This is a genomic window from Bradyrhizobium sp. 33ap4 (assembly GCF_032654765.1).
GTDB classification, from domain to species: Bacteria; Pseudomonadota; Alphaproteobacteria; order Rhizobiales; family Xanthobacteraceae; genus Bradyrhizobium; species Bradyrhizobium australafricanum.
In genome coordinates this window covers 95,952-149,333 of the sequence record NZ_JAUMTJ010000018.1, presented here as the reverse complement: position 1 = coordinate 149,333, position 53,382 = coordinate 95,952, and the positions used below count along the sequence as shown (strand labels likewise).

The window sequence follows — 53,382 nt, the reverse complement described above, 5'->3', positions numbered from 1 at the left end:
TCCTGCAAAATCGAATACTACATCAAGACCAATTCTGCTTATTTCTCAAGTCAATCCGCATTCTTCACGGACGACGATTTCATGATGCGGCTCCAATGCAATGCTGCCGCATCAACGGCGCAGCGGCACCGCCGGTTCCGGGAAGACGAGCGGTTCACCATCGACCGCGCCGCCGGCAAGGCGGCGCCGTCGGATTAGCTGTTGTCGAACGCACCGCGACAGCGAGCCGGCGCGATTTCACCGGCCGGCCCCGGAGGAGCTCAAGGCCTCGTGGCCGGCGTCGACGCCGGCTCACCGTCGCGCGGTGCGCGCTCGCATGATTTATTTGGAGACAACCAGGGCGGCGACGGCAAGCGGCATGGTGTTTCTCATACGGAACTCCTCATTGCGGATGCGTCGCCCACGCCGAACCAACCGGGCGCGCGAGCGGAGGTTTCATTAACTCGCGGACAGCTGCCCGCCGCATGCCTCCACGTCTGCGAGACGCGGCCGGTTCAGCCGATCACTCCAGTTTCTTGCCGCCGTCGGTCACGCCGTCGAGGAACACGCCGGTTTCGCGGTTGAGAAACTCGACATCCGCCGGGAAGAAACCGCCGGCCGAGGCGTGGCCGGTCACGGTGCCCGGGCTGATCGTCTTGATGGTCACGCCTCCGATTTTCTGGCCCATCTGGTTCGGCTCGAATTCGGGATTGAGCAGGTCCTTGGTGCCGGTGAGGATCAGCGTCTTCGCCTTGATCGACGCCAGCGCCTTCGCGGTGTCGCCGCCGAACCCGGCCGTGGTGCCGACATCGTGCCGGTCATAGGCCCAGCTCTGGTAGATCCAGTCGTTGGCGTCGAACAGCTTCCACAGCGCGGTCTCCTGCTCGGCCATCCAGGGCAGCACGTCGGGGCCGGACTTGAACTGCGCCGCATACATATCGGGCGTGCGCGCCGCGAGCAGCGCGACGATATCGCGGAACAGCTTGAGGCCCTTCTCCGGCGGCGCCTCGTAATTGCCGTCCTTCCACGCCGGATCGTTCATGATCGCCTTGCGCGAGGCCTCCATCACCGCGACCGACCAGGCCGGCGTCTTCGCAAGCGGCACCATCGCAACCAGCGCGTCCATGAAGTCCGGATGGCTGACGCCCCATTGCAGCGCCTGCATGCCGCCCATCGAGGGGCCGACCACGGCGACGACATGGTCGATGCCGAGCTTCTCCTTCATCAGCCGATACTGCGATTCCACCATGTCGCGGATCGCGAATTTCGGAAACTGCATCCGCGGCTGCGCCTTCGAATTGCTCGGCGACGTGGTCAGCCCGTTGCCGATCGCGTCGGTGCAGACGATGAAATACTTGTCGGGGTCGAGCGCCTTGCCGGGGCCGATCATGAAATCGAGCCGGTGATGATTGCCCGAGATCGCGGTCACCATCAGGATGGCGTTCGACTTCTTCGCGTTCAGCGTGCCGTGGGTGACGTAGGAGATCGAGAAATCCTTGATCGCCTCGCCGCTCTCGAGCTTCAGGTCGCCTTCGTTGTAGAGCTGGTGGGCAGGCTGCTGCGGCGTGTGTGCGAAGGCGGGCGGGATCGCCGGGCATGCCAGCAGCGACAGGATCGCGGCGAAGTGGGTGATGCGCTTCATTGGTCTCTCCCCATCGGGGCGGCTCTGTTCGGCCGCCTTCCGCCGCGAAGCATACGGGCCGGCGGCGCCGCGGCAAGGCCGCGGGCGCGAAGATTTAAGCGGCGCAGGCGCGGAATAAACCGCCGCCTGCACCGCGACAGCCGCCCGTCGTCGCATTGCGCGAACCGGCGCGCCGCATGCATTTTGCGCCACAATGCACGCGCTGGTTGCCGAACCTAATCGCGTCTCGCGCGTCAAACATATGTTGTTTGATTGTGGAATGCTCCGGTTCACAATGCCGGGCCAGAGCGAGTCGGACCGGCGGAGTCGATCATGGGCGAGGATTTGAACCGGCAGCGCGTCTTGAACTTCCTCGACGTTTATTATGCCGGCGGCATCGAGGGCGCGCTCGATCGCTGCAGCGACGACGTCGCGTTTCTCGCCAACGCCCCGATCGACATTCTTCCGCATATGGGCCAGCACCGCGGCAAGGCCGCGCTGCGCCAGATGTGGACCACGATCCACGAGCGCTATTCGGACATGCGCTATGAGGCGCCGATCGTGGTGACCCAGGGCGACAGGGTCGCCGCGCAGCTGCGCGTGTTCTTCCGCAAGCGCAACAACGCCCGCGTGGTGCAGTTCGATGTGGCGGTGTTCTACACGCTGCGCGACGGCAAGATCACCGAGATCCGCGAGATCATCGACACCTTCGACCTCGTCCAGCAGGTGCTGGAGCGCGACGTCGCGGCGGCGCTGACCGGGCACGACGACATCGTGCAGGCAAATTCGCAACGCCGGCGTTGAACCTCGACAGCCCGGCGCTGACTTATTACCGGGCTTGTTGCGGTCGGGGCTGAAATCACCATGAAAATCGCATTGCTCGCTGTGCTTGGCCTGGCGCTGGGCGCCCTTGGCGGCGCCGCCTTCGGCATCGGAGCCGGGCTTAGCTGGATCGGATTGGCTAGAACCTCTGGTATCGACAGCGGAACGCTGGTGTTTTTCACCTTCATGCCGCTCGGCGCCGCGATCGGCGGCATCGGCGGCGCGCTGCTGTTCGCGGTGGTGGCGATCCGCGACGCCGAGATCGTGATCGAGCGGCAACCGGTGCGGCAGCGCGACCGCTGAATTGCGGCGACCGGAGCGTTTTCGCGCGAAGCCTGCCCCGCACGTGAGTGGATGCCGGTTCGCATCAAAAAAGCGCGTCGGAACCAGAATCCAGAGGTCGGCGGTCACATTCGGGTAAAATTCGGCGCAATTGTGCATTGCAAAAAAGTCATTTGCGTTTTTGCCGTTCGGCACTATTTCAGGCCGCAATAGCGATGTGCAGCAACCTGGCAAGGCGTCGGCGCTGACCCCCTGCCATCCGTTTGCGTTTGAAAATCCAGTTTCAGGACAAGGCCAAAATGACAGAGCATAGTCTCTGGCGTTTTTCGCGCGCATTGCATCGCGCGATCAACGAACGCCAGCTTGCAGATATCGAGCCGCTGCTCGACGACGAGGTCGAATGGTCCATCTATGGGCCGATCGACCTGTTTTCCTTTTTCGGCGCGCGCCGCGGCAAGGCCGCGGTGCTCGAGGTGATCCGGCAGATCGGCGAGAACCTCAGGGTTCACCGCTTCGACCGGGAACAGATCATGCTCGGCGTGGATTCCGCAGCCTCGATGCTGCGCTATTCGCTGACGGCACTCGACTCCAACAAGCCGATCTCGCTCCGGATCGCGCATTTCGCGCAGTTCAGGGCCGGCAAGCTGACGAGCTTCCGCGTGCTGGTCGACAGTTTCGACCTCGTCGAGCAGACCGTCGGCTACCCGATCCATCTGCCGCGCATCGCGGTCTGACGGCCTTTCGATTTCACGCCTTCGTCATGTCCGGGGCGCTAAAGCGCGAAGCGCGTCTTCGCGTTCAGGCGCCCCGGCAGCGGCGGCCTGTTTTGCCAGCCCCGAACGGCCGCGCTCGGGACGCGCCGCGCGAACGCGCGGCGCGTTTGTCCCGGACATGACGATCACGCGTTGATCACTTGCTTTCAGAGCGCCGATGCCACAATTTTGCGCCACGGCAATGCATGCTGCGGCTCTGGAATTTGCGGGCTGGGAATGACTTTCACATTACGATTTGGCTGGGCAAGGCTGCAGGTGCTGGCAGCCGGCTTCAGCCTGGCGATGGCGCTGTCGGCCGGCGCGCAAACCCCGCCGTGGCAGATCGCTCCCGCCGCCCAGGATAGCGCAGCTGATAACGCCGAGGCTGCGGCCGACGAGGAGCCGCCGGCGGCCAATGCCAATGACGCCGACATCCTGAAGGACATCGACGAGAGCAAGCTCGACTGGAGCCAGCTCGACACCGATTCTACGAGCCTGCCCACGCTGGCGCCGAAGCGTGCGGCGAGGCCCGCCAGCATCGCCGGCAAGGATCCATCCTGGTCGACCAACAACAACGCCAACGGCTCGTCGGCGGTGTCGGTCAAGCAGTCGATCTCGCCATTCCTCGATACCCGCATCGGCGCCGACATGACGGTCGCAAGGCAAGGCACGATGACGACGTCGGAGCAATTGTCGGAGCGGCTCGCCAATGGCGGCAGCCTGCCGCAGTCCGGCGGCTCGGCCTGGGCCGCGATCTCTACCGGCGGCGTGGCCTCGATCTGGGACAAGACCTCGGTCGAGGCGCGGGTCGATCCCTCCGCCGACCAGAGCAAGGTCGGCACCTCCTTGAGCAAGTCGGTGCCGCTGTCGGAGCAATATTCGCTGACGCTGCAGAACGGCTACAACCTCATCCAGCAGGGCGTGGTCCCGGTGCCCGGCATCATCAACCACTCCTCGCGCAGCTACGACACCGATCAGTCGGCGAGCCTGTCGGTTAACGACACCGGCACCAGCATCACGGCAGGCCAGATGCTGTCGACCTCCGACGACCGATGGCTGCGCCGGATCGGCGCCGAGCAGAAGCTGTTCGACGGCGTCACCGTCTCCGGCTCGGTCGGCGAGACCTCCCAGGGCACCACCAACAAGAGCATCAGCGCCGGCTACAAGCGCTCATGGTGAACGGTCTGTTAGCTCTATCGCGCTAAATGATCAGGCATTGCCGCAACTTGGCCCAGATGCGGTCAAATTCGGCGGCACTGATAGGTCCGTAACTTCATCAATTCGTCGTGCGGGGGACAAGCCGCGCTTCGCCATTGCGAACAAGGGGAAAGCCGATGAACGCCACCAACCGTACCGAGGAAGCCGAAGTCGAAACGACGTCCGAGGTCGACACCAACCTCGCCGCCGTCTCGGAAGTCGAAGCCGGCATCCGCGACTTCGTGCGCAACGATATCGCCTATCTGCGCCGGCCGGTGGCGAGTCCGGAGACCGCGCCGACCGACACCAACACCGATGCCACCGTCAGCAACGTCAATTCGCTGATCCAGCGCGTCGCCGGCACCTCGCTCGCCGAGATCGAGAAGCTGATCGGCGAGCTCGAGAGCCTGCGTGACCTGCTGCATGCCGAGGGCCAGCGCGTCCAGCGCGAGATCTCCGGCTATGCCCAGCTCAGCCAGGCCGCGATGAAGTCGACGCGCATGATCGCCGACAACGTCTCGCAGTGGAAGCGCGCCGCCGACGGCCTGCGCAACAGCTGATACTTCAGTTTTCCAAACTGATCGCCGCCGCCTCCTGAACGGGGGGCGGCGGCTTCGCTTTGCGGCCTGATTCAGCGCAGAACGATTCGTTATTCAGCGCGGTGTAAACTCCGCGACGTCAATTTTTTGCAGAAGCCGATTTGAACTGGGGATGTCGAGCCCGCGTCCAATCCGGAATTCGCGTCCGGACCGCGCCTAGTGTGCTGAATGCGAAGTTCGTGCGATTTCGCGGCAGCCACTTTCACGAACTTCGCATTCATAAAGCACACTAGAATCAAAGGTTTGCTAGTGTCCTTATCGAATCCGAAGTTCGCTCCGAAGGTGCGGCAAATGATGCGAACTTCGGATTCGGGACACTAGCCGGGCATCCATTTGGAGACGAAGTCATGCAGAGCGTCCGGCCGGATAACGCCGCCGATCCGATTCCGCTGCGCCAGCCGCAGCAGGGCATCGGCACGATCATGATCCGCTTCATCGGCATCCTGGCAGCCGCGACGGTCGTGATGGTGCTGATCTGGAATCGTTAGACTGAAGCTTGGAAGAAATGTGACGCAGCCTGCCGACAGATCACATTGAAAAGCGCAAATGCACGCCACCTGCGCTCCCTCGAGCGCCGGGAGTTACAGACGGTCAATCAGCGGTCGATGCTCGCGGTGGTCTCGAAGGAATAATTGCCGTCGGCAAAGCCCTTCACGACCATTCCGGTGGCCAGCATCACCACAACCGTTACCGTCGCGAAGATAATGCCGACGAGTTTCAGCGCGCTGCGATCTGCCATGGTATCCCCAGTCATTCTTGCCAGATGTCCGTGCCCTCAAACCATAAGGCAGGGACAAAGGTTCAGAATGCGTTAGCAAAAACTGAGTTCCACGCAACGCACAACTGCGTCGGCAGCAGAAGTCATTCGCTAACCATGGCGTCCGGGCAACATCAGAGGCGCGCGGGCAACATCAGGAACCGGGATTCCGCCGCGGCACGAAAGCGGTGGCGAGGAACGAGAACACCACCTCGTTGCGCTGATTGACGCCGGTGTTGCGGGCCTGAAGGATGCCCCATTCGGGCCGCTTTTCGGACGTGCGCTTGGTCTCGACCTGGTTGGTGAAGCTGATGGTATCGCCCGCCAGCACCGGGCGGATCCAGCGCAGTTCGCGGAAGCCCGGCGAGGGCCCCCAGACCGCGACCTCCTCGCCGCGCGCGGCGGCTTCCGCGGCGAGCCGCTTGCCGTCGGCGACGAGCAGCTTCATGCAGACGCTGGCGACATGCCAGCCCGATGCGGCGAGCCCGCCGAACAGCGAGTTGCGCCCCTCCTCCTCGTCGAGATGGAAGCGCTGCGGATCGAACTGCGCGGCGAACCGCTTGATGTCCTCGGGCGTGAAGGTGAAGGAGCCGAACTCGCGCCGCGCGCCGATCTCGATATCTTCAAAAAAGCGCATGACCTCTCCTATGCGCTCGCGCCGTCGCGGCGGCTGACGATGATCGGCGACTCCATCTCGCACAGCATCTCGCCGCGCGCGTTGCGGATGGTGCCCTTGAAAGTGACGATGCCGGTCTCGGGCCGGCTCTTCGAGACGCGCGCCTCGACGACGTCGACATCCAGCGTCAAATCGTCGCCCGGACGCAGCGGCGCCACCCAGCGCATCTCGTTGACCCCGGGCGAACCGAGCGAGGCGGTGCGGCCGATGAAGCCGTCGAACAGCATCCGCATCATCAGCGAGCCGAGATGCCAGCCCGAGCCCGACAGGCCGCGGAGCATGGATTTCTTCGCCGCCTCCTCGTCGAGATGCATCGGCTGCGGGTCGAATTCGGCGGCAAAGGCGAGGATCTCCTCGCGTGAAACATGGCGCGGGCCGAACGTGCCGAAGCGGCCGGGCTTGAAGTCTTCGAAGGTCAGCGTGGTCATTGGGTGAGGATATGCCGGAGGGAAGCCCGATTGTGGCCGTTATTTGCGGCAATCACAATCGGCCCACTCGCATAGCTCGCCCCTGGACTGCCGGCGCCCGGTCCGGGGCTCGCCTTTGGCGAGACCGAATGGGCTTCTGCGGTATCGATCCCTCTGGTCGCGGAGGCGCCTGGCGCCGTCCCGAACCATTGGCCCGGCGAAAGCCTCTTCCCGACGGACGCCTGCGGCGCAGGCTCCCGGGATGAAGTGATCACGCCGGCGGTCACGCAGTAGGATGAACGAGACGCGAATCATATTCGGCTGGCCGGGAGAACCATGATGTTCGATTTCCAGGATCTGTTTCAGTGGGACCGCTTCATCACGCCCACGATCATCAAGACGTTCTACTGGCTGGTGATCGCGGTCATCGTGCTGTTCGGGATCTCCGGCATCCTGTGGAGCCTCACGGCGATGGCGATCAGCCCGTTCGTCGGATTCATCCAGCTGCTCGCGTCGATCGCCAGCGTCTTCGTCGGCATCGTGTTCTCGCGCATCGCCGCCGAGTTCATCCTGATCGTATTCCGGATCAACGAGCATCTCGGAGCGATCCGCGATCGGGACGGAGCAATGCACTGAAGCGAACGGCACCCGGCCGAACGCGACCGACCGGCGGGGCTGTGGTTAATCCGAAGTAGCACCCGCGCGCAAATGCCCGCGAAATTCCGACCAGGATCTTAAATCCGCTCGCGTACAGCCTTCCGCATTGCCAAGACCAGCGCGGGGGCGTCGTGAATTCGAGGAATGGGTTTGTTGCCGTGAGGCCGGGTGCCGAGCCGGGCTTTACGACCGAGGATATTTTATGGGCTGTCGGCATCTGGTCGGTGATCCTGACCCTAGCGCCGGTGATCGTGTTCTATCTGCTGATGGTGGCGTGAGGGCATCCCCTCCGTCATTCCGGAGCGATGCGTGAGCATCGAATCCGGAATCTCGAGATTCCGGGCTCATGCTTCGCATGCCCCGGAATGGCTCCAATATTCTCGACGACAAAAAACGCGCGGGAGCCGCGCGTTCTTTCCATTTCAAACCAAAACGGCGTTGTTACGCCGCCTGCTTGTGCATCGTACCGGACGCCGACGCCGTGCCGCGGATCGCCTTGATCGAGCGTTCGATCGCGGCCCACAGCCGATTGATCTCGGCGGCGGCGCGGCCTTCCGCATAATATTCGCGGGCGCCTTCGCCCTGGCCGAGCGCCATCAGAAGATCGGCGCGGTTGGTGATCTGGCCGCTCCACACCGGAGCGCGGAATTTCGCCAGCGCCTCGCGCGCGATCGCGACGATGCGGCTTTCGGCGCCGTCACGCTGCGCGGGCGCACCGTTGATCACGACGGCATAGGGCTTGCGCATCGAGCGGCAGGTCTGGATGGTTTCCTGCACGGCGTTGACGTCGAACACGCCGGGCCGCGCCGGAATGATCACCATCGTGGCGTTCTTGATGGAGTCGTCGACCACGGCCGAGAGGTTCGGCGGCGTGTCGATGAACACCCACTCGATGCCGTCACGCTTGGCCTGGGCAATGATCCCGCTGACCGAGTTCACTGCCGTCTTGATCGCCGGCTCGTTGGTGCCGCGCAGCTTGTGCCAGAGAGTCAGCGAGCCCTGCGGATCGGCGTCGATCAGCAGACAGGGCTTCGTTGCCTTGTGCACTTGCGCGGCGAGGTGAGCAGCCAGGGTACTTTTTCCCGAGCCCCCCTTACGCGAAGCGAAAACAATCACGTTCATACGTTGGCCTCCAGATTGACCCCAGGAGGCGAAAATGAATCAGCACGCTGATTCGCGAAAGAAAAAATTTCTTGCAATCCGCAAAGTGGCCAAGATTACCGGTGCGTTTTGCTTTTTGAGTCACACCGAACTTATGACGCAACCGCAAATGGAAGCCCTAAGCGTTTGATATGACTCGGTGCCTAGCGTTTTCCGGCAGCTTTCGCGCGCTCGCGCTCGATCCACTTGCGCTCGATCCAGCCGAGCAATTGCGCGGTCGGTTTCTGCAGGAACGGAACGTCCTGCGCGAACAAAAGGAGTCCGAGCGGCAGCATCCAGAGTCCGAGCACCGGCAGGAAGCTGAAGATGCCGCCGATGATCAGGAGGATCGCGAGCGGAATCCGCACATAGCGCGACGACGGCTTGCGCAGCCACGCGACGAAGCGCGCCGGCTTTTCCGGCAGCTTGGCTTCGAACCAGGCGAAGTGCCGATCGATCTCTTGTTTGTAGTATTCGCTCACGCGTCCCACTCCATCCGTTCCACAAGCGGAACAGATTTGGCTGACAATACAAGCCCCAGAGATGATGCTGCATGACAGCGTCACAAGGCGTCAGTCTGTCGCGCATCGCAACCTTGAAATCGCATGGAGGCGATCCACCGCGCGATGAGATTGCGTTGACCGCGATGGCGCTGCGCTCCCTCTCCCCGTTCTTACGGGGAGAGGGTTGGGGTGAGGGGCTGTCTCCGCGTGGATGGCGATAGTTGCGCTTGTGGAGACTCCCCCTCACCCGGAACGCATCTGACGATGCGTTCCGACCTCTCCCCGCACGCGGGGCGAGGTGAAGCGCACAGCGGTCCGCTCGACGAGAATGCGCCAAGTTAGCCGCGTGCGCGCGATGGGAATCATTTAGTGGGTGGACTTCTTCGCCCTGTGCGATTTGGCGGCCTTGTGCTTGGCAGCACGCCGTTCCACGCGCTCGCTCGCTTCACGCGGCTCGGGACCACCGCGGAAGAACACCCGGCAGGCCGGCGAGAGCTGCGCCTTGTTCCTGATCATGCAGGCCGTGATGCGATCGACGTCGGGAATCTCGGGGCCGCAAAGCCTGAACGCATCCGGCGTACAGGCCTGCTGCTGGTCTTGCGTATAGGCCTCACTTCGGCCCGGCAGCAGCAGCGCCGCAAGAGCGATGCTTGATATCAACGCAAACGAAAAACTCCTTGAACAGGCGATCCCCATGCATCCCCCCAAAGGTGTCACTAGGCGTCGTTAAGGCGTCGTGTCAGTCAGTTTGGGTGACGGGACGGAGAAGTGCAAGCGGACGCGGTGACACGCCGGGCGACAAGGGCGAGCGACCTTGCGATGGTCCGATCTTGCGATGTCGCGCTGAATGATCTTGCGGATGGTACAGTTGGGTGGGCTCGAACCACCGACCTCCTGTTCCACAGACAGGCGCTCTAACCAACTGAGCTACAACTGCATCCTGACGCGCGGCCCGCTCAAGCGGGGCGGCGATTTCGGGCGGAAACTAGGTGCAACGCCGCGCTTTGGCAAGGCCGTAACGCGCCGATTTCCGCTGTTATGTCGGGCCGTTCGACGGCCGCGTCCAGCAAAAAGGCCCGGACCGCTTCGGCCCGGGCCTTTCGCTGGTTTCCCAAACGGCAGCGATCAGGCGGCCGGCTTGTAGAACTTCGAGGCGCTGGCCTTGATCGGCTCGGCGGTCTCGCTGGCGACCTTCTGGCCGAGCTCGGCCAGTTCCTTGGCCTGCGCGGTGTAGGTCTCGAACTGCTTGCGGGCGTGCGACGTCCACAGCTCGACCGCTTCGGTCGGCGACTTCACGCTGAACAGCTCCTGGGCGAAGTCGAGCGAGGAGGTGGTGTTGGCCTTGAAGAACTCGATCAGCTTGGCCGAATACTCGCTGGCGCCCTTGCTCACCGAGGTGAACACGGCCTCGACCGTCGAGTTGTGGGTCTCGGCAGCGTCCTTGAACTTGGCGTAGCTGTCGCGGGCCTGCAGAACGCCCTTCTCGGCGAACGCGCGCATCTGCTCGGGAACTTCAAACGGAATGATCGAGGCGGAAAACGGATCGGACGGGTTGGTCATACGTGTAATCCTTCGCAACGGGTGAGTAGATGTGACCATTGCGGACGTCCCGGAGCCCATCAGGCCGGGAGCGCTGAAATGGATCACGCTGCCTTGATTCACGGGAGCGCCCTTCGTCGGGCGCGCCTAATAAACACCCATATCATGTCAATTTTGTGCAACGCAACGTAAGATCGCGTGCGACGCCACATTTTTTATCTGACGGAACAAAAGATTACCGCGGCCGACCGAGGCTGAATGCGCCAGGGTCGGCCGCGGCCAATGCGCCTCGTCAGTTCTTCGGCTTGACCGCGTCCATCGCGGCCCGGCTGACGGCCTGGCCCATCTCGCTGGCCTGCTCGGCGAGCGAGCGCATCTGGCCCTGCACATATTCGCTGTGCAGCCGCATGACGTCGCTGAGGTCCTTGGCCTTGAGCAGCGCCTCGGCGTAGTCCAGCGACGACTGCACGTTCTTTTCGGCATAGGACAGCGCCTTGGTCGAAAGATCCTTGGCGCCGGCGCGCACCGTGGCGTTGCGCTCCTCGATCTTGCCGGCGGTGTCCTTGGCGTTGGTCACGAATTGCTCGAACGCCTTGCGCGCCTGCTCAAAACTCGCCTCCGCCATCGACCGCATATCCTTGGGAATCTCGAACTTGGGGATCTCGAAATGGTCACGCCCGTTGTCGCTCATGGTCGCTCTCCCTCGCTTGCTGATCGGCCCGCCGCTTGGCCCTGCGGGCCCAGGGCAAGATAGACGGCAGAATATATATCGTGGCACTGCAATCGCAGGTGTGACGCGGCGCCGCCTGGTTCCGCATCGCGCGGCTCGCAGCAACCTCTCTTTGTCCGACAACGCCAAACGGCTGTGGATCGTTCAGCCGAGTTAACGTTATCCCGGCTTTGGCGGGGGCAGTTTCGCTGCGGACATGGACCTGCCGCCCCCCAGTTGCGATACTAACCTTCTGTTAAGGCTGTCGTCCTGCGGCTGCCGGGCCTTCGGCTGAGCTTAAGGAAGAAAGCCAAACCCATGCGGTCAAATCTTGCGTGATGAGTGACGCGGAATTCCAGATCCAGGCGCTTGGCGATGTCAGGCTGGCGGATCATGCGACGGGCGCCCTGCCGGCATGGCTGTGGGCGGCCGACGGCGCGCGGATTCTCTGGGCCAATCCGGTCGGCGCGCAGGTATTCGGTGCCGCCAACGGCGCCGAGCTGGCGAAGCGCGGCTTCGGCCCGGCCGATCCGCACCGCCGCCAGGTCGCGCGGCTCGGCCACAGCCTGAACGCCAATGGCGCGGTCCGCCTGGAGCGGCTGCGCGGCTTCGGCGCTGCGCCCGGCATGCTCGCGACCTGCGGCTGCGCCCGGATCGACCTGCCGGACGGCAGCCACGGCATCCTGATGACGGCGCTCAACGCGACCGGCCGCGGCATGCCGCTCGCGGAACGCCTGCAGCGGCTGCTGCAGGGCTTGCCGCGTCCGGCCGCCGCCTTCACCAGCAACGGACTGCTGGTCGCAACCAATGAGGCGGCGCGTACGCTGCCCCGCCTGCACGACCTCACCGAAGCCGGTCTCGATGCCGCGCGCGGTGAGGCGCTGGCGCAGGGCCGCGCGGCGGCGAGCGTTGCGATCGGCCGCGTCGTGCTGCAGCGGATCGGGCACGGCGCCGATCGCGCGCTGGTCGCGTTGATCAAGCCGGCGGCGCATCTCGCCGCAAGGCCGGCGCCGATCGTGCCTGCGCCGGTTGAGCCGGAGACGCCGGCGCGCGAAGCACCGGCTCCCGCAGCGCCAGCGCAGCAAGAGGCCATGGCCGTAGAGCCGCCGCCAGCACCTGCAGTTGTAGAACAGGCCGTTGCGCATGACGAAGCGCCCGCGACGGCCAGCGCAGCACCGATCGCCTTGTTCGACGCGCTGGATCCGCAGTTGGAAGAGCGCGTCACGATCGAGCCGATCGTCAGCGCGGCCAAATCCGAACCTGAGAATGCTGCTCCATCTGCCGCGGCAGCAGAGGCGGCGCACGTAGAGACCGCAGCTCTCGACACCACGCAAGACGAAACAGCTGCCGCCGAGGAACCTCTGTCGGAAGCACTGATCGAAGTGCCGGACGGCGCGCAGATCGAAGAGCCTACGCCTCTTGCCCCGCCACTTGCGTCGGCAGAACTCACGCATTCAGAGCCGACGCCCGTCGAGACTGCACCTCTCGACACCACGCCCGACGAAAACCCCGCCGTCGAGGAGCCGCTGTCGGAAGCGCTGATCGAAGCACCCGCTGAAGCGCCGGTCGAACAGCCTGCGCCTGATCTCGCAGAGACGGCACGCACGCACGCGCCGGAAATATCGGCGCCCCCGGCCGATCCCGCCCCCTCGCCTTATGCGATCGCGGATGCGCCCGCGCCGCCGCCTGCCGCCGAGCCGGAGCCCGCGACATTGGCGCCGGTGCCACCACCATCATGGCTCGACGAGCCGTTGCCGGTGCGGCGCCATCCGCTGCGCTTCATGTGGCAGATGGACCATGAGGCCCGCTTCTCGCTTGGCTCCGATGAATTCACCCGCCTGATCGGCCTGCACACCGCGGCGGGCTTCGGCCGGCTGTGGAGCGACATCGCCGAGAGTTTTGGCCTCGATCCCGAGGGCCGCGTGATGCAGGCGTTCGCCAGCCATGACACCTGGAGCGGCATCACGCTGCACTGGCCGGTCGACGGTGGCGGCCGGCTGCCGGTCGAACTGTCCGGCCTGCCGGTGTTCGATCGTGCCAGGAATTTCGCCGGCTACCGCGGCTTTGGTGTGTGTCGCGACCTCGACGGGCTTGCGCGACTCGCCGCATTGCGCCGCTATGAGTTCTTCAGCGGCACGGTCGCGCCGCAATCGCTGTCGGCCGATGTCGCACCGGCGCCGCGCACCGTTGCGCCGCCCGGGCCCGCCGCGCCACAGGACGATCCTCCGCCGCACGCGGAGCCGCCGCCCGACACGACCGCAGCAGCACCACCCGAGGAATTGACCGAGCCGACAGCCGCAGAGACTTCACACCGAGCCGATCCGGATCACGCCGTGGAAACGCACGAGGAAACGCACGAAGTGCGTCACGACCCGCCACCGAATGTGGTGCCGTTCCGTCCCGCCGGCGACACCCGGCCGCCGTCGCTGACGCCGGTCGAGAACAACGCCTTCAACGAGCTCGCCCGTCAATTGTCGGCGCGGCTCGAGAACGAGGCCGGCCTCGCCGCGACGACGGACGACAGCGTGCCGGCCGAGCCGGTCGCCGAAGCGCCGCCCGCAAGCGAACCGCCGCAGCAAGCAGAGGCGCCAGCGCAAGAGGCGGTCGCGCAGCTGGAGACACCGGCGGAAACACCAAAGGCCAGCTGGCTGGCTGCGGCGGAGCCGGCGCCGCGCGCCGACTCCCGGCGCGACCGCGCGCTGCTCGATCTGTTGCCGGTCGGCATCCTGATCTACCGGCTCGACCGCCTGCTCTATGCCAACCGCGCCTTCCTCTCGCGCATGGGCCATGACAGCCTGCACGCGCTGGAAGCCGCCGGCGGCCTCGACGCGCTCTATGTCGAGCCCGGCGTCTCGCAGGCGAGCAGCACGTCGGGCACCGGCACGCCGGTGACCATCTCCGCGAACCAGAGCGCCGAGCACGGCGCGCAGTCGGTGTCCGCCGAGGCGCGGCTGCACACCATCACCTGGGACGACGATTCCGCGCTGGCGCTGATCTTCTCGCGCACGCTGGACGAGGATGCTGCGATCGCCGCGGCGCTGTCCGAGCCGGAGCCTGCGGCCGCCGCCGAGCCGCTGCTTGCGCCGGCTGAGCCGCAGGCCGGCCAGGCCGACGCCGAGGAGCTCGGCGCGATCCTCGACACCGCGGCCGAAGGCATCATCATGTTCGATGCCGAGGGCAACATCCATTCCTGCAACCGCAGCGCCGAGGCGCTGTTCGGCTATGACGGCGACGAGTTCGTCACCCGCAAGCTCGCCGACCTGTTCGCGCCGGAAAGCCAGCACGGCATCCACGACTATCTCGCCAGCCTGAAATCGGCCGGCGTCGCCAGCCTGCTCGACCATGGCCGCGAGACGCTCGGCCGCGTCCGCCAGGGCGGCATCATCCCGCTGTCGGTGACGATGGGCCGCACCCGCGCCGACGGACCGAACTTCTTCGCGGTGTTCCGTGATCTCTCGCAGACCAAGAAGAGCGAAGGCGAATTGCGCGAGGCGCGGCGGCTCGCCGAACGCGCCGCCAACGCCAAGTCCGACATGCTGGCGCGGATCAGCCACGAGCTGCGCACGCCGCTCAACGCCATCATCGGCTTTGCCGAGGTGATGATCGGCGAACGCTTCGGCGCGCTCGGCAATGAGCGCTATGTCGAATACATGAAGGACATCCGCGCTTCCGGCGAGCGGGTGATCGCGATCGTCAACGATTTGCTCGACCTGTCGCGGATCGAGACCGGCAAGCTCGACCTCGCCTTCGCCAGCCAGAATCTCAACGAGATGGTGGAGAGCTGCGTCGCGGTCATGCAGCCGCAGGCCAACCGCGAGCGCATCATCATCCGCACCTCGCTGGCCCACACGCTGCCGCCTGTGGTCGCTGACGCCCGCGCGCTGCGCCAGATCACGCTGAACCTGATCGGCAACTCGATCCATCTCGCCAATGCCGGCGGCCAGGTGATCGTCTCGACCGCGCTGTCGGATTTCGGCGAGGTGATGCTGCGCGTGCGCGACACCGGGCAGAGCCTCAACGACAACGAGGTCGCCGCCGCGCTCGAGCCGTTCCGCGCCCCGACGCCATCAGATCAGGCCGGCTCCGGCGGCGTCAGCCTGTCGCTGACCAAGGCGCTGGTCGAAGCCAATCGCGCCAAATTCCAGATCCGGACCGGCGGCCGCACCGGCACGCTGATCGAGGTGACCTTCGCCCACGCCACAGCAAGGGCGTGAGCCGCGATCCGCCCTTCGCGCTCTTGCCGGCCGATTCCAGGACACTGCGAACATCTGTCGCGTCGGATCCGCGCGGCGCGGCATAGATCTTGCTGCGATTCGGCTTGTTTGAAATCATTGCCGTGCGGCCCCGCCCGTTTTCCGGGCATTCGGATTTCACCGATGCGCTGTCTTGTCGTCGCCGATCTGCATTACTCGTTGCCGCAGTTCGACTGGCTGCTGGCGGCGGCACCGCAATTCGATCTCGTGATCTTCGCCGGCGATGCGCTCAACCTCGGCTCGGCGGTCGATTTCCGCGCCCAGATCGTCGTCGTCACGAAATACCTGTCGCGGCTCGCCGATCTCACACGGGTGATTTTCTGCTCGGGCAATCACGACCTCGACGAGCGCAACCCGGAGGGCGAGAAGATCGCGCGCTGGGTCGCCGGCATCCGGGAGTTCGGCGTCGCCTGCGACGGCGACAACCTGACGATCGGCGACACGCTGTTCACGGTGTGCCCGTGGTGGGACGGCCCGCTGGTCAAGGCGCGGATCGACGATCAGCTTCGCGCGGCGGCCGCGGTGCCGCACCGCCGCTGGGTCTGGGTCCATCACGCCCCGCCGGCGGATTCGCCGACCAGCTGGGGCGGCAAGCGCTTCTTCGGCGACGCCGAGCTGCTCGGCTGGATCGAGCGCCACCATCCGGCGATGGTGATCTCGGGCCATGTGCATCAGTCGCCGTTCATCCAGAGCGGCTCGTGGTTCGACCGGATCGGAGCGAGCTGGGTGTTCAACACCGGCCTGCAGCCCGGCCGGCCTCCGGTCTACATCGTGCTCGATCTCGCGCAGGACAAGGCGTTCTGGCTCGCCGCCGGCGATGCGCAGATGATCGATCTCAAGGCGCCGCTGTCGCGGCCGGCGGCGCCTGTGCGCGATGCGCCGGACTGGCTCATATCCTTGGATCGGATTGCCGATCCGAGCCTGGCGCGACCTGCATCGGCGGCAGGTTGATCATGCTCTGCAGCACCTCGCCGACCATCGCCAGATGGGTGCCGTGATCGGCATATTGGTGCATCAGGTCGGCAAGATAGGTCGTGGCGACATGAAGCCGTTGCGCCAGGAGCTGCGCGATCAGCAGCGCCACCTCCGGCTGCTCGCGCAGGAACGACGCCGCATCGTCGAACTCGTACAGGACGCAATCAGTGGCCGTGCGCACCTTGGCGCTGTGCGCCCGGTCGAGCAACACACTCATCTCGCCGAACACCGCGCCGGCCTCGTCGATCACGGCGACCAGACTGTCGCCCTTGACGACTTCCACCTTGCCCTCGAGCAGCACGAACAGATGACCGGTCTTGCCGCCCTCCTCGATGAAATCCGTGCCCGCCGGCAGGCTGCGCCTGCGACCGCCGGTGCAGTGATCAAGGATCGCTCGCATGTTTCATCTCCGTCTCCGGTCAGACTAGGCAGAGATGCTGTCGCGTCAAACGGCATTAGCTGGGCGTTCTGCCCAAATTGTCGGCACGCCACCGCGTGACCCGCGGCGCGATCCAGCCCTTTGCGCGCGCCTCAGGCGGGCGCGTTATGCTTGACCGCCAGGAAATCGCCGATCGTATCGAGGAACAGTTTTGGCGATTGCAGTTGCGGGACATGCGCACATCCCGGAATGACCCTGAGCCTGGCTCTCGGCAGGCCGCCTGCCAATTCGTATGACATCGGCGGCGGCGTCGCCTCGTCATATTCGCCGACCACGACGAGCGTCGGTACAGTCACGCTGCGTAGTTTGGCACGAAGATCGAGGCTCGCCAGCGCGTCACAGGCCGCGCAGAACACGTTGAGATCGGTGCGCAGGAATGCGTCGCGGCGATCCTGCATCAGCGCGGGATGCTGTGCCTGGAAATCCGGTGCAAACAGCCGGCGCATTGCAATGTCGGTGATCGCGGCGAGCCCCTTCTCGCGTGAAACCCTGGCCATGTTGCGAAACGCCTCGCGGCCCGGCTCGGAGAACGCCGCACCGCAGTCGGCGAGGATCAGCCGGCTCGCGATCGCCGGGTGGCGGATCGCCATCTGCAGCGCGACGAACCCGCCATAACCGTTGCCGAGCAGGATGGCCGGCGTGCCATCAGCCGCATCATGCACCGCGTCCGCCATCCGATCGGCGATCGCGGCGAGGCCACCACCCTCGACCGCGCTCGACCGACCGAATCCCGGTAGTTCCGGCACGATGGTCCGAAACGACCGGGCAAGTTCCGGCACGATCGCATCGAAGCTCGCGCGATCCGACAGCAGCGAGTGAAACAGGACCAGCGGCGGCCCCTCGCCCGACTGGGCTGCGTTGACTGTGCGGTTGGCCAAAAGCCTGTCCATCGTCGCTCTCTTTCAAATCGTGCCCGAAATTCGCGCATTTGGGCTCCAAAGCGCCCCTGCGGACGATTGATAAATCAAATCGCCCGAATTTCAAGGATTTCAGCTTGACGTGATATTTCACAGATTGCATTTTATTGGGCAGGAGACTCCAATAAAATGATCCTTCTCCGCGAGAATATCTACGAAAACCTGCGATCTGATATTTTATCGTGTCAGCTTGCTCCTGGCGATGAAATACGAGAGCAGGATCTGGCGGAGCGTTACGCGGTCAGCCGCCAGCCGGTCCGCGACGCCCTGCTGCGGCTCGAGCGCGAGCACCTCGTGACGGTGCAGCCCCGCCAGGGTTACCGGGTCAATCCGATCTCGCTGTCCGACGCGCGCGATCTGCTGCGCTTCCGCCTTGCGCTCGAACCGGCCTGCGTCGCCGAAGCAATCGAGAGCGCGCCCGACAGCATCCTGAAATCACTCGACGAATTCCGCCGCTTCTCCGGCAGCCACGAGGACTTCATCACCTACAATCGCGGCTTCCACTCGGCGCTGGCGCACGCATCGGGCAACCGCCGCATGGCGACCACGCTCTGCGACCTGATCGGCCAGGCCGATCGGCTGGTGCGCGTCAGCGTCTCCAATCTGAAGGGCCACGATCCGGCGAAGCTCGTGGCCGAGCATGTCGCATTGATCGACGCCATGCAGCAGCGCGAGGCACGCACCGCGGCCCGCATCATCAAGGCTCACATCGCGGCGACCGAAAAGCGCGTGCTGCCGGCACTCAAGCGCAACGCCGTCATCGTCGAAGAGAGGTCATCATGAACATTCCGTCGAAGCCCGCGACGATCGACGTCGAGATCCACGGCAACTTCATCGACGGACGCGAGGTCGAGGCCGGAGACGGCGAGATGCTCGACGTCCGCAATCCCGCGACCGGCGACGTCATCGCCCGGATTCCGAATTCGACCGCCGCGGATATCGACCGTGCGATGAAGAGCGCTCGCGCTGCATTCGAAGGCAAGGCGTGGGGCGGGATGGACACGAGGGCGCGCGCCCGGCTCGTCAACAGGCTGGCCGACGCGTTCGAGGCCAATCTCGACACGCTGTACCGGCTGGAGACGTTGAACAACGGCCGTCCGGTCAACGAAACCCGCGCGCAGCTGTCGCGCCTGCCGGATTTCTTCCGCTACTTCGCCGGACTGGCGCTGTCGCGCCGCGATTCCGTCATCCCGGTCGAAGGCGCGTATCTGAACTACACCCTGCGCACGCCGATCGGAATCGTCGCCAACTGCACGCCCTTCAATCACCCGCTCATGATCCTGTGCAAGTCGCTTGCCGTCGTGCTGGCGACCGGATGCGTCACCGTTGTCAAGCCGTCGGAATATACGCCGCTGACGACATTGAAGCTCGCCCAGATCTTCAGCGAGGCCGGACTGCCTCCCGGCGTCTTCAACATCGTGCTTGGCCTCGGCCAGAGCGCCGGCAAGATGCTCGCCGAGCATGGCGACATCGACAAGCTTGTGCTGACCGGCGGGACCGAAGCCGGCCGCATCGCGGGCAGCGCCGCGGCGAAGGTGTTCGCGCACCAGACCATGGAGCTCGGCGGCAAGACGCCGGTGATGATATTCGACGATTTCGACGTCGACCGCGCCGTCAACTATGCCGCATTCGGCGCCTTCATCGGCGCCGGCCAAACCTGCGTTTGCGCGTCGCGCCATATCGTGCAGGCCTCGATCTACGACGAGTTCGTCGAAAAGCTGCAGGCCAAGACCCGCACCATCCGCATTGGCGATCCGTACGATCCGAACACGCAGCTTGGGCCGGTGATCTCGGCACGCCAGCGCGACCGCGTTCTCAGCTATGCGCGCTACGGTCATGAAGACGGCGCGCGGCTGCTCACCGGCGGCGTGGCCGCAAAGGTCGCGGGCCACGACAACGGCTATTTCGTCGAACCGACCGTGTTCGCCGACGTCAAATCCGACATGCGGATCTTCCAGGAGGAGGTGTTCGGCCCCTTCACCTCGGTGACCCCCTTCAAGGACGAGGCCGACGCGCTCCGGCTCGCCAACGATTCGCCCTTTGGCCTCGCCGCCGCCATTCGCACCCGCGACGTCGCGCGTGCGCATCGCGTGGCCGCCGCGGTCAAGGCCGGGATCGTCTGGATCAACGATCACCACCGGCTCGATCCGGCCTCGCCCTGGGGCGGCGTTGACGATTCCGGCATCGGCCGGGAATGCGGCACCGAGAGTTTCGACGACCATTTCAACACCAAGAGCGTGATGGTCGCGACCCACGAACAGCCATTCGATTGGTACCGCGACACGGCCAGCCAGCGCCGGTTGAACTAGCCGCAGTCGAGCAAAGCGGCAAACCGCCCACAGATGGCGGGCCGCATCACCGAGGAAAACAGTCAAGGGGAGAGCGCATATGTCGACATCGGTCAATGCCGGGAGCCGCCTCGATCGGCTACCGATCGGACCATTCCATCGCCGGATCATGATCCTGATCGGGATCGGAATGTTCTTCGACGGTTTCGACATCTATATCGCCGGCACAGTGCTCGGCGTGACGCTGAAAACCGGGTTCTCGACGCTCGCCCAAAACGCCGCGTTCATCTCCGCAACCTTCGTCGGCATGATGCTCGGATCTTTCGGCACCGGCTTCCTCGGCGACCGTTACGGACGGCGTTTCACCTACCAGTTCAATTTGCTGCTGTTCGGCATCGCGTCCCTGGCGGCGGCGCTTGCGCCAAACATGGCCTTTCTGATTGCCTGCCGTTTCGTGATGGGCGTCGGTCTCGGCGCCGAAAATGTTGTCGGCTATTCCACCATGACCGAGTTCGTGCCGGCCCGGAGCCGCGGCAAGTGGCTCGGCTTCACCGCCGTCTGCGTCGTGACCGGCCTGCCCATCGCGCTGCTGGTCGCATCGGTCGTCGTCCCGCAATTCGGCTGGCGCGCGATGTTCGTGCTGGGCGGCGTCGGCGCCTTGATCGTCTGGTACCTGCGCAAGTCGCTGCCGGAGTCGCCGCGCTGGCTGGAGGCGGTGGGACGCACCGCCGAGGCCGAGGCGCTGATGCAGGCGATCGAGAAAGAAGCTTCCCAGGGGCAGCCCTTGCCGGCGCCCGCGGCTGCAACGCCGGCACCGGTGTCGCCCGATCTCGCCACGCTGTTCACCGCGCCGCTGCTCTCCCGCATGATCGTCGGCGCGGTATGCCTGATTACCATCAATACGCTGCTCTACGGTTTCGTGACCTGGCTGCCGGTGTTCTTCATCAAGCAGGGCCTGTCCGTCGCGACCTCGTTCGGCTACTCGCTGCTGATGGCGCTTGGCGCGCCGATCGGCTCGGCGATCGGCGCCCTGACCGCCGACCGCTGGGGCCGCAAGCCCACGATCATCGGCGCATCGCTGATATCGATCATCCTCGGCGTCATCTATCCGATGATCTCGGATCCATTCCTGCTGCCGGCCGCCGGCTTCGCGCTGACCGTGCCGATCTATGTCTTGGTCGCGCTGTTGTTCGGCATCTATATTCCCGAACTGTTCCCGACCGAGGTGCGGCTGCGGGCATCCGGCATAGTCAACACACTCGGTCGAGGTGCCACCATGGTGACACCATTCCTGGTCGTGATGCTGTTCGAAGCGCGCGGCGTCGCCGGCGTGATGGCCCTGATGATCGGACTGCTCATCGTGCAGATCATCACCGTATGGGCGCTCGGCATCGAGCCGCGGCACCGCAGCCTCGAGGAGCTCAAGGGCGAGGAATCACCATCCGCAATTCCGCAGGAAGCTTCGTGAGGCGGAGCGACCTTTCTCGCGATAAGCTTGACGGCGCGGGCTACCCGCGCCGTCGCGTCACTCCCACATCTCCGGCGTGACACGCCCGGCGAAGCCGCAGTCGATGACCCGCTCCTGCGGATTGCGATCCACGATCAGCCGCAGCAGGTCGGGGCGCGAATAATGGCCGCCGATATCGCACAGCGCCTTGGCGGCGAGCACGGCCTCCCGCGAGCCGTCCGCGATCAGGATGGTCTCGCCCTGCGCCGGACCGGCGATGACCTCGCCGCGCGGATCGATGATGACGCTGTCACCGCTGTACTCGATCGTCGATAGTTCGCGGTAGCGTTCCGGCGTGATTTCGTGCGAGCGCATGCCGCCGACCGCGATGACGTAGCAGCCGGCTTGCGAGGCGAACGCTCGCGACAGCAACAACTGCCGCGGCCAGAGCGGCGTCGGCGACGGTGGCGCCGCCGCGGGCTCCCGCCCCGGCCACGCCGCGACGTGGATCTGCGTTCCCTGCGCGGCCAGCGCATAGCCGGGCAGCATCGTGTTGTGCTCCCAGCAATTGAGGCCGCTGATCCGGCCATAGGGCCGCTCATGCACGCGCAGGCCCGCCGCGTCGCCATCGGCCCACACCGAGCGCTCGTTGAAGGTGGGCTTCAGCTTGCGATGGCGGCCGAGCAGCCGTCCCTCGCGGCCGATGAACAGCAGCGTGCAGTAGACCGTGCCCTTGGTCACGGCATCACGTTCGGCGACGCCGATCACGACATCCAGTCCCGCGGCCTCGGCGGCGGCGCAGAGCCGATCGGTCGCGGGCGAGGGAATCTCGACCGCGTTGTCGAGATACTCGGCCATCGCGCGAAACGTGTTCGGCCCGGTCGGCGCGTGACAGAAGAAGGGATAGCCGGGCAGCCAGGTTTCCCCGAAGGCGGCAATCGTCGCGCCCATGGCGCCGGCCTCGCCGATCAGGCGGCAGGCCTTCTCCAGCGAGGCGTCGCGATCGAATGGCACCGCGGCGGCCTGGACCGCCGCGAGCCTGAAATGCGTGTCGGATGTCATGGTTGCGCCCGCGTCAGTCGACGCCCTTACGGGCAGCGTCGAGCGCGCCCGCAAGCAACTCCAGCGCCTTGACGCGCCGCCGTCGCGCCAGACGCGCCTCGCCGACCTTGCGCTCGTGCTCGCCGGCGATGAAGGCCTGGATGTCCGGCAGCGGACGAATGACGCCACGGCTGCCCCACTGGCCGTCGGGGATCTCGGTCGGAAACACCCAGACCTGCGGCGCCACATCCTCGAACGAACCGCCGGCGGCGCGTACCACCGCATCGGTCACGTCCTTCACCAAGGCCGCGCGCGAGGCTTCGGTGTACTGCCCCTCGGGGACCGTCGGCACGATGCGAAATCGTGGCGATGGCGACGGCCGGCCCGCCACATAAACGGCGGCCGGCCGATGCAGGAAGACAACGGTGACGCCTTGCGCAACCTTGTTCGCCGGATCGAACCCCTCGTGGCCGATCAGGATATCGCCGAGCTCCTTGATGAGCCGCGCTTCCGCCTCCGGCTTCAGGGCTCCTTCGGGAATTGTCACGTCGATCATCGGCATTGAGGCGACCTCCTGTTGTTGACAGCAGGAGGTCTATGCGCGGCGCACTCCCGGCAGCAGTGGCAGTATCGCCATTTTCAGGGCAAATTCGGACACGGCGTGCTCAGGCGGCGGGGGCCCTGCGCACGAACCGACGCTGGTATTCGCGGGGCGAAAGCCCGGTTTCGCGCTTGAACAGACGACGGAAGGTCGACAGATCGTTGTAGCCGACGCGCCCGCTGACCGCGTCGAGCTTCAGCCGCGTGGTTTCGATCAGGCGCTTGGCGACATCCACCCGCAGCGCCTGCAGATATTGCAAGGGCGCCTCGCCGACCGCCAGCTTGAAGCGGCGGTTCAACGTCCGCTCGCTGACCGAAAGGTCGCGGGCCAGCCTGGCCAGACTGAAGCCCTGTTGCAGCGACTTCTCCATCATGCTCTGCGCCCGCGCCACCAGCGCGTCGGAGTGCTGCGTGTCGCGCGCGCGGCTGGCATAGGGTGCCTGCGAGACGCGATTGCTGTCGATCAGCATCAGCTTGCCGGTCTCGGCGGCTACGTCGGCACCGGCGAATTTCTCGACCAGCCGAAGCGCGAGATTGAGCGAGGTGGTCACCGCGCCCGAGCAGACAATGCGGTTCTGCTCGGTGAGGATCTCGGCGACGCGCAGATCCACTGCCGGGTAGCGCATCGCGAATGTCCGTCCCTTCGCCCAATGGGTGGTCGCAACCCTGCCGTCGAGCAGGCCGGCCTCTGCGAGGATGAAGCTGCCGGTGCAATAGGACGCGAGCAGGGTACCGCGCTCATGCTGCCGACGCAGCGCCGCGAGTAGCGGCTCGACGGTATCGAGCCGCGCGAAGAAACGCTCGATATCGCCGACGAACGGTCCCGGGATCACCACCGCGTCTGCCGAAGACCGCGCACCGATCGGCCCATCGACGCCGATGACCTGGCCTGACGCCGTGTGGACCGGCCGGCCACTCAAGGACTCGACGCGCCACCGCAACTGCGACGGCGTGCCGCTGCGACGTCGCGGTCGCCGCGACGTCACCGAATTGGCGGCGGTGAACACGTCGACAATCCCCGCCACGCCCGAAGCGAGGATACCGTCATAGACCCAGATCCGGATGAGTGGCATGGCCCGTGTCCGATTTTGCACAACATGGCGCAATTCTGCCATTGCATGGACGACCGGACAAGCGGGCGGCGGGCGCCGAATGCGCCGCGCCGTGTGGCTGCCCGACGGGAAACTCAGCAAAACTGTCAACCCGGACAAACCATGTCGCGAAAATGCGGGCGTATGACTCACAAGCCGTGCCGCACACTCACCGTCGTCCCGGCGAAGGCCGGGACCCATAACCACCGACGCGAATTGTCATGCGCGATTGCAACGACGAGTCCCGCCTGCAACATCCGCCGCGGCGTATGGGTCCCGGCCTTCGCCGGGACGACAGATGTATATGCGGGCCGTTCGCCGTGCGCCCTATTCACATCGCCCGCGCAAATCTGCGAAAGCCAGGCGCGCCGGTCATCGCCTCGAAGGCGGCGTCGCGCTTCTCTTCGGCGAAGGCGAAGCCGGCCTTGGCATAGCAGCGTTCGGCGGCGTCGTTGCCGATCAGGAACGAGATCGATGCCTGCGTGTAACCGGCCGTCTTGCCGTCGGCGAGTGCGCGGCGGATCAAGTCCTGCACCAGGCCGCCGCTGCGATGGGACGCTTGTCGGGCGACATGCTCGATCAGCCAGTCGCCCTCGCCGACTTGTACCCAGCAGTTACGGGCATAGCCGCCGCGCGCGACGATGGCATCGGCGTCCATGCCGGTCTCTGCTGCGACTTCCTCGATCGCCGCACGTGCGGCGACGACGGTTCCGGATGCCGGCATCGCGCACAGCGCGGCGGCCGGCACGCCATCGACTTCAGCAATCAGGAAATGGGCGACGTGATACCATGACCGCACCCGCGCCACGGCGAGCCGTGTCATGAACGCCAGGCATTCCGCCTCGCCCCGGTCGAGCGCGATGTCGAACCAGCCGCGCGGCAACTGGCCGCGCTGCGCGGCCAGGACAATGCGGGCGATGAAGCCGGCGTCATCGGATCGTGCGGGACGGATCGAGGATCGTCCCGCGCCGATCATCTCAGGTGTTCTTCAGCGCGACGCGGAATTCGGCCTCGGTCTTGGCCTTGACCTCGTCGAGCGTGACGCCGTCGGCGAGCTCGATCAGCGCCATGCCGTCCTTGCCGTGCTTGTCGATGGTGAACACCGCAAGATCGGTGACGACCATGTCGACCACGCGCTCGCCGGTCAGCGGCAGGTTGCACTGCTTGAGCAGCTTGGGGCCGTCCTTGGCGGAATGCTCCATCACGACCACGACGCGCTTGACGCCGGCGACGAGGTCCATGGCGCCGCCCATGCCCTTCACCATCTTGCCGGGGATCATCCAGTTGGCGAGGTCGCCGTTCTGCGCCACCTGCATGGCGCCGAGGATCGACAGATCGATATGGCCGCCGCGCACCATGCCGAAGGAATCGGCCGACGAGAAATAGCTGGTCGAGGGCAGCTCGCTCACGGTCTGCTTGCCGGCGTTGATCAGGTCGGCGTCGACCTCGTCCTCATAGGGGAACGGGCCCATGCCGAGCATGCCGTTCTCGCTCTGCAGGCTGACGTCGATGCCGTCGGGGATGTAGTTCGAGACCAGCGTCGGGATGCCGATGCCGAGATTGACGTAATAGCCGTCGCGCAACTCCTTGGCGGCGCGGGCGGCCATCTGTTCACGGGTCCAGGCCATGTGGCTCTCCTGAAGGATTATGTTTTAGGCGGCGGGCCGCGGACGGGTGTTGCGGAACTCGATCCGCTTCTTGCCGGTCCCGACCTCGACGATGCGCTTGACGAAGATGCCGGGGGTATGGATGTGGTCCGGATCGATCTCGCCGGCCGGCACCAGGTGCTCGACCTCGGCGACGGTGACCTTCGCCGCGGTGGCCATCATCGGGTTAAAGTTGCGCGCGGTCTTGCGGTAGACCAGATTGCCGGCGGTGTCGCCCTTCCAGGCATGGACGATGGCGACGTCGGCGAACAGGCCGCGCTCCATGATGTACTTCTCGCCGTCGAATTCCTTCACTTCCTTGCCTTCGGCGATCAGCGTGCCGACGCCGGTCTTGGTGTAGAAGGCCGGGATTCCGGCGCCGCCGGCGCGGATGCGCTCGGCCAGCGTGCCCTGCGGGTTGAACTCGAGCTCGAGCTCGCCGGCGAGATACTGTTGGGCGAACAGCTTGTTCTCGCCGACATAGGACGAGATCATCTTCTTGATCTGGCGGGTCTCCAGCAGCCGGCTGAGGCCGATGCCGTCGACGCCGGCATTGTTGGAGACGACGGTGAGGCCCTTGACGCCGGACTCGCGGATCGCGTCGGACAGGGTCTCGGCGATGCCGCAGAGGCCGAAGCCGCCCGACATGATCATCATGCCGTCCTTGAGGAGACCATCGAGTGCCGATTTGGCGTCGGGATAAACTTTGTTCATGCAGCGAATACCTGATGGAGGGCGCGGAACGGCTGTGGCAAAGCGGATTATTAGGCGAAATCTTCGCAATGCGTCAATCACGGCCCGGTGCGGCGACGGGCGGCGGCCCGCGGCAGCAACATGGCCTTGAAAGCGACAAGAAAACCCTTCAAGTTGCGTGGGTTGGCAGGGGCCTCCGGCGAGAGCCCGCTGTGTTCGACGACGACCCGACAAAATTCAACCCGACCCGGATATGTCATTGACGATGGCCCAAGGAATTAAGCGCCTGGGGATGCCGATCGCGGCGCTTTTCGGCCTGGCGCTGGTCGGGCTGGTCGGAACGTCGTGGTTCCTCAACCGGGACGCGCTGCAACGCGCGGTGGAGGCGCAGATCCGCGCCGTGACCGGGCTCGAGCTCGTCGTCAACGGTCCGATCGACGTCTCGGTTTTTCCGGGCAGCTACGTTTCCTTTCATAATGTCGGGCTGAAGGGCGCCGATACCATCGGTCCCGCCCTGCAGGTCGACGTGCTGACCGCCAATCTGCGCCTGCTGCCGCTGTTGCTGCGGCGGTTCGAGATTGCCGACGTCATGATGCTCCGTCCGCATATCCATGTGGTCCGCGACGGCGCCGGCGAGAGCAACTGGACGCCGTTCGTCGAGACCATCGCCAAGGCGATGACGCCCGGCGCCGAGAACCAGGTGTCGTTCTCCGAAATCCGGATCCAGGACGGCGAGCTGAACTACCAGGACGGCACCAACAACATCTCCGAGCAGCTCGGCGATATCGACCTCTCGCTGGCCTGGCCCTCGATCTCGCGTTCCTTTGCCGCAACCGGCCAGTTCGACTGGCGCGGCGAACGCGTCGACGGCTCGATCAGCGCCAGCGACTTCGTCGCGCTGTTGTCGGGTGACCGCTCCGGCCTGAAGGCACGGCTCGCCAGCGCGCCGCTGAAAGTTGCTTTCGACGGAACCGTCGCCAACCGCACCAGCCTGATGATGGAAGGCGTCGCCACCATGGACTCACCGTCGCTGCGCAACGCGTTGCGCTGGATGGGCCAGGCGCCGCCCGGCGGCGGTGGCGGCTTCGGCCGCTTCGCGCTGAAGGCCCGCGCCAATGTGGTCGGCGGCTCGGTCGCGCTCACCAATGTCAATGTCGAGCTCGACGGCAACGTCGCCGAGGGCGTGATGACCTACGCCAATAACGGCCGGCAGACGCTGCAGGCGACGCTTGCCGCCGGCAATCTCGATTTCACGCCTTACATCTCGACGTTCCGCCTGCTGGCCAGCGGCCAGCGCGACTGGAACAGGCAGCTGTTCGACCTTTCCTCGCTGTCGTCGACCGATCTCGACATGCGCCTGTCGGCGGCCAAGGTGACGGTCGGCCCGTCCAAGCTCGGCCGCACCGCGTTCGGCGCCAATCTGCGCGGCGGCGCGCTGGCGCTCAGCGTCGGCGAGGCGCAGATGTATGGCGGCATCGCCAAGGGCTCGTTCGCGATCGCGCGCTCGGATGCGGTCGCCGACGTCAGGGCACAATTCCAGTTCACCGATGTCGATCTGCAGGCCTGCGCCAGCGAATTGTTCGGCATCAACAAGCTGTCCGGCCGCGGCAACCTGAACGTCTCGCTGACCGCCTCGGGCTCGAGCCCGTTCGGGCTCGCGTCGTCGCTCGACGGCACCGCGACGCTGAATGGACATGACGGCGCGATCGCGGGCTTCAATGTCGAGCAGCTGTTGAAGCGGCTGGAGAAGCGGCCGCTGTCCGGCGGCGGCAATTTCCGCTCCGGCTCGACGCCCTACGACAATCTCAGCATCTCGGTGAAATTCGCCGACGGCGTCGCGACCGCTGACGACATTCATGTCGAAAGCCCCACCGCGAAGATCACGCTGACCGGCACGGCCTCGGTGCCGTCGCGCGAATACGATCTCAAGGGCGTCGCCAGCCTGACCTCGGCATCGGCCGGCGGCAACGGTTTCGATCTGCCCTTCGTGATCCAGGGCCCGTGGGACGATCCGCTGATCTTCCCCGATCCGGAAAGCCTGATCCGCCGCTCGCCGGCCTCCGCTCCGCTGCTCGATGCGGTGAAGGATCGCAAGACCCGCGACGCGGTGCGCTCGGTGATCGAGCGCTTCACCGGCGGAGGAGCCGCACGGCCCGCGGCGGCGCCCGATGCTGCGGCAGGCGCGCCCGGCGGCGCACCGGCGGCGTCGGCCGAGAATGCGAAGTCGAACTGAATCCATTCACTTTGCGCATCGATGCACCGGGACCGATCCACGCGCTCGCCGCAAACCCCTACACAAGTCGGCGGCGCGACATCTTTATCGGGTCACGGGCATGCGCTAGTGTTTTCTCCAACCGGTTAAAAAGCCGGCCTCATGAGGGAGAACAACGTGAGATCCAAGGTTATCGGTGCGCTATCAATTGCGGTCGCCGCGGTCGGCCTGTTCGCCGCAACTGCACCCGCTCTCGCCCAGGGCAAGACGATCACCGTCTGGTGGGGCAAGGGATTTTACAAATCCGAAGACGACGCGCTGCTCGAGACGATCAAGAAATTCGAAGCCAAGACCGGCATCAAGGTCGAACTGTCGCAATACGCGATCCAGGACATGATTCCGAAGACGGTCGCCGCGCTCGATTCCGGCACCGTGCCCGACGTCGCCTATTCGGACACCTACGATGTGCAGGCCCAGGGCAAATGGGCCTATGAAGGCAAGCTCGAGGATCTCTCCGACATCATGCTGCCGATGAAGGACGCGTTCGCGCCGAACACGCTGGAAGCCGCGCTGCTTTACAACGACGTCACCAAGAAGAAGTCCTATTACGGCTTCCCGCTGAAGCAGCAGAGCATGCACGTCCAGATCTGGGGCGACATGCTGGAGAAGGCCGGCTTCAAGGCCGCCGACATCCCGACCAAGTGGGAGGACTACTGGTCGTTCTGGTGTGACAAGGTGCAGCCGGCGATCCGCAAGGCGACCGGCCAGCGCATCTACGGCGTCGGCCAGCCGATGGGCGTGGAATCCACCGACTCGTTCCAGTCGTTCTACACCTTCATGGACGCCTATCACGTCAAGCTGGTCGACGACGACGGCAAGCTCCTGGTCGACGATCCCAAGGTCCGAGACGGATTGATCCACGCGCTGAAGGACTACACCGAAACCTACATCAAGGGCTGCACGCCGCCCTCCTCGACGACCTGGAAGGATCCGGACAACAACGTCGCCTTCCACAACAAGACGATCGTGATGACCCACAATTTCACGATCTCGATCGCGGCGAAGTGGTTCGAGGATTCCACCAACCCGGCGCTGACCGACGCGCAGCGCGCCGCCGGCAAGCAGGCCTATGAGCAGGACATCATCACCGCGTCCTTCCCCAAGGCACCGGACGGCTCGACCATCAAGTACCGCTCCGACGTCAAGACCGGGCTGATCTTCGCCAACGCCAAGAACAAGGCGGAAGGCAAGCAGTTCATCGCGTTCCTGATGCAGGAAGACAATGTGCGGCCCTATGTCGAGGGCGCGCTCGGTCGCTGGTTCCCGGTGACCAAGGCCAGCCAGGCGAGCCCGTTCTGGCAGGCCGACCGGCACCGCAAGGCGGTGTGGAATCAGTTCACCGGCGGCACCGCGCCGTTCGACTTCACCAAGAACTGGAAGTTCACCATCCTGAACAACGAGAACGTCTGGGCCAAAGCCATGAACCGCGTCGTCAGCGAGAAGGTGCCGGTGGACAAGGCCGTCGACGAACTGATCGCCCGCATCAAGCAGGTCGCGGGGTAACATCAACGATGACCGGCACTGCCGACACTTGCTCCGCGTCGTCCCGGCGAAAGCCGGGACCCATACGCCGAGGCAGTAATTTGGGAGCAGGCTGGTCGACGGCTTTCTGGCAACGGCCGGGCCCTGTGGTTATGGGTCCCGGCCTTCGCCGGGACGACGACGTAGGCGACATCGACGACGTAAGCGACATCTTAGAGTAACCGAATGGCGATCACACTCTCCGCATCCGATGTCCCCTCGCCGCCGTTGTCGGCGCGGCTGTCGCCGCCGCAGGTCTGGGGCATCGTGCTGCTCGCGCCCTATCTGCTCGTCTTCCTCGCCTTCGTGGTCTATCCGGTCGGCTACGGCCTGTGGCTGGCGCGCCATCCGGCGAGCTATGTCGCGCTCTATCACGACCCGATTTTCGCGCGCGCGGCGATCAACACGCTGATCTTCCTGGTCATCGGCATCAACATCAAGATGCTGATCGCGCTGTTCCTGTCCGGCTTCTTCGCCCAGCAGCGGCCCTGGATCAGGTGGCTGTCTGTCATCTTCATCCTGCCCTGGGCGGTGCCCTCGATCCCGACCATCCTGTCGGTGCGCTTCATGCTCAATCCCGAATGGGGCGTGGTCAACCAGTTGATCTTCAAGTTCACCGGCGACGACGGCCCGAACTGGCTGAACGATCCATCGGTCGCTTTGGCGATGGCGATCGGCGTCCACATCTGGAAGTCGCTGCCGTTCTGGACGCTGATCCTGCTGACCGGACGGCTCGCCATCTCGCACGATCTGTACGAGGCCTCCGACGTCGACGGCGCCAATTGGTGGCAGAAATTCCGCTACATCACATGGCCGTCGATGCAGACGCTCTACGTCACGTGCACGCTGCTCTCGATGATCTGGACGCTCGGCGACTTCAACAGCGTCTATTTGCTCACCGGCGGCGGGCCCGCCGACCTCACCCATGTGCTGTCGACGCTCGGCATCCGCTATCTGCGCCTCGACCAGCTCTCGCTGGCGATGGCCTCGATCGTCTGCGCCATGCCGTTCGTGCTGCCGCTGGTCTATTTCATGATGAAACGGTTGTCGCGATGAAGCTGCCCACCCTCCGCGAAGTCGGTACCGAGGCCAAGCTGCTCCTGATCGGCATCCCGGTCTTCATCTGGACCATGATTCCGATCTACCACATGTTCGTGTTCGCGATCTCGCCGAAGGAGGACGCGTTCACCGGCAAGCTGTGGCCGACGCATCCGACGCTGCACAATTTCTCGATCGTGTTCCACCAGCAGCATTACTTCCTGCGCGACTTCTGGATCCAGTTCTGGAATTCGACCGTGATCGCGCTCGCGGTCGGTGCGCTGACGCTGTTCGTCGCCACCGCCGCCGCGTTCTCGATCTCGCGGCTGCGCGTGCCGGGCGGCCGCTCCGTCATGAACTTGGCGCTGTTCACCTACTTCATTCCGGCCGCGTTCCTCGCCGTGCCGATGTACCGCACCATGGGCAATTACGGCCTGCTCAACAATCACTGGTCGCTGATCCTCGCGATGGTGACGATCGCCGCGCCCTACGCGATCTGGGTCTTGAAGCAGGCCTCCGACAAGCTGCCGGTCGAGCTCGACGAGGCCGCGACGATGGACGGCGCCACCACACTGCAGCTGTTCCGCCTGGTCTATGTGCCCTTGATGATGCCGTCGCTGGTCGCGGTCGGCACCTATGCTATCCTGCTCGCCTGGAACGAATATCTCTACGCGTTCCTGCTGCTGTCGAAGGACACCGACATCACGCTGCCGGTCGCGCTCGGCAACTTCCTCGCCGCGGACGACTCGCCGTGGGAGCTCCTGATGACCACCGGCTTCATCTACGCGCTGCCGCCGGCCGCGGTCTATTACGCCTTCAAGCGCTACATGGTCGGCGGGCTGACGGCAGGCGCCGTCAAGTCGTGACGCGCTGTCATTCCGGGATGGTGCGCTAGCACCAGACCCGGAATCTCGAGATTCCGGGTTCGATGTTTCACATCGCCCCGGAATGACGGAAATTACAGCGGCGCGGCGCTCTCGCCGCGCGCGCTCGACAGTTTCGAGGCGAACGAGGCAATCACGATGATCACGGCAATCAGCGCGATCCCCAGCGTGCAGATCGCGTTGATCTCGGGTTTCACGCCGAGCCGGACCTCGGAATAGATCCGGATCGGCAGCGTCGCCGAACCCGGGCCGGTGGTGAAGCTCGCGATCACGACGTCGTCGAGCGACAGCGTGAAGGCAAGCATCCACCCCGCCACGATCGCCGGCACGATCAGCGGCAGCGTCACCAGGAGGAACGCCCGCACCGGATCGCAGCCGAGGTCCATCGCGGCCTCCTCTAGGCTGCGGTCGAGCGTGGCGAGGCGCGACTGCACCACGACCGTGACGAAGCACATCGTCAGCGTGGTGTGGGCGATCGTCACCGTCCAGAACCCGCGCTCGGCATTGAGCGCCACGAACAAAAGCAGCAGCGACAGGCCGGAGATCACCTCGGGCATGACCAGCGGCGAATACAACATGCCGGAGAACAGTGCCCGGCCCCGGAACCGCTCGCCGCGCGCCAGCCCGATCGCCGCCAGCGTGCCCAGCAGTGTCGCCAGCGTCGCCGACACCGCGGCGACCGACAGGCTCATCCACGCCGCTTCCAGCATGGCGCGGTCGCCAAAGAACTCGCGGTACCAGCGCAGCGACCAGCCGCCCCACACCGTCACCAGCCGCGAGGCGTTGAACGAGTAGATCACGAGGATGACGATCGGCAGATAGAGGAACGCCAGCCCGAGCGCCAGCGACGTCATGTTGAAGCGGGTGAGCCTGGTGAGCCTGGTGACGGGGCGCGCCATCAGCTGTTGGCCTTGAGCTGACGCCGCTGCAGGCGATCGTAGAGTACGAGCGGCGGCACCAGCAGCAGCAACAAGGCGACCGCGGCGGCCGATGCGACCGGCCAGTCCTTGTTGGTGAAGAACTCGAGCCACAGCGTCTGCCCGATCATCAGCGAGTTGGAGCCGGCGAGCAGGTCGGGGATCACAAACTCGCCGACAACAGGAATGAAGCAGAGCAGCGCGCCGGCGCCGACGCCGGGCAGCGACAGCGGGAATGTCACCAGCCAGAACGCCTGCAACGGCGAGGCGCCGAGATCGCCCGCGGCCTCCAGCAGCGACGCGTCCATCCTGGAGAGCGTCGCATAGAGCGGCAGGATCATGAACGGCAGATAGGAATAGACGATGCCGAGATACATCGCGCTGTCCGTCGACAGCCAGACCACCGGCGCGGACACGATGTGCAGCGCCAGCAGAACCTGGTTGAGCAGGCCGTCATGCTGCAGGATGTTGATCCAGGCATAGATGCGGATCAGGAACGAGGTCCAGAACGGCACGATGACCAGCATCATCGCCACGCCCTGCCAACGCTGCGGCAACCGCGCCATGCCGTAGGCAATGGGATAACCGATCAGGAGCAGGATCAGCGTCGCGGTCACCGCGACGACGAGGCTGCGCAGATAGGACAGGATGTAGAGATTGTCCGAGATCAGCAGGCGGAAATTGTCGAACGACAATTGCGCGAACGCCGCGGCCAGCGCCGCGCGGCCCTCAGTGAACTCGAACACCGGCGTATAGGGCGGCTGCGCGATCGCGGTCTGCGACAGGCTGATCTTCAGCACGAAGCCGAACGGCACCAGGAAGAACAGCACCATCCACAGATAGGGCGCGATCGCGGCGAACCGCGCCGGCCGGGCGAAGATGCGGCGCGCGCTCATTGTTCGAGCACCAGGCAATCGTCGGCGGTGAACCATGCCACCACACGCTGGCCGGCGAGATAGGCATCCACATCGAGCCGCGCGGTGTTGGCCATCGACGCGCACACCACCGCGCCCGTCTCCAGCTTCACCCGGTAGCTGGTCACGCCGCCGAGATAGTTGACGTCGGTGACGACGCCCTCCAGCCGGTTGATCGCCTGCGACGCGCCGCCGTCCGTTGCCGGCGCGCGGCGCGACAGCTTCACCTTCTCGGGGCGGATCGCGACGGCAACGACCTGCCTGGTCACCGGCGGCCACAGCTCGCTGACCGCCAGCCTGCCCGCATCAGCCGTCGCGACCGTCAGGCGCCCGTTCTCGCGGGACGTGACCTCGCCGTTGAACAGATTGATGTCGCCGACGAACTCGGCGATCCAGCGCGAGGCCGGCGCCTCGTAGAGATTGCGCGGGGTGGCGACCTGGACCAGACGGCCGGCATCCATCACCCCGATGCGGCCGGCCATCGTCATCGCCTCCTCCTGGTCGTGGGTGACGATGATGAAGGTCATGCCGAGCCGGCGCTGCAACTCCATTAGCTCTCCTTGCGTGCTCTCGCGCAGCTTCTTGTCGAGCGCCGCGAGCGGCTCGTCGAGCAGCAGCACCTGCGGGCGCCGCGCCAGCGAGCGCGCCAGCGCGACACGCTGCCGCTGTCCGCCGGAGAGCTGGTCGGGCTTGCGCTTCTCCATCCCCTCGAGCTTGACGAGCGCCACCATCTCGGCGACGCGGGCCGCGATGTCGGCGCGCGCCATGCCGGCGCGCTTCAGCCCGAAGGCGATGTTGTCGCGCACCGACAGATGCGGGAACAGCGCGTAGTTCTGGAACATCATGTTGACGGGCCGCTCATGCGGCAGCACCTGCGCGATGTCGCTGCCGCCAAGCAGGATGCGGCCCTCGTCCGGCGTCTCGAAGCCGGCGAGCATGCGCAGCAGCGTGGTCTTGCCGCAGCCGCTCGGGCCGAGCAGCGCGAAGAATTCGCCGGCGCGGATATCGAGCGAGAGCTTGTCGACCGCGCGGAAATTGCCGAACGACTTGGCGACACCCTCGATCCGCAGCAGCGGCATGTCCGGGACGGCCGGTTCAGGCAACGGCCTTGCCGCCTCCGCACTCGCTTCGCCCGATGTCACGTCCGTCAGCCCCGATTCCCCGTAAGGTCCGATTCTGGCGGCAAGCTAGCGGCGGATCGCCACCGGCTCAACCGCCTCACGGACATCTCCCGCAATATTGTCGGCGTCCGCACCTCTGCTAGACTTCGCAGTCAAATTCGAGGGGCAACCGATGATTCACGACCGCTACGGCCTGCCGCTGACGACGAGCTCGGACCGCGCCGCCGCCTACTATGTCGACGGCGTCGATCGCATGCTAGCGGCGCTGCATGGCGCCGATGCGGCATTCGAGGCGGCGATCGCCGAGGACCCCGATTTCGCATTGGCCCATATCGGCCGTGCCCGCGTCCACCAGCTCAACATGGAAGGCGCCAAGGCCCGCGCCAAGGCGGCCGATGCACGGCAGCTGGCCGCGGCCGCAAGCCCGCGCGAGCGCCAGCACATCGAGATCATCGCCTCAGTCATCGAGGGCCAGGGCAAGAAGGCGATGGCAGCGGCCGAACAGCACCTTGCCGAATATCCGCGCGATGCGCAGATCCTCTCGCTGTTGCTCGGCGCCTTCGGCCTCTATGCGTTCTCCGGCCGGCCCGACCATGACTCGGCGCGGCTTTCGATCTGCGAGCGCTACATCAGCGACTATGGCGACGATTGGTGGTTCCTCACCTATCTCGGCTGGTCGAAAACCGAGGCCGGCGATATCGTCTCGGGTCGCGCCATCACCGAGCGCGGCTATGCGCTGAAGCCGGAGAACGCCGGCGCCGCGCACGCGGTCGCGCATGCGTTGTTCGAGCAGGGCGACGCGGCGGAAGGCCGCAGCTTCCTTTCCGCCTGGCTACCGGCGAATGATCGCACCAGCTTCCTTCAGGGCCATCTCGCCTGGCACCTGGCCTTGATTGCGATCGAGGAAGGCGACGCCGACAGCGCGCTCGACATTTACGAGCAGCACATCAAGCCGGCGGGCCGCCCCTATCCGCCGCTCAATATCTTCACCGACACGGCCTCGCTGCTGTGGCGGCTGACGGTCGCCGGCAAGACCGGTCTCGAGCAGCATTGGAAGGATGTCGCCGCCTATGGCGACGGCTACTTCCCGAAGGCCGGCGCGCATTTCGCCGACGTGCACCACGCGCTCGTCGCAGCCACGACCAACAACGACGCGCTCGAGGCGCGGCTGGTCGAGATGGCCACGCGCGACGCCGACGGCAGACTGGCGCCGGGCCCCGCGGCGATCGGGCTCGGCCGCGGGATCGCGGCCTTCGCCGCCGGCGATCACGACGACGCGGTGCGCATTCTTGCGCCGCTGATGCCAGAGCTGGTGCGAATCGGCGGCAGCCATGCGCAACGTGAATTGTGGGAGGACACCTTCATCGTCGCATGCCTGCGCGCCGGCCAGGGCCGGCAGGCAACGAGCCTGATCTCGGAGCGGCTGCATCGCCGTCCGTCCCGGGGCGACCTCGCCTGGTCACAGGAGGCGGCCCGGCAATAGCCGCTGCTGGAGCTCTCCTCCTTCCCTGAAAGGGGGAAGGTCGGGATGGGGGTCGGCCACGAACGACACCGGTTGTCATGGAGGCAGAATCCCCACCCGCTTTGCTCTGGCGAGCAAAGCGACCTCCCCTTTTCAAGGGGAGGTTTGAATCGAGCTCAATCCATCTTCGCCATGAACGCCGCAAGCGCGTCGCGATCGGCTTGCGGCATGGTCAGCCCGAGCTTTGAGCGGCGCCACAGGATATCGTCGGCAAAGCGCGCCCATTCCTTGCGCATGAGGTAGCGCACCTCGGCGCCGGTCAGTTCGGGACCGAAGGCCGGGCCGAGATCGGCCTTCTCTTTGGCGTCGCCCAGAACATCTCTGACGTTCAGCCCATAGGCGGCCACCAGCCGCCGCGCCTGCGCCTCGCCGAGGAAGCGCCAGCGGTCGCGGACGATGTCGACCTCGGTCTCGAAGCGCTGCCACGCGAACTCGCCGCCCGGCAGCGGCGCCGTTGCGGTCCAGCGCGGCGTCATCGGATAAAACCGCGTGAACTCCGACACCGTCCGCTCGGCGCGGCGCCGCGCGGTGGTGACGTCGCCGCCGAAGATCGTAAGCAGCGGCGCCTTGCCGCGCCTGACATCGAGCAGCGCTGCGCCATCGCTCATGTGCCGGCGCGCGGGCACGAGCACGGAATTGGCACCGGAGACGGTCCGCAGCACATCGACTGGAGCGATCTGTTCGCGAAAGTAGCGATTGGCTGCGTCGCAGAGATAGGCCTCCTCGCGCACACCAATTGCGACCACCGCCGGATTACCCTTGAAGGGATGACTGACGCTGCCGATCAGGGTGAAGTCGCGCTCGTAGGGACTGGCGAAGATCAACCGGCCGTCAGGGTTCTGAAACACATAGACGTTGTCGCAGTCGAACAGGCGGCGCACGACAATCTGGCTGATCTGCACGGTCGCAAGCTGCGGCGCGGGCACGCGCAGCACGATGTCGGCGACCGAGGCGCTCCACGCGCCGGTCGCGCTGACCAGCGCCCGCGCCGTGATCACCCGCCGGTAGCCGCGGTCGATCGCGACCAGCCGCCAGGTCTCGCCGCGCTCGGCCCGGGTCACGCGCGCGCCGGTGCGGATATCGGCGCCGCGCGCTGCGGCATCGACGGCGGTGAGCACGACGAGCCGGGAATCGTCGACGACGCAGTCGGAGTATTCGAACGCGGTTCCGAACGGCCGCTTCAGCGCATTGCCGACCGGATGGTGGGTGACATCGAGCGTCGCCGAGCGCGGCAGACCGCTGCGCGAAGTCAGCCGTTCGTAGAGCAGCAGCAACGACCGCAACTGCCACGGCGGCCGCTCCTCGGCATGCGCCGGGATCACGAAGCGCACCGGCCGCACCAGATGCGGCGCAATGCGCAGCAACACGTCGCGTTCCCTCAGCGCCCGGCGGACGCGGAAGAACTCCCGCCGTTCCAGCCCGGCCAGATCGCCATGGACCAGCCGTGGCGAAGCCTGCGATGCGCCGGAACCGAGATCGCCCTGCTCCAGCAGGATCACGCGCAGGCCGCGGCCGGCGGCATCACGAGCAATGCTCGTGCCGTTCAGGCCACCGCCGATGATCGCGACGTCGTAGTCCGCCATGCGCAACGCCTATCGCATTTCAATGCGAACAAAAGACGGGTTCGCACGAAAAATGCGTCAAGGCGCGGCGCTGAACTACATGATGTCCGGGTGAATCACGGCACACTCACCTTCCCGCTTGCGGGGGCGATCGTACGTTTGCACGATTTCGGAATATTGGAATAATGCCCCTGAGTTGCCCGACGTGTCAAGTAGCCTGCTCGAACGCCGGCCGCCGCCGGCTACTTTGCATGGGGTTGTTTTCGATATTTTGGCAGCGCTCCTCCTGCGACGGCCCGCGAGCGGGAGAGGCACACCGTCTTCGCGACGGCTATCCAACCTGACTCCATCACGCGCTAGTCCGCGCCGGCCGCGGCGAAGAACTGTTCCGGTCCATCGACCTCGATCAGCTTCCTGCCGTCGATCACCCAGAACCGGTTGGCCACCGTGCGCACGAACTGGCGGTCGTGCGACACCAGGAGGCAGCTGGCCTGCTGTTCCATCAACTCGTCCTCCAGCGCCTCCTGGCCCTCGATGTCGAGGTGGTTGGTCGGCTCGTCGAGCAGATAGAAGTTCGGCTGGGTGAGCCGCAGCACCAGCATGCCGAGGCGGGCCTTCTGCCCGCCCGACAGCCGCCCGATCGGACGGCCCTGCATCTCGATCGAGAGCCCGGCGCCGGCGAGCAGGCCGCGCGCCCGCTGATCACCGACCTCGAAGCGCCGCGTCAGCATGCGCATCGGCGTGTCGCTATCGGCGAGATCCGCCAGTGCCTGGTCGCAATAGCCAAGCACCAATGACTCGGTGGCCCGGATCTCGGCCGGTGCCGCTGCGGCATTCTCGATCGCCAGCCGCAGCGCCGCGACGAAGCGGGTCTTGCCGGCGCCATTCGGCCCGAGCAGCGCAATCCGGTCGCCCTTGCAGATGAACTGCTGGCCGGTCCTGAACAACAGCCGGCCGTCGGGTGTGGCGATCCCGGCGTTGTCCAGCCTGATCAGGACCCTGGCATGGGTGTCGCGGTTAGCGAGCCGGATCGTTCCGGCCGAGCGTTCCAGATGCGCGGGCTTCGCCGTCTCCTCCAGTCTCTCGGCGCGCTGCTTCAATTGCCTGGTCTTCGACAGCAGAAGGTCGCTGCCGGAATTGATGCCGAGATTGTTGAGCTTCGCGGCCTGCTGCCGGAGCTGCCGCACGGCCTTCATGTCGCGCTGATAGCGCCGCTCGTCCGAGGCATCGAATTCGTCGATCGCCGCGCGCGCCGCGGTATAGGGCAGCGAGAACAGCTGCGACCGCTCCGGGCGCAGGAACAGTGTCCGGTTGGTCGTCGCATCGAGAAAGGCGCGATCGTGGCTTGCGATCACCACCGGCATCTCGCGCGGCAGCGCGTTCAGCCAGCCCTCGAGCCGGCCGATCTTGGCGAGGTCGAGATGGTTGGTCGGCTCGTCGAGCAGCAGCACGTCGGGCTCGGTCACCATCACGCGGGCGAGCACCGCAAGCCGCAGCCAGCCGCCGCTCAGCTGCTTCAGCGGTCTCGTCCACAGCTCCTCCGGCACCTCGAGCGATTGCAAGGCGACGTCGACCCGCCAGCCCTCGCTGGCGCGCTGCTCGCCGGGAAGCGCCTCGAGCACGGCGGCATGGAACGGCGTATCCAGCAGTCTGGGCGGCGCATCCTGCTCGACATGGCCGACGGTCAGTCCGCGCGCGCGGGTTATATCGCCTTCGTTGGGCTCCATCGCATCTGCGATACAGCGCAGCAGCGTGGACTTGCCGCGGCCATTGGCGGCCACCAGCCCGATGCGGTCGCCGGCATTGACGACGAAATTCAGTTCGGAAAACAGCGGCGCGTTCAGCGTCACGCCGAGATTGCGGACATTGATGAGGGTCACGATCAATTCTCTGGTCTTGCCGGCAATCGCAACATCCCGAGGCGTCCAGCCATCATCGGATGTGCGTGTCGAAGCGCGGCGAGGGATTGATGTGCGGGCGCGAACGCTCAAGCGTCGACGCCGCACGGCCACGAAGGGCAGACCAGGAAGGATTTAGCGCGAGTTTCCGGTCAGCCCTGCAAACGCATCTGCAGGGCGTTGACGGGGCCACGCTTGAGGTGGGGATCGGTGTATCTCGCCACGACGCAGCCCTCCTTTCTCGGCTGAAATGATGTGGTGGGTCGAGATGTAGCCGGACGTGCAGCGGATGGCAAGCACAGCCGGCCGGGCGATTCAGGCCAAATTACCCGGCTCTGCGCACGGTTTCGGCAAGCTGGTCGCCGCCGACCAGCGCGGCGAATTGACCGATCGGGGCCGGCCTGCCGATCAGATAGCCCTGCACTGCGTCGCAGCCCTCTTCGGCGAGAAAGTCGAGCTGCGCCTCGGTCTCGACGCCTTCGGCGACGATCGACATTTCAAGGCCGTGGCCGAGATCGATCACCGCGCGCACGATCGCGGCCGATTGCGGGTTGCGGCCGAGATTGATGACGAAGGCACGGTCGATTTTGATCTTGTCGAACGGAAATGCCTGCAGGTAGCTCAGCGAGGAATAGCCGCTGCCGAAATCGTCCATCGAGATGCGGACGCCGAGCGCCTTCAGCCGCCGCAGCAGCGACAGGCCGCGGTCGAAATCCTCGATCAGCACGCCCTCGGTGATTTCGAGCTCGAGCCGGTCCGGCGTGAGCCCGGTCTCGAGCAGGATCGAATGCACGAGGCCTACGAGGTCGCCATGGGTGAATTGCGCCGGCGACAGGTTCACCGCGACCTGCAGCGGGATCGCCCAGGAGGCCGCCTCCCGGCAGGCTTCGCGCAGAATCCATTCGCCCATCTCGACGATCAGGCCGCTTTCTTCCGCGAGCGGAATGAAGTCGCCGGGCGGCACGAAGCCGCGCACCGGATGGTGCCAGCGCGCCAGCGCCTCGAAGCCGATGATCTGGCTGGCCGCCACGCTGCCGCCCGCCGCGGCCTGCGGCTGGTAGTAGAGCGACAATTCGCCATTCTTGATCGCGACCGACAGCTCCTGGTGCAGCACGCGGCGATCGCGAATCTGCTGGTCCATCTCCGGTTCGAAGATCGAGATCGTGCCGCGCGACTTCGCCTTGGCGCGAAACAGCGCCGCGCCGGAATTGGCCAGCAGCGAGGCCGCGTCGGATCCGTTGTCCGGGAACACCGCGATCCCTGTGGTGAGGCCGGTTCGCACCGACTTGCCGTCGATTAGGAAATCCTGCCCGAGCGCCTCGGCGGCCTGCTCGGCCAGCGCGATGCCGACGACCGGCTGCTTGCCGTCGATGATGAGGCCGAATTCGTCGCCGGACAGCCGCGCCACCACGCCGCCGCGTGCCACGGCCTGCAGACGCTGCGCGACCTCGACCAGCACCTTGTCGCCCATCGCATGGCCGTAGACGTCGTTGATCTCCTTCAACCCGTCGAGATCGACGCAGAGCACGGCGAACTCCTCGTCGGTGCCGTCGCAGGCCTCGATCATCTGGGTCAGCGCCTGCAGGAAGGCGGCGCGGTTCGGCAGATCGGTCAGGCCGTCATGATAGGCCATGTGCGCCATCCGCGACTCGGTCTGGCGCCGGTCGGTGACGTCCTCATGGGTCTTGATCAGATATTGCGGCTCGCCGACATCGTCGAGCACGGTCATGCGGCGGGTCAGGAACAGCCGCAGGCCGTCCTTGGTCGAGATCGGATGCTCCTCGGCGATCATGCTGCGCTTCCTGATCGCGGCCTCGTCGCGGGCGATGATCAGCTTGGCTTCACGCGCATTGAAGATGTCGGACGCGGTCAGGCCGGCGGCGTCCTCGCGGCGGCGATTGAGGATCGTCTCGGCGCTGCGGTTGGCCAGGAGGTAGCGGCCGTCGCTGACCCGCTGCACGATCAGCGAGACCGGGATGTTGTCGACCACGAGCTCGAGGAACTTCTTGTTGTTCTCGAGCTCGCGCGACAGCGAACGGCGATCGGTGACGTCCTCGAACAGCGCGATCAGGAATTCCGGCTCGCCGGCCTCGTTGCGGGCGATCACGCGGTTGGAGGCGAGGATCCGCTTGTCCGAACCGCGTTCGACGAAGAATTCGCTGCGATGATAGCCTTCCGCCGCGTTCAGCGCCGCGCGGTCGGCGGTGTCGATGCTGGCGGCGGTCTCGGGGCGGAAGATCTCGTCGGCGCGCTTGCCCACGATGTGATCGCGCGAGAAGCACGAGAAGCGCTCGAAGGCGCGGTTGGCGAAGATGTAGCGGCCGTCCTCGATGTTCTTGGCCGCGACGCAGACCGGAACGTTGTCGAGCACCGATTCCAGGAATTGTGTGGTCGAGGCGAGCTTGCGCGACAGCTTGCGCTGGTCGGTGCAATCGAGATGGGTCGCGACCGAGCCGCCGTTCGGCAATGGAAAATACTTCACCAGCACCGACCTGCCGCCGGGCAGCTCGCTAACCAGTCCCTCCGGCGCCGCGGCCCTGGCGAAGAAATCCTCGGCGCTGACGTCGAGCACGCCGCGGTCGCGGCGCAGTTCCAGCAGCTCGACGCCGGTCATGTTGCGCCTGATGTCGGCGCGCGACAGGCCGTAGATGTCGAGATAGCGGTCGTTGCAGAACACGATGCGCTCCTGCGCATCGGTCATCACCACGCCCTGGTTCAAATGGTTGAGTGCCGACGAGACGAAGGCGTTACGCCGCAATTGCGCGCGCTTGGCCTTGCGCAGCGCCGAGAGGATCCACAGCCCGACCGCGCCGAAAAAGGACGCCACCACCACGCTGCCGATCAGCAGCTCCCAGACCAGGCCGGGATCGAGGCTGCCCAGATAGCTCGACGGCGCGAACGCACCGGTGCCGGCCCGGGCTGCAGCGCACGGCGCGACGGCGGCGATCAGGCAGAGCACGGCCCTTGCCGGAATCGAATTCTTCCCGCCCGCCTGCACCTTCCTGCCAACCATCGATCACCCGCGGATTTCCGGGGCGAGTGTCCGGCTCCGGCGGTTTGGATCGGGTAAACGCGTACTGATGCAACCGGAAAATGCTGACTTAATTTATGGCAATTGCCCTGACATGATTAATGCTCCACTAACAGGGCATGGCTTCCCAACTATTTGAGATGGCCCAAGCACTTGCCTAATAAGCACTTGCCCAAGGCGGCCGGATCGGCTGAACGATGTTGGCGGCAACGGTCATGGCGTGGCTGGGCGGAAATTTTCGGACCTGAAGGACGAGATGGACAGGGTTGATTGCGTGATCGTCGGTGCGGGGGTGATCGGCCTCGCCGTGGCGCGGCGGCTGGCACAGGCCGGCCGCGAAGTGATTGTGCTCGAGGAGGCCGAGGGGATCGGCACGGTGACCTCGTCGCGAAACAGCGAGGTGATCCACGCCGGCATCTACTACCGCGCCGGCAGCCTGATGGCGCGGATGTGCGTCAGCGGCAAGCGGGCGCTCTACCGCTACTGCGCCGAGCACGGCATCCCGCACAAGAATTGCGGCAAGCTGATCGTGGCCACCACGCCTGCGGAGACCGAGAAGCTGCAGTCGATCCGCGCGCATGCCGAGGCCAACGGCGTCGACGACATGCAGCTTCTGTCCGGCGAGGCGGCGCGCGCGCTGGAGCCGGCGCTGAATTGCGACGCAGCGCTGCTGTCGCCCTCGACCGGGATCATCGACAGCCATGCTTACATGCTGGCGCTGCGCGGTGACGCCGAGGCGGCCGGGGCGGCGTTTGCCTTCCATACGCCGCTGCTCCACGCCAGGGCCACCGCCGACGGGTTCGAGATCGAGGCCGGCGGCGCCGCGCCGATGACGCTGGCCTGCGATCTCCTGGTCAATGCCGCCGGGCTCGGCGCGACGGCAGTCGCGCGCAACGTCGAGGGCATGCCGATCGAATTGATTCCAACGGCCTATTTGGCCAAGGGCAATTACTTCAGCTGCAGCGCCAGGGCGCCGTTCTCGCGGCTGATCTACCCGGTGCCGGAACCCGGTGGGCTCGGCGTCCACCTGACGCTCGACATGGCCGGACAGGCGAGATTCGGGCCCGACGTCCAATGGATCGATCACATCGATTACGCGGTCGACCCTGATCGGGCCGAGCGGTTCTATCCGGCGATCCGGAAATACTGGCCGGCCCTGCCGGACGGCGCGCTGATGCCGAGCTATTCGGGAATCCGCCCCAAGATCGTGCCGCCGGCGGTGGCGACCCAGGATTTCCTGATCCAGGCGCCGGCCGATCACGGCGTCGCGGGCCTGATCAACCTGTTCGGGATTGAATCGCCCGGACTGACATCGTCCCTCGCGGTCGCCGACCATGTCGGCGCGTTGGCGGAACTCTGAGCAAATACAGTAAGGCCTCCCGGGGGATGCGCGCGCGCTTGGGCGTTCATCCCTCGGTGAAAGGCCAGGCTATTTGCTAATTTGCAGGGGGGCGGTCTAGTGGACCGTGTCGTCGGCGGACAGTCTCAACCGCTCGATTTGATCCTTGACCATCAACTTGCGGCGCTTCAGCTCGCAAATATGCAGGTCGTCTACAGAGGGGTGAACGAGCGCTTCGTGCAGTTCGTTCTCGAGTATTTTGTGTTTACGCTCCAGCTCAATGAGATGGGCCTGTATTGCCATTGCGAACACTCCTCGGTGCGTTAAACCTCAGGTTCGATCCGGACCGCCGAGTGTACACGAGTGGACGGCGCTGTCGATGGGGGACGCGAAATGCCGCACGCACTCATTTCGGTTTATCTGTAACCAATCGTGACTATGGAACCGGTCCGGCTTGCGCGGCGCGCGTTCAAGGAGGATATTCCGGCGAGCGGCGACTTCAGCCGCAACAACCTTATCGTGCTTATCAGTTAATACACAACCATGAACGATCAGGATGAGCGCGAACTAATCGCCGAACTCGCGCGGCTGCAACAAGAGCACCGCGACCTCGATGCCGCGATCGACGCGCTGCATCAGTCGCCGGCGCCGGATCTCTTGATGCTGCAGCGCTTGAAGAAGCGGAAGCTGCAACTGCGCGATCGCATCGCCTTCATCGAAGACCAGATCACGCCCGACATCATTGCCTGACGCGTGCCGCGGCGCGGGCCTTCGCGGTTCGGCGCTTCCGGTTCAGACCGGGCGACGGTTTTCCCCGTCATCCACAGCGCCTCGCCGGCTTCACGTTCGCGGCAACGGACGGAAGGCGGTTTCCCGGCGCTTGACTCCACATGAACAAAAAGAGAACATGCCAGCCCAGCCGCCAGCCATCAGAGGGAGTTTCGCCATGTCCGCACCGCCTTCCCTGCCCGACAACAGCCGCTACGAGAAGGCCTGCGATCAGGCGATCGCGATGTGCGACGGCAACCTGCGCAGCACCATCAAGGCGCTGATCATGGCCAACGAATATCTGGAAGCCGAGCTTGAGGAATTGCAGGCCGCGATCACCGCCGGCTGCGTGCCGGCGCAGACCCGGGCGGCGAGCGATGCCGCCTGATCCTTGGCCTGATCTTCAGGGAGCACAGCGATGGCCGATGTAACGTATTACGTGGCACTGCCCTTCATGCAGGATGATGACGGCACGCCGGTCGCCGGCAATGCCGAGGAATGCCAGAGCTCGGCGGTCGCGCTGCGCCGCGCGGAGACCATGTCGCGGATGCCCGGCAGCATCGGCGCCGTCGCGTTCAGCCGCACCGGCGATCCTGCGATCGGCGAATTCGGCGATGCCAAGCTGTTGCGTGCTTACGGAAATGTGCCGGAGGATTTGAGCGCGTTATAGTTCTCGGGATTCGTGGCGCCGCTGGGCCTTGCGCACATACATCGCACGGTCGGCCTCATCGAGCACGCGATCGATATCCGAGTGCGCGGTAAGGATAGCAACGCCCGCGGAGGCGCCTGCGGTGACCTGGCTGTTACGAAACATGAAGGTCAACCGATCGATCGCCTCTTCCAGCGCAGCCGCCTTGGCGCGGGCATCGATCTCGCTGAGATTCCACAGCAGCACGGCGAACTCGTCACCGCCGAGACGGCCGATCACATCGGAAGCGCGCACCTGATCCGATATCGCGGCAACGATCGCCTTCAGCACCTCGTCGCCCGCCGCGTGGCCGAAGGCATCGTTGATCGGCTTGAGGCGATCGACGTCGAGCACGATCAGCGCACCGGAGGCCTGATAACGCTTGATGAAGGAGAGCGAACGGGCGAGCTCGCGCTCGAATCCGCGCCGGTTGAAGATGTCGAGCAGGAAGTCGGTCTCGGCGGAGGCCTGCAGCTCCTCGATCCGGGCCTGCGCCCGCGCCAGCTGCGCCCGCAAGCTGCGGATGGTCGATTTGTCGCCGGATGCGACCGCGCCTCGCGTGGAAGCTCCGGTTCCAGCCCGTTTGGTTCCAGCCCGCTTGGCTGCAGTCTTGCCCGGCCTGGATTTGCGCGCGGCGGGCGCGCCTTTCCGTCGTTTCGCGGCCCCGGAGGCGGCCGACGTCGTCTTCTTCTTCATGCGCATCCTTGTTGAGGCCTGCTTATGAAGGCTTGCCGGGATTCACCAAGACAGGATAGTCCATTCTAACTCCCTTGCCACGCCTTGGATGACGCCCGGGCCGTCCCTATAATCGGCCTATGCTTTTGGATTCCTGCACAGAATTGAAGAGATGACCGCTCCGATCGCCATCATCATGGGAAGTCAGTCCGACTGGGAAACCATGCGCCATGCCGCCGAGACGCTGGCTGCGCTCGGCGTGGCCTGCGAAACGCGCATCGTTTCGGCCCACCGCACCCCGGATCGGCTCTATGCCTTTGCCAAGGGCGCCAAGGCAGCCGGCCACAAGGTGATCATTGCCGGCGCCGGCGGCGCCGCCCATCTGCCGGGCATGACGGCCGCGCTGACGGAGCTTCCGGTGTTCGGGGTTCCCGTCGAGTCGAAGGCTCTGTCGGGCGTCGATTCGCTCTATTCGATCGTGCAGATGCCGGCCGGCGTCCCGGTCGGAACGCTGGCAATCGGCAAGGCCGGCGCGATCAATGCCGCGTTGCTCGCGGCGAGCGTGCTCGCACTCAACGATCCGGCTGTGTCGGCCCGCCTTGCGGCCTGGCGCAAGCAGCAGACCGACGCGGTCAACGAGCATCCGGAGGGCGCGGCGTGACGGCTTCGAACGCAGTGAAGCTGAAGCCGGGCGACACCATTGGAATCCTCGGCGGCGGACAATTGGGCCGGATGCTGGCGATGGCCGCGGCGCGCCTCGGGCTCCGCTGCCAGGTGTTTTCGCCGGATCCGGACTCCCCGGCGTTCGACGTGGTGCAGAACGCGACCTGCGCGGAATATGCCGACGTCGAGGCGCTCGAACTGTTCGCCAACGATGTCGACGTCGTCACCTATGAGTTCGAGAATGTCCCGGCCGCGACCGCGATGGTGCTCGCCGCGCGGCGCCCGGTGCTGCCGGCCTACAAGATCCTGGAGACCACGCAGGACCGGCTGATCGAGAAGGATTTCATCAGCAAGCTCGGCATCGGCACGGCCGACTACGCCGACGTGTCCTCGGTCGGCACGCTGCGCACGGCAATCGAACGCATCGGCCTGCCCGCGGTGATCAAGACCCGCCGCTTCGGCTATGACGGCAAGGGCCAGGCCATCATCCGCGAGGGCGATGACCTCGAACAGGTCTGGGAGGACCTCGGCACCAAGTCGGCCATCCTCGAGGCCTTCGTGCCGTTCGAGCGCGAGATCTCGGTGATCGCGGCCCGCTCCGCGTCCGGCGAAGTCGAATGCTTCGACGTCACCGAGAACGAGCATCGCGACCACATCCTGAAAATTTCCCGCGCGCCGGCCGCGATCACCGATGAGCTTGCCGTGCAGGCGCGCGCGATCGCCGAAGAGATCGCCTCGGCGCTCGACTATGTCGGCGTGCTCGCGGTGGAGATGTTCGCGGTGCCCGGCAACGGCAGCAAGGCGACGGTGCTGGTCAATGAGATCGCGCCGCGCGTGCACAATTCCGGTCACTGGACGCTCGACGGCGCCTCGATCTCACAGTTCGAGCAGCACATCCGCGCGATCGCCGGCTGGCCGCTGGGCAAGCCGGTGCGCCACGGCGACGTCGTCATGACCAACCTGATCGGCGACGACATCCTGAGCTACGAGCAGTGGCTCACCGTTCCCGGCGCCACAGTGCATCTGTACGGCAAGGGCACGCCGCGCCCCGGCCGCAAGATGGGACACGTCACCGAAGTGACGCCGGCCCGGAAGGGATAATTCCACACGCGGCCGATAGCCGCCTTCGTCGCATCGATGGAAATGGGATCGTGGCAACCACGATCCATTAGAGCAACGGTTCTGATTGAATCAGAACCGATGCTCTGGATTTTTGTTTACCCGTTTTCTTCACGCGAACCGGCGTCCACTTCGCTCGAAAACGCTCTCGCCGATCACGCCGTCTTCGCGCCGGCGACGATGCCGGTCGGCTCGTCGCTGAGCCAGCGATAGATCACGCCGCCGAGCGCACCGCCGATCAGGGGTGCGACCCAGAACAGCCAGAGCTGCCCCAGCGCCCAGCCGCCGACGAACAGCGCCGGCCCGGTGCTGCGCGCCGGATTCACCGAGGTGTTGGTGACGGGAATGCTGACGAGATGGATCATCACCAGCGCGAGGCCGATGGCGAGCGGTGCGAAGCCGGCGGGTGCCTTGCCATGGGTCGATCCCATGATGATGAACAGGAACATCATGGTCATCACCACCTCGGTGATGAAGCACACCACCATGTTGTACTGGCCGGGTGAGTGCGCGTCATAGCCGTTGGAGGCAAAGCCCTTGCTGACATCGAAGCCGGGCGCGCCGCTCGCGATCACATAGAGCAGCCAGGCCGCGATGATTGCGCCCACAACCTGCGCGATGATGTAGGGCAGCACCTGGCCGCCCGGGAAACGCCCACCCGCGGCGAGCCCGACCGTCACCGCCGGGTTGAGGTGGCAACCCGAGATATGGCCGATCGCATAGGCCATGGTCACCACGCTCAGCCCGAAGGCCAGTGACACGCCGACCAGGCCGATCCCGACCTGCGGAAAGCCGGCCGCGATCACCGCGCTGCCGCAACCAGCGAATGTGAGCCAGAACGTACCGATGGCCTCGGCAGCGTATTTCTTCATCTCCATCTCGCATCTCCCCTATTTCCAATGTCCGGGTTATCCAAAACGCCGGGAGCGGCCCTCATCTGGGCGCCAAACCACCCAAATCAGGGCCGCACAATGGCATTTTCGCCCTATTTCGTGGCTTTACTAGGCCCGAAAGTCACTCGACCGGTGGACATCTGCGCGTTTGTCTGATACATGCGCGCGCCTAGGGTTAAGAGGCAGGCCTTTTGCCGTCCCTTCACCTCGCCAGAATTCCGAACCGATCAATTCAAAAGAGGATGCCGCGTGCAGGTTCTCGTCCGCGATAACAATGTCGACCAAGCCCTGAAGGCGCTGAAGAAGAAGATGCAGCGCGAGGGCATTTTCCGCGAGATGAAGCTCCGCGGTCACTACGAAAAGCCGTCTGAGAAGAAGGCCCGCGAAAAGGCCGAAGCCGTGCGCCGCGCGCGCAAGCTGGCGCGCAAGAAGCTGCAGCGCGAAGGCCTGCTGCCGATGAAGCCGAAGCCGGTGTTCGGCGCTGGCCCCGGTGGCGACCGCGGCGGCCGTCCGGGCGGTGCAGGCGCCGGTCGCGGCCCTCGCTGAACCGTTTTGCCGATATGGAAGTCTAACAGCGCGGGCCACGGGCCCGCGTTGTCGTTTTGAAGCACGCCGCGTTCCGGGGTACCCATGCAAAACGACCGGCAAGAGCATTTTGCATGACGGCTGATCCGGTAGCCCGCCCGCCCTTTCCAGGACCGGCGCAGCGCCGTTGCGCGCCGCATCTCGTCATCATTGCAGTGCTTCTCGGCCTGCCGCTCGCAGGCTGCTCCTTCGACCTCGGTTCATGGGGCTCCTCGGACGACAAGCCGAAGCCCGCTGCCACCGCCGACAAGCCCGCCGCCGACACCATCACCCCGCAAGACGTCAACAGCGCCAAGGATCACACCACGCGTGCGCAGGCGCTGGCGCGCTCCGGCAAGCTCGACGAGGCGATGGCGGAGTTCGAACAGGCGCTGGCGGCCGACCCTTACAACATCCAGGCGCTCTACGGCCGCGCCCTGATCTATCAGGGCCGCGGACAGCATCAGCAGGCGATCGACGATTTCACGGCAGCCAGCGGGCTGTCGCCGCAGAGGGCCGAGCCCCTGGTCGGCCGTGCCACCAGCTACCTCGCGCTCGACAAGGCCAAGCAGGCCGCCAGCGATCTCGACGAGGCCGTGCAGGCCGATCCCGGCAATGTTGGGGCGTGGAGCACGCGCGGCCAGGCCTATGAGCGGCTCGGCGACAAGGCCAAGGCGGCGGTGTCCTACAATCGCGCGCTCGCGCTGCGGCCAGGCGACGGCAATGCGCGCAGCGGGCTGGCGCGCACCGGCGGCTAGCCCTTGGCGTGAAGACAATCCGTCAGCAACGATCGAGCGGCGCTGCGGCTACTTCGGCAGGACGGCGTGGAACATCGACTTCATGCCGGAGAACATGTCGTCGGTCACCGACGTGCGCTCGTTCTTCTGCGCCGGCATGATCGCCTCGGCGCGCAGGTCGAGCGGGGCCTGCACCACCGGGACCGGAATGTCGGCCGGCGGCGTCAGCCGGTTGGAATCCTGGCCGCCGGCGGCATAGGGCGGACGCGGCTGCGAGGATTGATCGACATTGTCAGTGGACGGGCTCGACACCATGATCGGCGGCGGCAACGGCCGGATCGCCGACGTGGCTGCCGGACGCTGCGCCTCAGGCAGGCGGGCGAGATCGGTGCGCGTGGCATCCTGGGACCGCGCCGCCTCCTGCGGACGCTCCTTGCGCAGCCGCTCGATGGCGGCGCGTGCGAGGTCGTTGGCGTCGCGGCTTTCCTCGGGCGTCACAGCAGCCTCGACCGGCGCGGCTGACGTCGCGGGCGCGGCCGGCTGCGGCGCGGCGGGCGCGACCTTCGCGACCGCCTTCGGCGCCGCCGGGTGATGGCGGGTGTCGGCGGGGATGCTGGCGGTATCTGCCGGCGCGTCAGGCTTCACATCGGCCGATTTGGGGTCGGCCGATTTCTCGGCAGGCTTCTCGGTGACGGTGGCCTTCTCAGTGACGGTGGCCTTCTCGGACGCCGACCGTTCGATCAGCGTGCGCTCGGACATGCCCTTGGCCTTCACGCCGGCTTCGGGGAGGCTGCTGACGACGGTGGCGGGCTTGGCGGCGGCTTTCGGATCTGCCTTGGGATTTGCCTTGGGATCGACTGCGGCGGTCACGGCTGCGGCTGACGGTGCTTCCGGCTTGGCCACGATGTAGTGATTAACGATGTACGCCCCGATGATGGTCGCTGCCACCGAGGGTAAGATGTCCATCACAAATTTCTTCAGGTAACTCAGCATGACCTGCCACTCCCCACCCCGCTACTACATGCTGGAACTTTGAGGCACATTCAGGGATCAACTGCGTCGGATCGGTGGCAAACCCCCGTTCCGACGTCACCTTTGGTGTCGCTTTGGTTTCAGCCGGAGGCGTCCCCTGCGCAGGCCGCATCCGCCTTCTAGATCATCGCGCAGCCGTTAACGGGTTATGAATTTCCACAGCCGCGCCGGCTCGGACCTGCCATTCGGCGGGTGCAGGGTTCCTTGCTTGGTTCTCGCGCCGCGTCAGGGCTTGAGTTCGACCTCGAGGAACACGATCTCGCTGGCCGTCTCGTTGAGCACGTCGTGCTGGACCCCGGCCTTGCGGAAATAGGATTTGCCGGCTCCGAGCTGCGCCTTCGAGCGCTCGCCGTTCGGCGCCACGATCGTCATCTCGCCCGCCGTGATCGGAACGATGACATAGTCCATCTCATGGGTGTGGTGGCCGGTGGCGCTGCCCGGCGCGAGGCGCCATTCGGTCACCCGGACTTCCGCCGTATCCACCTGCACATCCGATTTGGCACTGAGCATCGTCATTTTCTCCAATTTTTTTTAAGCGGATCATGCTCTACGGCACGAAAACCATGAACACGAACACGGCGAACACCACCATGTGAACCAGCCCGAACAGGATGTTGGTGCGGCCGGTTCCGAAGGTGAGCATGCTGACCATGAAGGTGAGCAGCAGGATCAGCATATGCTGGTTGCTGAGCCCGAGCACCAATTGCTTGTCGAGCGCATAGGCGGCTACGGCCACCGCGGGAACCGTAAGCCCGATGGTGGCGATCGACGAGCCGAGCGCAAGGTTGATGCTCTTCTGCAGGTCGTTCTTGCGCGCCGCCGACACAGCGGCAACGCTCTCCGGCAACAGGATCAGGGCCGCCACCACCAGGCCGGCAAAGGCCGGCGGCGCGCCGATCTTGACGGTAACGACATCGACCACCAGCGAGAATTTCTTCGCCAGCAGCACCACCGCCAGCAGCGAGACCAGCAGCAGTGCAACGCTGATCGCCGTCATGCGGTCCGACATCACCTCGCCATGCGCCGCTGCCTCATTGGCGCCGCTGACGAAATAATCGCGGTGACGGATGGTCTGGGTGTAGAGGAACACCGCATAGAGCAGCACGGTCACTATGCTGACCACGGCGAGCTGGGCCGTGGAAAACACCGGGCCCGGAGAGGTCAGCGTGAAATTGGGCATATCGAGCGTGATGG

General features: G+C 65.4%; 57 protein-coding genes and 1 tRNA gene (1 of these 58 cut by a window edge). 28 read left to right on the top strand and 30 right to left on the bottom strand.

The features are described 5' to 3' along the window. A partial coding sequence (locus Q2M23_RS16265; RefSeq protein ID WP_316396108.1) for a hypothetical protein occupies positions 1 to 198 on the top strand: 198 nt, incomplete at its 5' end. A gap of 304 nt (positions 199 to 502) precedes the next feature. On the opposite strand, the gene Q2M23_RS16260 is transcribed toward Q2M23_RS16265, so the two are convergent. Next, entirely contained in the window at positions 503 to 1,621 is a 1,119-nt protein-coding gene (locus Q2M23_RS16260) for an alpha/beta fold hydrolase (RefSeq protein WP_229191209.1), read from the bottom strand. A gap of 312 nt (positions 1,622 to 1,933) precedes the next feature. Here Q2M23_RS16260 and Q2M23_RS16255 point away from each other — a divergent pair, with 312 nt between their 5' ends. The 6 genes from Q2M23_RS16255 (at position 1,934) to Q2M23_RS16230 (ending at position 5,740) form a co-directional block, all read left to right on the top strand. Then, the gene (locus Q2M23_RS16255; RefSeq protein WP_057019035.1) at positions 1,934 to 2,404 is read left to right on the top strand and encodes a nuclear transport factor 2 family protein; all 471 of its coding nucleotides are present in this window, start codon (positions 1,934 to 1,936) and stop codon (positions 2,402 to 2,404) included. A gap of 60 nt (positions 2,405 to 2,464) precedes the next feature. Beyond that, positions 2,465 to 2,725, top strand: coding sequence for a hypothetical protein (locus Q2M23_RS16250; protein ID WP_028336038.1), 261 nt, complete (start codon positions 2,465 to 2,467; stop codon positions 2,723 to 2,725). Positions 2,726 to 3,003: 278 nt separating this feature from the next. Next, positions 3,004 to 3,438, top strand: coding sequence for a nuclear transport factor 2 family protein (locus tag Q2M23_RS16245; RefSeq protein WP_026193357.1), 435 nt, complete (start codon positions 3,004 to 3,006; stop codon positions 3,436 to 3,438). A 255-nt stretch (positions 3,439 to 3,693) separates the two neighbouring features. Continuing rightward, on the top strand, positions 3,694 to 4,635 hold the full coding sequence (locus Q2M23_RS16240) for a hypothetical protein (protein WP_316396107.1): 942 nt from the start codon (positions 3,694 to 3,696) through the stop codon (positions 4,633 to 4,635). A gap of 155 nt (positions 4,636 to 4,790) precedes the next feature. Further along, complete coding sequence (locus tag Q2M23_RS16235; protein ID WP_016841371.1) at positions 4,791 to 5,213, top strand: hypothetical protein; 423 nt, start codon at positions 4,791 to 4,793, stop codon at positions 5,211 to 5,213. 386 nt (positions 5,214 to 5,599) lie between these two features. Next, entirely contained in the window at positions 5,600 to 5,740 is a 141-nt protein-coding gene (locus tag Q2M23_RS16230) for a hypothetical protein (protein WP_167350365.1), read from the top strand. A gap of 107 nt (positions 5,741 to 5,847) precedes the next feature. Here the strand turns inward: Q2M23_RS16230 and Q2M23_RS16225 are convergent, their stop codons facing one another. The 3 genes from Q2M23_RS16225 to Q2M23_RS16215 form a co-directional block, all read right to left on the bottom strand. Further along, positions 5,848 to 5,991 (bottom strand): hypothetical protein, encoded by a 144-nt coding sequence (locus Q2M23_RS16225; RefSeq protein ID WP_016841369.1) that lies wholly within the window; start codon positions 5,989 to 5,991, stop codon positions 5,848 to 5,850. Between the two features lie 172 nt (positions 5,992 to 6,163). After that, positions 6,164 to 6,646, bottom strand: a complete 483-nt coding sequence (locus Q2M23_RS16220) for a MaoC family dehydratase (RefSeq protein WP_076829845.1) — start codon at positions 6,644 to 6,646, stop codon at positions 6,164 to 6,166. Between the two features lie 8 nt (positions 6,647 to 6,654). Next, the gene (locus tag Q2M23_RS16215; protein WP_057019033.1) at positions 6,655 to 7,113 is read right to left on the bottom strand and encodes a MaoC family dehydratase; all 459 of its coding nucleotides are present in this window, start codon (positions 7,111 to 7,113) and stop codon (positions 6,655 to 6,657) included. 318 nt (positions 7,114 to 7,431) lie between these two features. Here Q2M23_RS16215 and Q2M23_RS16210 point away from each other — a divergent pair, with 318 nt between their 5' ends. Both Q2M23_RS16210 and Q2M23_RS16205 read left to right on the top strand, forming a co-directional pair. Continuing rightward, positions 7,432 to 7,728 (top strand): DUF4282 domain-containing protein, encoded by a 297-nt coding sequence (locus tag Q2M23_RS16210; protein ID WP_028340592.1) that lies wholly within the window; start codon positions 7,432 to 7,434, stop codon positions 7,726 to 7,728. A gap of 152 nt (positions 7,729 to 7,880) precedes the next feature. Then, positions 7,881 to 8,027: a hypothetical protein gene (locus Q2M23_RS16205; protein ID WP_162832441.1), complete on the top strand. Its 147-nt coding sequence runs from the start codon at positions 7,881 to 7,883 to the stop codon at positions 8,025 to 8,027. Positions 8,028 to 8,190: 163 nt separating this feature from the next. On the opposite strand, the gene Q2M23_RS16200 is transcribed toward Q2M23_RS16205, so the two are convergent. After that, positions 8,191 to 8,871, bottom strand: coding sequence for a ParA family protein (locus Q2M23_RS16200; protein ID WP_028336032.1), 681 nt, complete (start codon positions 8,869 to 8,871; stop codon positions 8,191 to 8,193). A gap of 34 nt (positions 8,872 to 8,905) precedes the next feature. Here Q2M23_RS16200 and Q2M23_RS16195 point away from each other — a divergent pair, with 34 nt between their 5' ends. After that, positions 8,906 to 9,040, top strand: a complete 135-nt coding sequence (locus tag Q2M23_RS16195; RefSeq protein WP_256521274.1) for a hypothetical protein — start codon at positions 8,906 to 8,908, stop codon at positions 9,038 to 9,040. A gap of 13 nt (positions 9,041 to 9,053) precedes the next feature. Here Q2M23_RS16195 and Q2M23_RS16190 read toward each other — a convergent pair whose 3' ends face one another. The 5 genes from Q2M23_RS16190 to Q2M23_RS16170 form a co-directional block, all read right to left on the bottom strand. Continuing rightward, positions 9,054 to 9,380 (bottom strand): hypothetical protein, encoded by a 327-nt coding sequence (locus Q2M23_RS16190; RefSeq protein ID WP_018273595.1) that lies wholly within the window; start codon positions 9,378 to 9,380, stop codon positions 9,054 to 9,056. 378 nt (positions 9,381 to 9,758) lie between these two features. After that, complete coding sequence (locus tag Q2M23_RS16185) at positions 9,759 to 10,052, bottom strand: hypothetical protein (RefSeq protein ID WP_375162575.1); 294 nt, start codon at positions 10,050 to 10,052, stop codon at positions 9,759 to 9,761. A gap of 200 nt (positions 10,053 to 10,252) precedes the next feature. Next, positions 10,253 to 10,329: transfer RNA gene (locus Q2M23_RS16180), tRNA-His, on the bottom strand. A gap of 188 nt (positions 10,330 to 10,517) precedes the next feature. After that, positions 10,518 to 10,952: a phasin gene (locus Q2M23_RS16175; protein WP_028336028.1), complete on the bottom strand. Its 435-nt coding sequence runs from the start codon at positions 10,950 to 10,952 to the stop codon at positions 10,518 to 10,520. Positions 10,953 to 11,223: 271 nt separating this feature from the next. Continuing rightward, positions 11,224 to 11,622, bottom strand: coding sequence for a phasin family protein (locus Q2M23_RS16170; RefSeq protein ID WP_092085090.1), 399 nt, complete (start codon positions 11,620 to 11,622; stop codon positions 11,224 to 11,226). 356 nt (positions 11,623 to 11,978) lie between these two features. Between Q2M23_RS16170 and Q2M23_RS16165 the strand changes: the two genes are divergently transcribed. Next, entirely contained in the window at positions 11,979 to 15,854 is a 3,876-nt protein-coding gene (locus Q2M23_RS16165) for a PAS domain-containing protein (RefSeq protein ID WP_316396106.1), read from the top strand. Positions 15,855 to 16,016: 162 nt separating this feature from the next. Then, complete coding sequence (locus Q2M23_RS16160; RefSeq protein ID WP_316396104.1) at positions 16,017 to 16,844, top strand: metallophosphoesterase; 828 nt, start codon at positions 16,017 to 16,019, stop codon at positions 16,842 to 16,844. On the opposite strand, the gene Q2M23_RS16155 is transcribed toward Q2M23_RS16160, so the two are convergent. Together Q2M23_RS16155 and Q2M23_RS16150 are read right to left on the bottom strand one after the other, a co-directional pair. After that, positions 16,783 to 17,268 (bottom strand): Crp/Fnr family transcriptional regulator, encoded by a 486-nt coding sequence (locus Q2M23_RS16155; protein WP_229192476.1) that lies wholly within the window; start codon positions 17,266 to 17,268, stop codon positions 16,783 to 16,785. The genes Q2M23_RS16160 and Q2M23_RS16155 overlap by 62 nt on opposite strands. A 131-nt stretch (positions 17,269 to 17,399) precedes the next feature. After that, on the bottom strand, positions 17,400 to 18,197 hold the full coding sequence (locus Q2M23_RS16150) for an alpha/beta fold hydrolase (RefSeq protein WP_316396103.1): 798 nt from the start codon (positions 18,195 to 18,197) through the stop codon (positions 17,400 to 17,402). A gap of 156 nt (positions 18,198 to 18,353) precedes the next feature. On the opposite strand from Q2M23_RS16150, the gene Q2M23_RS16145 reads away from it, so the two are divergent. From Q2M23_RS16145 to Q2M23_RS16135, 3 genes are all read left to right on the top strand, one after another. Beyond that, positions 18,354 to 19,007: a GntR family transcriptional regulator gene (locus Q2M23_RS16145; RefSeq protein ID WP_075969134.1), complete on the top strand. Its 654-nt coding sequence runs from the start codon at positions 18,354 to 18,356 to the stop codon at positions 19,005 to 19,007. Continuing rightward, entirely contained in the window at positions 19,004 to 20,533 is a 1,530-nt protein-coding gene (locus tag Q2M23_RS16140) for an aldehyde dehydrogenase (RefSeq protein WP_057019029.1), read from the top strand. The genes Q2M23_RS16145 and Q2M23_RS16140 overlap by 4 nt, the downstream gene beginning before the upstream one ends. A gap of 79 nt (positions 20,534 to 20,612) precedes the next feature. Further along, positions 20,613 to 21,980, top strand: a complete 1,368-nt coding sequence (locus Q2M23_RS16135) for an MFS transporter (RefSeq protein ID WP_057019028.1) — start codon at positions 20,613 to 20,615, stop codon at positions 21,978 to 21,980. A gap of 57 nt (positions 21,981 to 22,037) precedes the next feature. Here Q2M23_RS16135 and Q2M23_RS16130 read toward each other — a convergent pair whose 3' ends face one another. The 6 genes from Q2M23_RS16130 to Q2M23_RS16105 form a co-directional block, all read right to left on the bottom strand. Continuing rightward, positions 22,038 to 23,021, bottom strand: coding sequence for a carbon-nitrogen hydrolase family protein (locus tag Q2M23_RS16130; RefSeq protein ID WP_316396102.1), 984 nt, complete (start codon positions 23,019 to 23,021; stop codon positions 22,038 to 22,040). 13 nt (positions 23,022 to 23,034) lie between these two features. Further along, entirely contained in the window at positions 23,035 to 23,562 is a 528-nt protein-coding gene (locus tag Q2M23_RS16125) for a tautomerase family protein (protein WP_057019026.1), read from the bottom strand. Positions 23,563 to 23,665: 103 nt separating this feature from the next. Next, positions 23,666 to 24,673, bottom strand: a complete 1,008-nt coding sequence (locus tag Q2M23_RS16120) for a GlxA family transcriptional regulator (RefSeq protein WP_316396101.1) — start codon at positions 24,671 to 24,673, stop codon at positions 23,666 to 23,668. Between the two features lie 349 nt (positions 24,674 to 25,022). Beyond that, positions 25,023 to 25,667 carry a GNAT family N-acetyltransferase gene (locus Q2M23_RS16115; protein ID WP_316396100.1) on the bottom strand — a complete coding sequence of 215 codons (645 nt, stop codon included), beginning with the start codon at positions 25,665 to 25,667 and terminating at the stop codon, positions 25,023 to 25,025. A 1-nt stretch (position 25,668) separates the two neighbouring features. After that, a complete protein-coding gene (locus tag Q2M23_RS16110) occupies positions 25,669 to 26,319 on the bottom strand; it encodes a 3-oxoacid CoA-transferase subunit B (protein ID WP_018268725.1) in 651 nt (216 codons plus the stop codon). A gap of 24 nt (positions 26,320 to 26,343) precedes the next feature. Next, positions 26,344 to 27,051 carry a CoA transferase subunit A gene (locus Q2M23_RS16105; RefSeq protein ID WP_016842309.1) on the bottom strand — a complete coding sequence of 236 codons (708 nt, stop codon included), beginning with the start codon at positions 27,049 to 27,051 and terminating at the stop codon, positions 26,344 to 26,346. Between the two features lie 244 nt (positions 27,052 to 27,295). On the opposite strand from Q2M23_RS16105, the gene Q2M23_RS16100 reads away from it, so the two are divergent. From Q2M23_RS16100 to Q2M23_RS16085, 4 genes are all read left to right on the top strand, one after another. Then, positions 27,296 to 29,263 (top strand): AsmA family protein, encoded by a 1,968-nt coding sequence (locus Q2M23_RS16100; RefSeq protein ID WP_076829623.1) that lies wholly within the window; start codon positions 27,296 to 27,298, stop codon positions 29,261 to 29,263. A 156-nt stretch (positions 29,264 to 29,419) separates the two neighbouring features. Next, a complete protein-coding gene (locus tag Q2M23_RS16095) occupies positions 29,420 to 30,805 on the top strand; it encodes an ABC transporter substrate-binding protein (RefSeq protein WP_316396099.1) in 1,386 nt (461 codons plus the stop codon). Between the two features lie 204 nt (positions 30,806 to 31,009). Next, entirely contained in the window at positions 31,010 to 31,879 is an 870-nt protein-coding gene (locus Q2M23_RS16090; RefSeq protein ID WP_026191797.1) for a carbohydrate ABC transporter permease, read from the top strand. Continuing rightward, positions 31,876 to 32,727 carry a carbohydrate ABC transporter permease gene (locus Q2M23_RS16085; RefSeq protein ID WP_316396098.1) on the top strand — a complete coding sequence of 284 codons (852 nt, stop codon included), beginning with the start codon at positions 31,876 to 31,878 and terminating at the stop codon, positions 32,725 to 32,727. The genes Q2M23_RS16090 and Q2M23_RS16085 overlap by 4 nt, the downstream gene beginning before the upstream one ends. 92 nt (positions 32,728 to 32,819) lie before the next feature. Here Q2M23_RS16085 and Q2M23_RS16080 read toward each other — a convergent pair whose 3' ends face one another. From Q2M23_RS16080 to Q2M23_RS16070, 3 genes are read right to left on the bottom strand one after another with little or no spacing between them, the layout of a single operon-like run. Continuing rightward, positions 32,820 to 33,644, bottom strand: coding sequence for an ABC transporter permease (locus Q2M23_RS16080; RefSeq protein ID WP_168855443.1), 825 nt, complete (start codon positions 33,642 to 33,644; stop codon positions 32,820 to 32,822). Next, positions 33,644 to 34,558 carry an ABC transporter permease gene (locus tag Q2M23_RS16075; RefSeq protein WP_057019022.1) on the bottom strand — a complete coding sequence of 305 codons (915 nt, stop codon included), beginning with the start codon at positions 34,556 to 34,558 and terminating at the stop codon, positions 33,644 to 33,646. Before Q2M23_RS16075 ends, Q2M23_RS16080 begins: the two co-directional genes overlap by 1 nt. Continuing rightward, positions 34,555 to 35,655, bottom strand: coding sequence for an ABC transporter ATP-binding protein (locus Q2M23_RS16070; protein ID WP_316396111.1), 1,101 nt, complete (start codon positions 35,653 to 35,655; stop codon positions 34,555 to 34,557). Before Q2M23_RS16070 ends, Q2M23_RS16075 begins: the two co-directional genes overlap by 4 nt. A 295-nt stretch (positions 35,656 to 35,950) precedes the next feature. On the opposite strand from Q2M23_RS16070, the gene Q2M23_RS16065 reads away from it, so the two are divergent. Beyond that, a complete protein-coding gene (locus Q2M23_RS16065; protein ID WP_316396110.1) occupies positions 35,951 to 37,180 on the top strand; it encodes a tetratricopeptide repeat protein in 1,230 nt (409 codons plus the stop codon). Between the two features lie 155 nt (positions 37,181 to 37,335). Here Q2M23_RS16065 and Q2M23_RS16060 read toward each other — a convergent pair whose 3' ends face one another. From Q2M23_RS16060 to Q2M23_RS16050, 3 genes are all read right to left on the bottom strand, one after another. Beyond that, positions 37,336 to 38,802 (bottom strand): glycerol-3-phosphate dehydrogenase, encoded by a 1,467-nt coding sequence (locus Q2M23_RS16060; protein ID WP_253625403.1) that lies wholly within the window; start codon positions 38,800 to 38,802, stop codon positions 37,336 to 37,338. 335 nt (positions 38,803 to 39,137) lie between these two features. Continuing rightward, positions 39,138 to 40,661, bottom strand: a complete 1,524-nt coding sequence (locus Q2M23_RS16055) for an ABC-F family ATP-binding cassette domain-containing protein (RefSeq protein ID WP_316396096.1) — start codon at positions 40,659 to 40,661, stop codon at positions 39,138 to 39,140. Between the two features lie 343 nt (positions 40,662 to 41,004). Continuing rightward, on the bottom strand, positions 41,005 to 43,692 hold the full coding sequence (locus Q2M23_RS16050) for an EAL domain-containing protein (protein WP_316396095.1): 2,688 nt from the start codon (positions 43,690 to 43,692) through the stop codon (positions 41,005 to 41,007). Between the two features lie 274 nt (positions 43,693 to 43,966). Between Q2M23_RS16050 and Q2M23_RS16045 the strand changes: the two genes are divergently transcribed. Beyond that, on the top strand, positions 43,967 to 45,070 hold the full coding sequence (locus Q2M23_RS16045; RefSeq protein ID WP_057019051.1) for an NAD(P)/FAD-dependent oxidoreductase: 1,104 nt from the start codon (positions 43,967 to 43,969) through the stop codon (positions 45,068 to 45,070). 96 nt (positions 45,071 to 45,166) lie between these two features. On the opposite strand, the gene Q2M23_RS16040 is transcribed toward Q2M23_RS16045, so the two are convergent. Then, on the bottom strand, positions 45,167 to 45,352 hold the full coding sequence (locus Q2M23_RS16040; protein ID WP_016847370.1) for a YdcH family protein: 186 nt from the start codon (positions 45,350 to 45,352) through the stop codon (positions 45,167 to 45,169). Between the two features lie 240 nt (positions 45,353 to 45,592). Here Q2M23_RS16040 and Q2M23_RS16035 point away from each other — a divergent pair, with 240 nt between their 5' ends. From Q2M23_RS16035 to Q2M23_RS16025, 3 genes are all read left to right on the top strand, one after another. Continuing rightward, positions 45,593 to 45,799 carry a YdcH family protein gene (locus tag Q2M23_RS16035; protein WP_016847372.1) on the top strand — a complete coding sequence of 69 codons (207 nt, stop codon included), beginning with the start codon at positions 45,593 to 45,595 and terminating at the stop codon, positions 45,797 to 45,799. A gap of 196 nt (positions 45,800 to 45,995) precedes the next feature. Then, positions 45,996 to 46,205 (top strand): hypothetical protein, encoded by a 210-nt coding sequence (locus Q2M23_RS16030; RefSeq protein WP_028336001.1) that lies wholly within the window; start codon positions 45,996 to 45,998, stop codon positions 46,203 to 46,205. Between the two features lie 30 nt (positions 46,206 to 46,235). After that, positions 46,236 to 46,487: a hypothetical protein gene (locus Q2M23_RS16025; protein WP_018268738.1), complete on the top strand. Its 252-nt coding sequence runs from the start codon at positions 46,236 to 46,238 to the stop codon at positions 46,485 to 46,487. On the opposite strand, the gene Q2M23_RS16020 is transcribed toward Q2M23_RS16025, so the two are convergent. After that, entirely contained in the window at positions 46,482 to 47,207 is a 726-nt protein-coding gene (locus tag Q2M23_RS16020; protein ID WP_057019015.1) for a GGDEF domain-containing protein, read from the bottom strand. The genes Q2M23_RS16025 and Q2M23_RS16020 overlap by 6 nt on opposite strands. A 145-nt stretch (positions 47,208 to 47,352) precedes the next feature. Here Q2M23_RS16020 and purE point away from each other — a divergent pair, with 145 nt between their 5' ends. Both purE and Q2M23_RS16010 read left to right on the top strand, forming a co-directional pair. Next, positions 47,353 to 47,841, top strand: coding sequence for a 5-(carboxyamino)imidazole ribonucleotide mutase (gene purE, locus Q2M23_RS16015; RefSeq protein ID WP_316396094.1), 489 nt, complete (start codon positions 47,353 to 47,355; stop codon positions 47,839 to 47,841). Further along, complete coding sequence (locus Q2M23_RS16010) at positions 47,838 to 48,944, top strand: 5-(carboxyamino)imidazole ribonucleotide synthase (RefSeq protein ID WP_076829604.1); 1,107 nt, start codon at positions 47,838 to 47,840, stop codon at positions 48,942 to 48,944. The genes purE and Q2M23_RS16010 overlap by 4 nt, the downstream gene beginning before the upstream one ends. Before the next feature lie 173 nt (positions 48,945 to 49,117). Here the strand turns inward: Q2M23_RS16010 and aqpZ are convergent, their stop codons facing one another. After that, on the bottom strand, positions 49,118 to 49,840 hold the full coding sequence (aqpZ, locus tag Q2M23_RS16005; RefSeq protein WP_057019013.1) for an aquaporin Z: 723 nt from the start codon (positions 49,838 to 49,840) through the stop codon (positions 49,118 to 49,120). A gap of 264 nt (positions 49,841 to 50,104) precedes the next feature. Between aqpZ and rpsU the strand changes: the two genes are divergently transcribed. Then, a complete protein-coding gene (gene rpsU, locus Q2M23_RS16000; protein ID WP_021078544.1) occupies positions 50,105 to 50,401 on the top strand; it encodes a 30S ribosomal protein S21 in 297 nt (98 codons plus the stop codon). A gap of 113 nt (positions 50,402 to 50,514) precedes the next feature. After that, complete coding sequence (locus Q2M23_RS15995) at positions 50,515 to 51,177, top strand: tetratricopeptide repeat protein (RefSeq protein WP_316396093.1); 663 nt, start codon at positions 50,515 to 50,517, stop codon at positions 51,175 to 51,177. A gap of 48 nt (positions 51,178 to 51,225) precedes the next feature. Here the strand turns inward: Q2M23_RS15995 and Q2M23_RS15990 are convergent, their stop codons facing one another. The 3 genes from Q2M23_RS15990 to Q2M23_RS15980 form a co-directional block, all read right to left on the bottom strand. Further along, on the bottom strand, positions 51,226 to 52,149 hold the full coding sequence (locus Q2M23_RS15990) for a hypothetical protein (protein WP_316396092.1): 924 nt from the start codon (positions 52,147 to 52,149) through the stop codon (positions 51,226 to 51,228). 264 nt (positions 52,150 to 52,413) lie between these two features. After that, positions 52,414 to 52,698, bottom strand: coding sequence for a cupin domain-containing protein (locus tag Q2M23_RS15985; RefSeq protein WP_028340624.1), 285 nt, complete (start codon positions 52,696 to 52,698; stop codon positions 52,414 to 52,416). Between the two features lie 37 nt (positions 52,699 to 52,735). Continuing rightward, positions 52,736 to 53,382: the 3' portion of a calcium:proton antiporter gene (locus tag Q2M23_RS15980; RefSeq protein ID WP_057019011.1), read on the bottom strand. 451 nt of this gene lie beyond the right edge of the window; 647 of the gene's 1,098 nt are visible here — the last part of the coding sequence; the start codon falls outside the window, past its right edge — the gene reads right to left on this strand; the stop codon is at positions 52,736 to 52,738.

What these genes read in the sequence shown, in the direction of transcription:
- Q2M23_RS16260 (WP_229191209.1), bottom strand. Translation starts at nt 1,621, where the DNA reads ATGAAGCGCATCACCCACTTCGCCGCGATCCTGTCGCTGCTGGCATGC.
- Q2M23_RS16255 (WP_057019035.1), top strand. Translation starts at nt 1,934, where the DNA reads ATGGGCGAGGATTTGAACCGGCAGCGCGTCTTGAACTTCCTCGACGTT.
- Q2M23_RS16250 (WP_028336038.1), top strand. Translation starts at nt 2,465, where the DNA reads ATGAAAATCGCATTGCTCGCTGTGCTTGGCCTGGCGCTGGGCGCCCTT.
- Q2M23_RS16245 (WP_026193357.1), top strand. Translation starts at nt 3,004, where the DNA reads ATGACAGAGCATAGTCTCTGGCGTTTTTCGCGCGCATTGCATCGCGCG.
- Q2M23_RS16240 (WP_316396107.1), top strand. Translation starts at nt 3,694, where the DNA reads ATGACTTTCACATTACGATTTGGCTGGGCAAGGCTGCAGGTGCTGGCA.
- Q2M23_RS16235 (WP_016841371.1), top strand. Translation starts at nt 4,791, where the DNA reads ATGAACGCCACCAACCGTACCGAGGAAGCCGAAGTCGAAACGACGTCC.
- Q2M23_RS16230 (WP_167350365.1), top strand. Translation starts at nt 5,600, where the DNA reads ATGCAGAGCGTCCGGCCGGATAACGCCGCCGATCCGATTCCGCTGCGC.
- Q2M23_RS16225 (WP_016841369.1), bottom strand. Translation starts at nt 5,991, where the DNA reads ATGGCAGATCGCAGCGCGCTGAAACTCGTCGGCATTATCTTCGCGACG.
- Q2M23_RS16220 (WP_076829845.1), bottom strand. Translation starts at nt 6,646, where the DNA reads ATGCGCTTTTTTGAAGATATCGAGATCGGCGCGCGGCGCGAGTTCGGC.
- Q2M23_RS16215 (WP_057019033.1), bottom strand. Translation starts at nt 7,113, where the DNA reads ATGACCACGCTGACCTTCGAAGACTTCAAGCCCGGCCGCTTCGGCACG.
- Q2M23_RS16210 (WP_028340592.1), top strand. Translation starts at nt 7,432, where the DNA reads ATGTTCGATTTCCAGGATCTGTTTCAGTGGGACCGCTTCATCACGCCC.
- Q2M23_RS16200 (WP_028336032.1), bottom strand. Translation starts at nt 8,871, where the DNA reads ATGAACGTGATTGTTTTCGCTTCGCGTAAGGGGGGCTCGGGAAAAAGT.
- Q2M23_RS16195 (WP_256521274.1), top strand. Translation starts at nt 8,906, where the DNA reads ATGAATCAGCACGCTGATTCGCGAAAGAAAAAATTTCTTGCAATCCGC.
- Q2M23_RS16175 (WP_028336028.1), bottom strand. Translation starts at nt 10,952, where the DNA reads ATGACCAACCCGTCCGATCCGTTTTCCGCCTCGATCATTCCGTTTGAA.
- Q2M23_RS16170 (WP_092085090.1), bottom strand. Translation starts at nt 11,622, where the DNA reads ATGAGCGACAACGGGCGTGACCATTTCGAGATCCCCAAGTTCGAGATT.
- Q2M23_RS16165 (WP_316396106.1), top strand. Translation starts at nt 11,979, where the DNA reads ATGAGTGACGCGGAATTCCAGATCCAGGCGCTTGGCGATGTCAGGCTG.
- Q2M23_RS16160 (WP_316396104.1), top strand. Translation starts at nt 16,017, where the DNA reads ATGCGCTGTCTTGTCGTCGCCGATCTGCATTACTCGTTGCCGCAGTTC.
- Q2M23_RS16155 (WP_229192476.1), bottom strand. Translation starts at nt 17,268, where the DNA reads ATGCGAGCGATCCTTGATCACTGCACCGGCGGTCGCAGGCGCAGCCTG.
- Q2M23_RS16150 (WP_316396103.1), bottom strand. Translation starts at nt 18,197, where the DNA reads ATGGACAGGCTTTTGGCCAACCGCACAGTCAACGCAGCCCAGTCGGGC.
- Q2M23_RS16145 (WP_075969134.1), top strand. Translation starts at nt 18,354, where the DNA reads ATGATCCTTCTCCGCGAGAATATCTACGAAAACCTGCGATCTGATATT.
- Q2M23_RS16140 (WP_057019029.1), top strand. Translation starts at nt 19,004, where the DNA reads ATGAACATTCCGTCGAAGCCCGCGACGATCGACGTCGAGATCCACGGC.
- Q2M23_RS16135 (WP_057019028.1), top strand. Translation starts at nt 20,613, where the DNA reads ATGTCGACATCGGTCAATGCCGGGAGCCGCCTCGATCGGCTACCGATC.
- Q2M23_RS16130 (WP_316396102.1), bottom strand. Translation starts at nt 23,021, where the DNA reads ATGACATCCGACACGCATTTCAGGCTCGCGGCGGTCCAGGCCGCCGCG.
- Q2M23_RS16125 (WP_057019026.1), bottom strand. Translation starts at nt 23,562, where the DNA reads ATGCCGATGATCGACGTGACAATTCCCGAAGGAGCCCTGAAGCCGGAG.
- Q2M23_RS16120 (WP_316396101.1), bottom strand. Translation starts at nt 24,673, where the DNA reads ATGCCACTCATCCGGATCTGGGTCTATGACGGTATCCTCGCTTCGGGC.
- Q2M23_RS16115 (WP_316396100.1), bottom strand. Translation starts at nt 25,667, where the DNA reads ATGATCGGCGCGGGACGATCCTCGATCCGTCCCGCACGATCCGATGAC.
- Q2M23_RS16110 (WP_018268725.1), bottom strand. Translation starts at nt 26,319, where the DNA reads ATGGCCTGGACCCGTGAACAGATGGCCGCCCGCGCCGCCAAGGAGTTG.
- Q2M23_RS16105 (WP_016842309.1), bottom strand. Translation starts at nt 27,051, where the DNA reads ATGAACAAAGTTTATCCCGACGCCAAATCGGCACTCGATGGTCTCCTC.
- Q2M23_RS16100 (WP_076829623.1), top strand. Translation starts at nt 27,296, where the DNA reads ATGGCCCAAGGAATTAAGCGCCTGGGGATGCCGATCGCGGCGCTTTTC.
- Q2M23_RS16090 (WP_026191797.1), top strand. Translation starts at nt 31,010, where the DNA reads ATGGCGATCACACTCTCCGCATCCGATGTCCCCTCGCCGCCGTTGTCG.
- Q2M23_RS16085 (WP_316396098.1), top strand. Translation starts at nt 31,876, where the DNA reads ATGAAGCTGCCCACCCTCCGCGAAGTCGGTACCGAGGCCAAGCTGCTC.
- Q2M23_RS16080 (WP_168855443.1), bottom strand. Translation starts at nt 33,644, where the DNA reads ATGGCGCGCCCCGTCACCAGGCTCACCAGGCTCACCCGCTTCAACATG.
- Q2M23_RS16075 (WP_057019022.1), bottom strand. Translation starts at nt 34,558, where the DNA reads ATGAGCGCGCGCCGCATCTTCGCCCGGCCGGCGCGGTTCGCCGCGATC.
- Q2M23_RS16070 (WP_316396111.1), bottom strand. Translation starts at nt 35,655, where the DNA reads ATGCCGCTGCTGCGGATCGAGGGTGTCGCCAAGTCGTTCGGCAATTTC.
- Q2M23_RS16065 (WP_316396110.1), top strand. Translation starts at nt 35,951, where the DNA reads ATGCTAGCGGCGCTGCATGGCGCCGATGCGGCATTCGAGGCGGCGATC.
- Q2M23_RS16060 (WP_253625403.1), bottom strand. Translation starts at nt 38,802, where the DNA reads ATGGCGGACTACGACGTCGCGATCATCGGCGGTGGCCTGAACGGCACG.
- Q2M23_RS16050 (WP_316396095.1), bottom strand. Translation starts at nt 43,692, where the DNA reads ATGGTTGGCAGGAAGGTGCAGGCGGGCGGGAAGAATTCGATTCCGGCA.
- Q2M23_RS16045 (WP_057019051.1), top strand. Translation starts at nt 43,967, where the DNA reads ATGGACAGGGTTGATTGCGTGATCGTCGGTGCGGGGGTGATCGGCCTC.
- Q2M23_RS16040 (WP_016847370.1), bottom strand. Translation starts at nt 45,352, where the DNA reads ATGGCAATACAGGCCCATCTCATTGAGCTGGAGCGTAAACACAAAATA.
- Q2M23_RS16035 (WP_016847372.1), top strand. Translation starts at nt 45,593, where the DNA reads ATGAACGATCAGGATGAGCGCGAACTAATCGCCGAACTCGCGCGGCTG.
- Q2M23_RS16030 (WP_028336001.1), top strand. Translation starts at nt 45,996, where the DNA reads ATGTCCGCACCGCCTTCCCTGCCCGACAACAGCCGCTACGAGAAGGCC.
- Q2M23_RS16025 (WP_018268738.1), top strand. Translation starts at nt 46,236, where the DNA reads ATGGCCGATGTAACGTATTACGTGGCACTGCCCTTCATGCAGGATGAT.
- Q2M23_RS16020 (WP_057019015.1), bottom strand. Translation starts at nt 47,207, where the DNA reads ATGCGCATGAAGAAGAAGACGACGTCGGCCGCCTCCGGGGCCGCGAAA.
- purE (WP_316396094.1), top strand. Translation starts at nt 47,353, where the DNA reads ATGACCGCTCCGATCGCCATCATCATGGGAAGTCAGTCCGACTGGGAA.
- aqpZ (WP_057019013.1), bottom strand. Translation starts at nt 49,840, where the DNA reads ATGGAGATGAAGAAATACGCTGCCGAGGCCATCGGTACGTTCTGGCTC.
- Q2M23_RS15995 (WP_316396093.1), top strand. Translation starts at nt 50,515, where the DNA reads ATGACGGCTGATCCGGTAGCCCGCCCGCCCTTTCCAGGACCGGCGCAG.
- Q2M23_RS15990 (WP_316396092.1), bottom strand. Translation starts at nt 52,149, where the DNA reads ATGCTGAGTTACCTGAAGAAATTTGTGATGGACATCTTACCCTCGGTG.
- Q2M23_RS15985 (WP_028340624.1), bottom strand. Translation starts at nt 52,698, where the DNA reads ATGCTCAGTGCCAAATCGGATGTGCAGGTGGATACGGCGGAAGTCCGG.